Genomic DNA, 47,961 nt, shown 5'->3' with positions numbered 1-47,961 from the left:
CGCTGTCGCCATGCAGCAAGGCACCGGTCGTAACCATTTCGGTGTACAACAGCGCATGTTTGGAGAGCAGGCGCAGGAAGTACCGGCAGTGGTGGTCTGTCCAATCCATCATCGGCGCAACGGAGAAGCGGCGGGACAGTGCGGGCCTTGTGGGACGGGGGTTTGGGGCAATATCTGGTTGCATATTTATCAGTCGATTTTTAGCACTTTCGGGCTGTTTTTGGCCGTTTTTTTGGGCTCGGTGCTAAAATTTAGCACCGAAAAAAAACTTTTAGCACCGAAGGAACGAGATGGGAACGATCACCCAAAGGAAGAACAAAAAGGGTGGAATCAAGTACACCGCACAAATCAGGCTCAAGCGCGCAGGAAAGGTAGTTTATCAGGAAGCACAGAGCTTTGAGCGCAAGCAGGTCGCTCAGGCGTGGCTCAAGCGTCGGGAAAGTGAACTGGCCGAGCCAGGCGCCATAGAAAGGGCGAACCATAAGGGCGCAACGGTTACTCAGATGATTGATCGCTACCTCATCGAATACGAAAACCTGCGGCCCCTCGGCAAAACCAAAAGGGCCACTCTCACCGCCATAGGCAAGACGTGGCTCGGCTCAATTCCCGACATCAAGCTCTCCAGCCAGAACCTTGTCGAGTACGCCCAATGGCGTATGAGCAAGGAAGGCGGCGGCGTGCAGGCTCAGACCGTTGGCAATGACCTGGCCCACCTTGGCGCTGTTCTGTCGGTTGCCGGGCCTGCCTGGGGCTACGCGGTCAACACCCAGGCCATGAGCGATGCACGGAAAGTGCTGCGCAAGCTGGGCATGGCCAGCAAGAGCCGCGAGCGTAACCGTCGCCCGACCCTCGACGAGCTGGACAAACTGTTGAATCACTACGTCGACATGCAAAAGCGTCGTAAGGCCGAGATCCATATGCCCAAGGTCATCGCGTTCGCCATCTTCTCCACTCGTCGTCAGGAAGAAATCACACGGATACGCTGGGCGGATCTGGATCCCACACGTCAGGCGGTGCTGGTCCGGGACATGAAGAACCCAGGTCAGAAAATCGGTAACGATGTGTGGTGTCATCTGCCTGATGAGGCTTGGCAGATCTTGCATACGATGCCCAAAACCGCGGACGTCATCTTTCCCTACAACGCCAGGTCCGTATCGGCGTCATTCACGCGGGCATGCCTAATGGTCGGCATTGAGGATCTACACTTCCATGACCTTCGTCACGACGGAGTCAGCCGACTGTTCGAAATGGCCTGGGACATTCCGAGGGTATCCAGCGTATCCGGGCATCGAGACTGGAACTCGCTGCGGCGTTATACCCACCTAAGGGGCAACGTTGATCCTTACAAGGCCTGGGATTGGTTACCAAAGCTCCTTTCATAACGGCCATGGGACTGCCAACCTGCAGGGACTTTTCCGACAAGGTTTGCAGGAACACGCTCAAACTTTGCGCGTACTTTTCTCATAACCAGTCATTCACGCAGAATCTCCCGTTTGAAAATTACACGTTTCAGTATGTGTAATTTCTTTAAAATCACTTAGTTAGTACAGCACTGAAAAGAATTATTACTTCTAAAGAGCTGCCCGACAGGCCTGACAACTAAAAAAACCAGTCTTATAAGCAAAAGAAGCCATATTGACTGCAATGCAATAACAATAAATCCTTAACACAACGGAGCGTCACTGATAACGCTTCTAAAATCTTGAATTCGTAACACACCCGAATCCAGCGCCATGGATTCGGTAAGGATCTTTGCTTGTCCAACCAATTAGAAACTACGATTCAAAAAATCAGTTACCGATCCGCCACTTTGGTCATCACTGAACACGATAACGTGCCTTATGTCGATATGCAGCCAATTGTCGAAGGTATGGGCTTAAGCTGGAGACATCATAAGAAGATGCTCAAACATGATGGGATTTCGTTCTCCCCATACATCGGTGAGGCAGCCGAAGATCGAGGCCACAACTCAGCGATCTACATGCCGCTCATCAAACTTCACAGCTGGCTGATGGGGCTGAAGCAGGAACGTTATGCCAAGCGGATGCGTGATGAGATATCCGCTTGGCAAAACGACTGCGTCGACCAACTCTGGACCAACTGGAGATACGCGCGAGTTCAAAGAGAGGTTGCGATTTCAACCGTCAATGCCAGCTATCACGGCAAGCGCTTTCGCTTTCGAAGAATTGGAAATGAGTGGTGGTACGCGGCGTCGGACGTCGCGTCTGCACTGGGCATTCGCAACACAGCCCATCTACTCAAAACCCTCCCCCAATCTACGTGCATAAGGTTGCAGATCGGCCAACAGCAACTACATGCAATAAATCAGGCAGGGCTTGAAAAGGCGTATCTGATAGCCCCGCCATTCGGGTCAGAGAGTCTTCGTATGTGGCTCTCACATCTGCAGCAGGATCATGCAAATCAAGGCATGCCTCCTGAGCTTTTTATCTGCAAAGACAGCGCTGATGCTACGCTCGATTACCTATCCCGCTGCAGACAGTCCTTAAGAGACGCCGGAGCATTGGTGGTTGAATGGGACGAGGCACTGGCTCAGCGCATAGCCACCAGCGCTGCGTCAATGTTGATCAGGAATCGCAGATGGCTACTGACGCTGAACGACCATGGTGAGCCCCATTTATCTTTAGTCCCCCATGATGCTGGTGTCTTTACTTCAGAAGGTCTGGTGAAATGGGTTAGGGACCCTGCCGGAGCCAGAGTAGAAGTATTGACTGGTATTCTGTCGGCTATTGGTGAGCGACTCAGTTGCGGTGCGGATTGAGCGTTTTCTGCACCCTGAAATTTGCCCGCAATTTTTCGAGCTTTACCCGCCGAGATTCGTAAAGTAAATTCATGCGTAAATGTAGCAATTTTTATCCACCAAAACACTCAAGGAATGAATAAATGGTCAGCGTAGAAGAGCGGTTTGCAGAAATTGAGCGTCGCCTAGCCCTCCTAGAAGCCAGAAACCTGCCTTCTCTCACAATAGGAAATGACAGAACTGAGCCAAGGGAGTCGCGCGAAGCATTTATAGCCTTGACCGTCACAAACAAACGCTTCGACCCTACAAACGCTGACCTAGGTGTTTATGAGGACCACATTTGGTTCGACTGCGCATATACATTAAAAATAGCGGCAAAGCCTACTCGTGCGGTCAAGGGAGAGCTTCAATTCTCAGACCTGTTTGGCGAAGTAAAATTTAAACTACAGCTCACTATTAACGAGCAGCTCAAGCCGGGCGTGCCCCTTGTGCAGCGCGGCATTGGCTTCAGTTATAACCAGTTCATTGGCGAGCATCAATGGATGTTGATCACGGAGACAAAAGACATGACCTATGCATTCAAGGTTTCGAACGTCATCTATACGGACGGCACCACAGAATTGTTTTCCTGATGGGGCTAATCGGCTTTGACCACCCATAACTGATCCAGCCTAGTCGTATAACTTTGACTCATCATATCCCGCCGCATTGCCCACTCGGGATCGGCGGGAACACTCCCGGCCCTAAGCGTCCCCCTGCCCCAGCGCGCATTGATCTCGTCCAGTACGCCCATCACTTTCTCGGCTGCAGCGGGCTGCGAAGCCGCGAACAGGTCATCGGTGAATTCGCCGGGCTGACGCAGATCGAGCAGCAAGACCTCTGCCTTGCTGTATTTGAACCCTGGGCGGAATAGTCGATTCACTGCTTCGGTTGCGGCCTTGGTCATCAGGCGCACATCGTTGGTGGGATACGGCAGTTCGACCAATGCACCGTTGGCGTATTTGGCTTCTTCCGGGTTGAACATGCCGGTGCGGATGCTGACGCGGATTTTCTTGCACAGCGAGTTCTGCGCACGGAGCTTTTCCGCGGCTCGCTGGACGTAGGTGGCCACCGCTTCTTTGATCGGCTCGATGGTGGTCAATCGCTGGCCAAACATACGGCTGCTGCAGATCTCCTGCTTCGGCGGTTCAGCCTCGCCCAGTTCCAGGCATGGCGTACCGGCCATCTCACCTGCGGTCTTTTCGATCACCACGCTGAACCGGTCGCGCAGGGTCCGCGGATCCGCCTTGGACAAGTCCATTGCCGTGCGGATGCTCATCGCTTCCAGGTGGGCTTTCATCTTCTTGCCGACACCCCACACTTCGGACACCGCCGTATTGCGCAGCACCCAGTTGCGTTTGTGCAGGTCGCAGATGTCGACGACACCACCCGTATGGGTCTGCAGTCGCTTGGCCGTGTGGTTGGCCAGCTTGGCCAGCGTCTTGGTGGGGCCGATTCCCACGCCGACGGGAATGCCGGTGCATTTCAGGACTGCAGCACGGATCTGGCGACCCAACTCCGTCAGATCACCTGGCATGCCGGTCAAGTCTGCGAAGGCCTCATCGATGCTGTACACCTCTGTTGCGGGCACCATTGACTCGATGATCGACATCACGCGTTCACTCATATTGCCGTAAAGCGCATAGTTACTACTGAACGCGACCACGCCGTTCTGGCGCAGAACGTCCTTGATCTGGAAGTACGGCGCGCCCATTTTTACGAACGGCTTGGCGTCGTAACTACGGGCGATGACGCAGCCGTCATTATTGCTGAGCACCACGATAGGCGTCCTTGCCAGGTCCGGCCGAAATGCGCGCTCGCAACTGGCGTAGAAGCAATTACAGTCGATCAGCGCGAAGACCTTCTCAAGGCCTGCCATGATCGCGCACGCTGTATCTCACCACACCCAAGATGGCCAGCTCATCACCTTCCATAACGTGTCGCGGCGGATACTTCGTGTTTTCGGACTGCAGGATCACGACTTCATTGCGCACGTGCAGACGCTTGCAGACGGCCTCAGCATTCAGGGCAGCAATCACGATATCGCCGTGCTCGGCATTGAGGCTTCGGTCAACAATCGCAAGGTCGCCGCTGTGAATCCCTGCCCCCTGCATGCTCTCACCTTGGACCGTCACCAGATACACATGGGGTGCGCGCACGTTAAACAGCTCATCGAGCGAGATGTTCTTCTCGATGTGATCTGCAGCCGGGCTCGGGAAGCCAGCGGAGACCAACGACGAAAACCAGGGAAGCTTCGCGCCGCCCTCTGCCAGAGTGCCAATGTAGGTAATGCTCATGATCCGCGCCTTCTTGGATGATTGACTGTATGCATATACAGTTAACTCTTTGACCTGCACGCGGTCAATCGTACAGGCAGGCCTTTTCGACGAGTGACATTACGGGTGACATCATGTGCGGACGCTACTCGATCTACGAATCCATGGACCATTACCTCAGGGAGCTTGCGCCAGAGCAGTTGGTCATCAACGGCTATGATCTCTGGCCGATCGAGCGATACAACGTCGCCCCAACCACCAAAGTCGAGATCATCCGACCTACTGAAGAAGGCTTGAGCGTCGACAAGGTGCGCTGGGGATGGGAGCCGTTCTGGGCGAAAGGAAAACGTCCGGCACCGATCAACGCACGCGTCGAAACCGTCATGACCGGGAAGTTTTTCAAGCAACTCTGGCCAAACGGCCGAGCACTGGCCCCGGCGAACGGGTGGTTTGAATGGGTGAAGGATCCGGACGACCCGAAGAAGAAACAGCCCTACTACATCCGCCTCAAGAGCCAGAAGCCGATGTTCTTTGCGGCATTGGCTGAGGTTCATGCTGGCCTTGAACCGCATGAGGGGGATGGGTTCGTGATCATCACGGCTGAGAGTGATTCAGGGATGGTGGACATTCATGACCGCAGGCCGGTCGTGTTGTCGCCGGAGGATGCGCGCGAGTGGGTTGAGCCTGGGTTGTCGGCTGCTCGAGCGGAGGAGATCGCTCGACAGGCGTGTCGGCCTGTTGAGGATTTTGAGTGGTTTGAGGTTGGTAAGGCGGTGGGAAATGTGAGGAATCAAGGCTCGGAATTAATTGCTTCTCTTCACTCTAAGCCTAAATGAGGTTTCCATAGCGTCAGAGAGCAACGCACTATAGGAGCGCGAATGAACGTGCATGCGTATTAAGTTGCTGCCTGACATACTCAACGTACTCAAGAGATGACAACCTCCGAAAACTTATAAGTTGGCTCGTTCATCGAAGAGCTCATAGCCAAATTAAAGCCATTGAGCAGAAAATTATATATAATGACCTGTCACAGCAATTCATCAGCACTAGAACAGTGTATATTTTAATACAGACCATCAAAAGCAACTAAAGCAACTAAAGCAGATACAAACACTTTAAGTGTCCAACCGCTCTAAAAGTAGCTTCGGCTAAGCTCTCACAATCAGCATTGACAAACAAACCATTCCAACTCCTTCACCCCACATCTAACTCCGAGCTAGTCACACAGTTTTTTTGCCAACCCTTCCAGATTAACAGCTACCTGTTTGGACATTGCGCCCCAGTCTCTATAAACTCGCACGGACGACCGCTTTAGCTTTGGCATATCCGGCAGACTCTTCATCCGCTGATTCATTGAGCAAACTGCTTTATTAACGATAAATATATTTTTATATCGATCAGGATAATTCGGCACATACTTAGCATCAATGAAACCTCTATTGGCATTCCGCCCTAACACCAAGACATTGGAAGACCAACAATTATGCTCAAACTCTGACGCGGCTTTCAGTTCTCCAGCATTGAAATCCTTGATGAATTTATCAGAATCACCAATGAGTCTTTGGAATAAGTCATAGCTTATTATACAGACATCCAAATCTGACCCTTCACCAAACGGCTCACCATACTTCTTAGGCGCTAGAGAAAAACCTAATCTGCCACTTCCAACTAGACTAACATCCTTTACTCCGACATTTAGCGATTGCGCCAGTGTCATTCTTAAAACCTGATAAGCTGTTGGTGATTTTACAAATGCCATTGGTATACCCTCGCTCAACCAAAGCTCAGCAAGGCATTGACGCTCGTTGTCGCCCGATAGCTTCAGTGCTTTCGCGAAGGCAGTGGCGTCAGGGTGATATATAAGACCATCTAGTACCTTATTAAACTTCATCCCTAGACTTCCTTATTTTTAAAAGCATTAAACCTGAGCACTAAATATGCTTCCCTACGTCTTATTTGATCAAATCTTCTTTCACTAACACGAGATGGTTCAGGGTATTTCAAACGTGCAACCGCCATCGTCGCCAGATCTAAATCACCTATGTGGAAAAGCATCTTTTTATCTATAAATTTATCGAACCCCTCCATTCCTGTACCATAATAAGCCATAGACAAATAAACCCTTAGAAATATAGATCGATCCAACGCTTTGGACACATGGTAAGCGACAAAAATCTCCTCAACCTTTCGTCGAATAGTTCTTTCATATCTACCGGTTATAATTCGTACTAGCTGTTGAATAACAGTACTACCACCTTGAGAACGTCCTGCCGCTGTGAATGCTATAGATCTTAAGATGGCCAAAATATCAAAACCAGGATGACTCCAGAATCTTTTATCTTCCGCGACTACAAGCATTTTTTGAACGATAAGCGAAGGTAAGACTCTGGAGCATCCAATCTCACTATCTACCTCCCTGATCTTTATTACAACCATTTCTACCCGACCCAAAAGATCATAATAGAGACTTACCACCTTCTCAAAACGCAATCTAACACTTGAAAAAAAAGCAACAACCTTAGACTTCATCTAGCTTTATTCCCTACGGACTGACAGAGCCTTATCGCGACCACCATACAATATCCACACTATTGAAATCTATATCCCAAAGTAGGCCACGAACTAAAATTAAAGCTTCACATTATAGAGAAAAACAATGTAAGGATTTTGCAAATCGAATACAACCCAACTATCAAACACTTGCTCGCACTCCGCCACTCAGACCACCATAAAACTCACAACCAAGAGATAGGACCAACTGAGAATGTAGATTTTTTCAACAGACAACCATTGCACCAACTAAAAACCTTCTGAAAAAACCTAAAACCAAATAGCGCTAGACTTAATAATTTAGAAGCTTCTAAATCTGGCTGTGCCGTATTAAAGCCTGGTTTACTGCGTGCGGCCCCAGCAACTGCTAGTAGCCATTAAGCTACTGACATCATTTTGATATTGCAAGCTAAATCTTTAGACCTCACTAGGTGAAATCAAGTTACTGGGAAGGTCACCACCTTAGGCCAGATTGTGCAGGAAGAATCAAGAAGGCGGGTCGAGCAAGACGCTTATACATGATGCAGTCTCAGATCTAAGTATTGATGGTTGCTAACTGGGTTAGCTCCGTGGATCGTGCCGTTGTGAACCTACAGGAGCTGCCCCAGCGTGTCAGGTGACCAACTCAATACAATCAACTCCCGGCTGCTACCACCCCCACCCTGCCGCTGATTCGGCGTCGTATACCGAATATCCAGCGTCTCGAAATGAAACCCCTCAAACACCCGTCGAATATCCGGATGGTCGTTGATACTGACCATCACCCTGCCCTTGCACCTGCGCATGAATTCGGCCATCCGATCGTAATTCTCAAACGGAAAATCCATGCCATACCCAGCCGTCTGCCAATACGGCGGATCCATGTAATGGAACGTATGAGGCCGGTCGTAGCGCTCAGCGCATTCAAGCCATGGCAGATTTTCCACGTAGGTACCGGACAACCGCTGCCAAGCGGCGGACAGGTTCTCCTCGATCCGCAGCAGGTTGATGGCAGGGCCGGTGGTGGCGGTGCCGAATGTCTGGCCGCTGACTTTGCCTGCAAAGGCATGATGCTGCAGGTAGAAGAATCGGGCGGCGCGCTGGATGTCAGTGAGGGTTTCGGGGCGGGTCATTTTTTGCCATTCGAAGACCTGGCGCGAGCTGATGGCCCATTTGAACTGGCGGATGAATTCTTCGAGGTGGTTTTGCACGACGCGGTACAGCGTGACCAGATCGCCGTTGATGTCGTTGAGGACTTCGACGGGTGCTGCCTGGGGACGCATGAAGTAGAGGGCCGCACCGCCTGCGAACACTTCGACATAGCATTCGTGGGGTGGGAACAGGGGAATGAGTCGGTCGGCCAGACGGCGCTTGCCGCCCATCCACGGGATAATAGGTTGATTCATTTTGTGAGCAAGCCCTCGAAAGAGAAAAAGAGGCGCTAGAATCCGCTCGCTTTGTGCACGAAGCGGGAGCCTTGGCTGGACTTGCAGGTAGGTTCTGCGGGTACGGCGACAAGCCGGGATGTTGGCGCATCCTGGCTTGTCGCTCTTTTCACGGTGCTGCGGTCACGTCCATGACGTAGGCCTGACAGGCCTTCAATGCGATCAGTCCTTGATCGCCGTCGTCGGTGATCCCGACAATTCGTTGAGCATGCGCCCGGTCAAGTTCGGCTCGCGTGGCTCCATGAACCACGCTGCCGGTGCCGGGACTGGTAGGCACTGGGTAATGACCGGAACGGGCGCTGTCGAGTAAGACTGACAACCGCACATCAGCAGTGGCCATCCGATCACGCAAACGAGCGTGGTTGTTTTGTGCATCTCTCATCTCCTTGTAATGAGCTTCATTGCTCTCCTGCAGGCGCAGCTCTAACGCTCGCCGTTGTGCCTGTTGGTTGCTTTGCAGCGCGATCAAAGTGGCTGACGATTGCTGACGCTCTCGCTGGAATGCTTCGGCCTGTTCGGCCAGCTCCCGGCCGAAGCTGTTTGCCTGCCACTGCCAGGCAATGGTGCCGCTCACACCGGAGCCAATCAGCATGGCCAACAGAGGCAACTGCCAGTGCAAAGCGCTCATGCCAGAACCTCGAGGGCTCGCTCGTAAAGCGTCTCCCGATCAGCCAGGCCATTGGTTCCGCCGTTGATGGCTTTGGTGATCCTCAGGAACTCGCCGTTGTCCACGAGCGAGTTGAGCCCACGGCTGCTCCAGAACCACGCTGCGGACATCGCCGCGTGCGCTGGCTGCTCCAGCAGTTCAGGCTGCCCGATCAGATCCAGCGCCAGTGCCTCGCCGCATCCTCGGTAGTTGTCGAACCCGGTTATGTGGATCAGGCCCCTGCCCCGATACCGCTGACCATCCCCATCGGCCTGGGGAGTGTTGCCCAGGCGGGCAGCGAGGCGGCCGGTGTCGTATCGGGCGAGATAGTCAGCCCCGCCCAGTTCTCGCAGGTGACGGAGTTGGCTGGACTCATGCCCGATCTGGGCGAGGAACGCGGCAATGCGCAGCCGGGTGACGATCTGATACCGGCCCATCGCGGTGTTGAGCACAGGAACAAAAACGCCCGCGACAGGGCGGGCGTTGGGGAGAATGTGCAGCAGTTGCTGCCGAGTGATAGACATGAAGCTTTGCTCCAGACGAAAAAAAACCGCGCCAGGCGGTCGAATGAGCGGGGGCAGATTTATGCAGATGAGCAGGCAGTGCTACACGGGCTCATGACGTGATTCGCTCAGGTCATCGACCTGTTGCTTCAGCTCTTTGATCGCGGCGATCAAGTACGGAATGATGCCGGTGTAATTGACGCGCCAGATCGGATCTTCCAGTTTCTTTTTTCCGCCCGGCGTAACGACGATCGGCAACACCTTGTACAGCTCTTGGGCAATCATCCCAGCTTCATGGAAAGTATATTCCTCATCCTCGATCATCGATCGGCGGTCATACTCGACCGGGCGGATCTTGAGAATTTTCTCCAGCCCGTTGGTAATCTCCACATCGTTGATTTTCAGGCGTCTATCGGAAGCCTGCGAAACCGAGCCTGGGACGGACAGGTTTCCTTCAAATGAGTAGTACATACCTGGGCCGGTGGCGGTGTTGTCTATATTGATTGTTCTCCAGCTGAAACCGCCTCGACCGTGACCTTTGTTGCAGATGAAATTGCCTTCGCCCGTCCCCCCGCTTTCGTTCCACCCCAAATAAAGGCCTTGCCCGGTATTGATGTTACTAACGACGCCTTGCGCGGCTTTAAGAGAGGCAAACGCAGGCGTCACTGTGCTGTTGAGCAGCCCCAGCGTCTTGAGCACGTCTGTAGTTGTTTTACAGCCAGTACCGCCCTGCTGAATACTCAAAGGGGTGCTCAGACCATTGAGCGCCGTAATATCCTGATTACTGCCTGCTTTCGCAGCCTCGAGTAGTTCGCGAGCGTTGGCCGCCGTTGTAGCACCCGTTCCACCTTGCGATACGCTCAGCGGCGTAGTGAGCGCCTCCAGTGATGTGATGTCACTGTTCTTTCCGTTGCGAGCTTTGGTTGCGTATAGCTCGGTGAAATTCTCGTTGCACTTCACGTTTGCGCTGCGATTGGTGTCGCCGCCCATGCCGTTGGGCATCTCGCCCAGATTGATCATCTGTTGAGCCATGATGTCTCCTTGTGGTCGCGCCGTTGCGCAACATTCAGTTGTAGTAGCGATGCGGTGGGAACTTGCAAACGGGAATGCCGAAGCATGTGCCGTTGGTGCCTTGGTAGTACCAATAACCGCCGCCGGTGACCTGTGCCGATATCTTCAATGAAGGGACGTTGTTTTCGAGCAGGATCAGCCCGACGAAGTCGGCCCCATCGGCGAACCAGGAGACACCGCGGTCAATCGCTGAAGCACACACGAAGTCATCCGGATCGATGACGACATTGCTGGAGTAGATATCCACTTGCGCGCCGACGACTTTCTCCCAGTGCTTGGCGAACTTGTGATAGCGGACGACCCTGTCATCCGATGAAAAGACCGGACGGCCCGCAGCATCGAACAGGTTCAGTCCAAAAGGCTGAGCACTGGGCTGATCCGCGAACTTGCAGACTACAAACTCCATCAGGTAATTCTGCAGTGCGCCGCCGCGCACGGCGGACGTCACCGCGAAACCGGTCCAGCGGCCCGGCCCTCCAAGCAGAGTGATATAGATCCCGAGCGATGAGTGCACGCCACTGACGTGCCTGAGGAATACCTGAGGAGGTTCACTGGTGTAGATGGGCTTGAGAAACACGACAGAGCCGTACCCTTCCCTGTCGTTGTAACGTGATTCGATCCTGAATGAGCCCCGTTCCGAAAACACCATGACCTTGTGGTCGTTATCGATAACCAGCGAGCCGTAATTGTTCACTACGGCCAGACCATATTTCGGCATTACAAAACCCTTAGTACTTCCACGGAGCACTCAACGGTGTGGGATATCCACTCATCCGCATAATTGTTGCCGACGCCCGCACGACGCCTTCGATTGACGTAGGTATAAATACCTATCCTGGAGCCGCCAATATCGTAGTAAGTCGGTGCATAGCCCCAGGCGTCGGGATGACCAGGCTGCGGATAACTGGCGTAGGCTCTCGGGGTGATCATCACGAAACATCGAGCCGGGTCGTAGCCGGGCACGTCCATCAAGATGAAATCGTTTCTGACCCCCACGCCAGAGGCGCGCTCGGCCGGGACGACCATATGTGCGAGCCTCTGCAGGGTGAAGTCGCCCATCCCCAGCGTTTGTGTGGCATTGCCGTCAAACACATTTAATCCAAACTCAGGCACTTAAATCTCCCAATTGCACTCGCAACACGTTGTTGGAATCGAACACCTTGACCGCACGATGGGTGATGGTCAGCCTGCCGCCGCCCGGTACGGCGCCGTTGAACTCCATCAGCCCGGCCTTATCCAGCCGCCACCCACGCACCCCCGGCACGTAGTCGTTGGACTGTATGAAGTTGCCGATCATGGCGTTGGTAATCCACCCGGTACCAATCAGCGCCTGACTGATGAAGGTCTGGCCGTTCTGCACCACAAAGGGCGCAGTGGCCGGGCCGCCATTGATGGTATTCACCACGGCAAAGCGATCTGCGCTGACCAGGAACTGGCTCTGCAGGCCAGCATCAGTGTTCTCAATGCTCAGCCCGACCCCGGCTGCGACGTACTGACCGTATTGGTTGACCTGCAGCTTCACCGACCACATGGCCGAGGCCTTGCCCTCCAGATCCACAACGGCCTGACTGACCTGCTGCACGACCGCCGTAGTGTCCTTGACCTGCACCTGGACCGTATCGACGCGTTTGCCGACAGCGATGCCGTCCTCGATCCGCGCCGACTGTTCGGACCAGACGCCGACAAAGGCGCGGGAGTCGCCGGCATTGCCGCCTTCATCACCGGCCATTGGCGGGTTCAGTTCTGCGAACACGCCGTCGATGCGCTCCGAGATCGCTTCAACCTCGCCGCTCACGATCTGCAGGCGACCGTTCACCGAGCCCGGCAAGTCGGCTGGGCCGTCGATCAGATCGATACGGTCAGAGAGGTGCTCGCCAAGAGCCGACTCGCCGATCTGACCGGCGAAATAGTCGTCATAGTCATCCGTATCTACGCTTGACTGGCCGTCGACACCGACACCTTGCGGATACCACTCGCCCTGATTTCCAGTGCGGTCGACCAACCGCGCCCAGTAATAAAATCTGGCACCTGCAGCCAGCCCATTGATGTCATGGCTGGACTGCGGATAGGCGAAGTCGGACAGTTTCTTCGCGTCCTCCCGATTCGGCGTCGAGCTCTGCCAGATCTCGGTTCGCTGGGTATCTTCTGCCCCAGGAGGAAAGCCCCATTGCAGGCTGATACCGAACACCTTGCTGGTTGTTCGCAGAAACGACACCACGGGTGGCGGCGTTGTCTTGCCGCCCAGCATGACCTCTACGCTGTTGCCCCACAGCGATGCCACATCCATGACATTGAGTGCGCTGACGCGAGCCACATAGCGCCCCGCGTAGATGTTCTCGACCTCGACGCCCAGGCTTCCGGTGCGCGGTAGACGAATCCAGTTGCCATTGTCCTTGCGCCACTCGACGTTGTACGCCACCGCACCGTCTACGGCGGGCCAACTGATGCGCATGGTGGTGATCGCGATGCCTTGGGAGATGACGCTTCGTGATGTGATCTCGATGCCTTTCGGCACCGGCATTACGCCGGGCGGTATGATCGTGATCGGTTGGGGATCAATACGGGCACCTTGATCAATCGCGTCATATTTCCTCGGCTCGTGCTGCACGGCGGTGATCGTGAACTGGTGCAGCCCTTGGGGATCGATGGTCTGCACGCGATAACGCATCACCGCCAGATCGGCACTTTCTACCGACCAACTGCACTCCGCTTCCGGCACCTCTGAATAGGCCGCCATTACCGTGACCTTGCGACCTTCGACGGATTTGACGATGCGCCCTTCCGACTTGCCGCTGGGCAGGTTCACGATCAATCGATCCTCGGGCTTGATGTCGACGTCGGCATCCAGCGTGATGACGCGATTGGTTGCAGCGCCGATCCGGCCGCCATTGAGCTTCCCTGAAAACAGCTCGTCAGCAATGCAGATGATTTGTCCGGGTTCAACGTTGCGACCTTCCATACCCGTCGTGAAGGTCACCGACCAGCTTTCAAACTCCTCCGACTTGAGCACCCACAGACCGTGCCGGATGGCCTGCCCTTCGCAGGTGCAGGCGAAAGCCGAAACATCGATCTGCCGATGGCCGAGCACGCCGATCAACTCATCATTGGTGACAGGCGCCTGTTCTGTTTTGAAATCGTTGTCCGGGTTGTCCCACGAGACCTTGGCGCGTGTGTGACGATCCGGCCAGGCAGCAGCACCGTATTCAAATTCACCAATGATGTTTGAGCGGGTGAACACATAGCCGTCATCGTTGCCCGGAATGTCGGCGATCAGTGTGACCTGAGAGCCGTTCCAGCAGCTGTTGCCATGGAACACGCTGGCCAGATCCGAGAGCAGCGCATACCCCTCAATCTGATCCTGCAGGTACACGTTGGTGGTCATGCGCGGCTCAAGACCGCCCTTGCCGTTGGACACCATCACATCGCAGTAGCGACCGATCTCATAGAGTGTCCAGCGATCCACCATATCCGCCGTGATACGCCGCCCGAGCCCATACCGGCGATGCAACAGCAGGTCATACCAGACCCAGGCCGGGTTATTCGAATAGGCAACCTTGAAGCTGCCGTCCCAGTTACCCACGTACACGCGACTTTCAGGGTCGTAATTGCTCGGTACCCGAATGATCCGACCCCGAGCGCGCAGGCTGAACTTTGGAATGTTCTGAAACTGCGAGGCATCGAACTGCAATGCGGCCACCGCCAGATTCGGGTAGCGAAGCTTTGCGTCGATGACTTCGGTCAGGCCGCTGATACGCATCACGTCAGCGATGTTGCTGTCGTGCCTGTTCGGCGTCAGCCGCCGTACACGTATCAACGCACTGGAAAAGCCTTCAGGCAGATCGACCCGGTGACTGCGTTCGTACTCGCTGGTGCCCTTATCATTGACCGAGGCGCTCAGGTACGGAAGAAAGCTACCTCCGTCCACGGATAGATCGATGGCGTAATCAATGCGATACCCGACCTGATCACCGTTACTGCGCAGTTCCCAGAGCTGCGGCCATGACAGTCGGATTCGCACAGCGGATAACTGCCCGTTATTGATGGCACGGGTCCATGCATTGTCTGACGTCAGCTCGACAGGCAAGCCCTGTGTAATCTCGTTTTCCACGGCGGGAAAACCCGGCATGTAATCCTGATCGACGGTGCCTGGCCGAAAGTCCCAGCGACTGCCAGGGAAGTTTTCGCTGCCGTCCGGCGCTATCAGCGGGGTACCGTCGAGCTTGACGGAGCGCAAACCGTTAACCGGTCCGACTATCGGGCCTTCGCTGAGGAAATAAAGAAGCTTGGCGGTTGCAATCGATAACGCCGTATCGGGAGCCTTGTAGGGCTGATAAGGCTTTTTCTGGCCGCTTTTGAAGCCTGCCACGCGGGCAGCCTTCGGCCTGCGCCGAGGTCGTGAAACCGATGCATATGCGTGTTGGGTCATGAGTTGTCTCTACTGCTGATCTTCTGCGTAGATGCCTGCAGAACCTAAAGCGCCGCCGATGTCTCGTTCACCATAAAGCAGCGGTTTGCAACGGCCTTGGGCGGTGGTGGTGACAGCACCACCAAAGGCATAGGACGGCTTGTTGCCGTCCTCTTCCTGATTCAAAAGGCCCGGCGGCGACGGAGACAGCAGCGTGGCAACACCACCGAGCAGTAACCCTGCCCCGGCCGCAACAAGCGCATAGTTGCCGGTAAAAAGTCCGACACCTACCAGGACTGCACCCGCAATGGTGGCCAGCAATCCGCCCAGCTTGCTGCCGATGACGATGGGTGCGATCCGAATTGATTCTGCAGATCTGTAGCGCATTGGCAGCTCGTCCTCGGAGAGGTTCTGCCTGCCGCGAAAGACGGCAAAGGTGAGGCCGCGCTCCTCGGCCAACCTCAGGAATCGTCTGAAGCCTGGGACCATCACGCACAAGGCATGCACGGCCTCGGCACCGGAGCGCACGGCCAATCGGTGTAAGCGTCCGAACCGTGCACCCAACACCCCGTACAAGCGGACGTCGATTACAGGTGGTGAATCATTACCATACCTTAAAGTCATGCTGGCTCCGGTGCGCGCTCGTGACGAAGCACCAGGCGTGTGCATTCAGCCCACATCCCGCCGTAAACGTCCCGGCTCGATGATTTGTTGTAACGGTGGTGCAGAAAAGTGCCATTTACCGGATGCAATGAAGGCTCGCTTTTGAGCAATCCGTCGCCCAGATAGATGCCCGCGTGATTGGGTGCGTCGGCCTGGATCTGCATCACTAACATGTCGCCTTTGCGAAGGTCGCTCACTGGATAAAACCCCGCTTGCTGGTAGTAACGCTCATACAGGCTTTCCCCGCTATTCCACCAGCCGTCACGTCGCGGAAAATTGGGCAGCTCCAGCTCCCACTCCCTCAGATAGAAATCCCGGCACAAGGCATAGCAATCCAGCAGCCCGTGCGCAAAGGAACGCCCGATCAGGGGAGCCTGATACCCACACGGCTCGAATTGCACCACTTCGCCGGAAGGCCAGCTGGTGATCAGCCACGGAAGGTCGTGAAGCTCACAGCTGACGCGGTCTGCCATGCTCGGTTGCGCAGATGTGTCCGGATGGCTGTGAACGATGGCAAGCAACTCGCCTACGTCCTCGGCGTCGGCCAGATCTTCAGGATTCAGAATGAAGTGTTCGCTGGGTGTCAGTGCGTCGTTCCGGCAAGGCCAGTAGCGTGCGCGTGCCTTATCGCGGATCACGACACCACAGGCCTCTTTGGGATACTCACCTGCAGCGTGTAGGTGGATCTGCTTCAGTACGGTTTTGCTTACATGTCTCATACCAGTGACGCTCCCGGCGCGCCGCCGAAGGGCAAGGGGTTACCTTTCCCATGGCGCTTTTCACAATCACTGATGCGTCCGCCGCAACGGTCCTTGGACGGATCGTCCACCGGGTTACCGTCCAGATCGAACATCAAAGGCCCGGTGTAGTTGCAGTCAGGCCCGCGATACTCCCCCCACAGGCACCATTCGCAGCGGTTGGATATCTGTCCGGCTGGCAGCTTCTGGCCTTTGACCGCAGTAGGCGGAGCCAGGGCGAATACCACTTCGTCACGCGCGATCCGCGTCGGTTGATTGATGTAAGCAATGTCCAGCCGCTCATGCGTACTGGCATCTGGATTCCCGCCGGGGAAATTGGCAGCATCCAGATAGCGGGCGTAAGTCTGGTGAACGATGACCCGAATGCCGCACAGATGCTGGAATTGCACGCAGAGTGCCGTGACCAGACCGTCCAGGTTGCCGATTTTCAGAACCGGCGCCGAGGTATTGCCATCCACCCCACGGCCAAAACCAGCAATTTCGAATGGTCTGGGTTCGTAGTGGTGGCCCTGCCAGATAATGGCCGTGCTTTGCTGATGCGCGTGATAACGCAGCGTTCCCATGCCTCTCGCCTCACCGTCCAGCTCAATCAACTGGACCAAAGCGCCAGGCTCAAGCTTTTGATCGTCAACCGTGATCATGTACCTGCCTCTGGATGGAAAACCTGCTGGAAGTTTGTGGAGAGCGTGTAGCGCCGCTTTCCATGCGGCTGCAGTTGCCAGCCGCCCGCAGTGATGAACGTCCCCTGCTCACTCAACGGTGGTGTCCAGAGAAAATGCTGTGAGCCCTTGTGGCGGATGAAGAAATCCTGAATAGGCTTCAGGTAGGTCTCCGTGCCCGTGAATGACACCGTCCAGCTCGATGCCAGATTATTGATGCCCACCGAAAGCCGCTGGCTGTAGCCATTGCCGAAGCGCGATTCAAGGATGTTGGGTTGGGTGTCACCGCTGGAGCTGGTGCGGGGTGACCAGGTGAATACTTCCGTCATGACTTACTCTTAAAATCGGGACATCAGGCATCCGCTTCCCTAGGGATAAAACGGTTGATAAATTTAATTCCTTACATTAGGGTAAGGAGAATCATCTAATCGAGGAAAAACGACTATGGCCACAGCCACGCTTACATCCAAAGGACAGGTAACAATTCCTGCTCAAGTCCGTGTATCACTTGGTCTTGATACGGGTGACCGGATCGAGTTCGTCGAGCTACCAGACGGGAAATTCGCGATTATGGCGGCCACACATTCGGTCCAGGACCTCAAAGGTCTGGTCCGTAAGCCAGCGAAAAAAGTCAGTATCGAGGACATGAATAACGCCATCGCTGCACAAGGATCCAAAGCCATATGATCGGTCTGGATACCAATGTGCTGGTGCGTTACGTTGCCCAGGATGACCCGAAGCAATCGCCGAAAGCATCAGCACTGATCGAGTCCTTTACGATAAACAGTCCGGGATTTGTAACTGCCGTGTCTGTGGTCGAACTGGTATGGGTGCTCCAGTCCTGCTACGAAAGTACAAAGAGCGAAATCATCCTGGTGCTGGAGACGCTGCTTCGGACCCGCGAACTCAAAATTGAGAACGCAGATGTGGTCTGGCAGGCGCTTCGCCTCTTTTCGGATTCCAAAGCCGACTTTGCCGACTGCCTGATCGAGCGAAGCGCCAAAGCAGCCGGGTGCGACTATGTGGTGTCATTCGATAGCAAAGCGATCAAAACTACTGGCATGCAGGCCGTAGGCTGACTGAGCCTACCCCGCCCTGCGATTATTCGGATCCAGCAAACCGTTCTGCCCTTTCTCGGCCACGATCACCCCGCGTGCGACTTTGGGCATTTCGGCACGTAAAGTGGCCAGCAGGGCTTGCCCCAGCGCTTCATAGCCTTGAGTTGAATCGACCGATGCGTCTGAACCATCGCGCTTGATGGTGATGTTGATTTGCGGTGAGCTGCTGGCCTGACCGGCTGGCATGGGCGAACGACTGAGGAAGTCCTTCAGATCCCGATTGGTTCGCCCGTCCACCACCCGCTCGCCCTTCTGCAGCAACCAAGTGCCTTCTTTCGGAATGCTGTCGATGCCGTCGTGCGCCATACCTGCCAAGGTCATGCCTGCAACCATGCCCGCATTGGCGTAGCCCGCTGCGAGCAGAGCTGCGCCGACGGGAATGCCACCCAGCACGGTCATTTCGGCAGGTGCTTTAGCAGCTGCGATCTGCGCATTCATGATGATCGAGGCGACGGCAAAGGCCTTCTGCGCCATGAACAGCACTTTGTAAGCGCTGGACTGCTCGCCTGCGATCTTGCCGACCATATCGGCTGCCTGTCCTGAGAGCTCGCTGAACGTACTGAACATCGCCACCTTGTAAGCGCCCTGAATATCCCCCAGTCGCTTCTGGTTGGTCTGGTTAATCTCGAACACACGGTCCAGATATTCCTGTTCGCCGCTAAGCTTTTGCGCGTGCAGCTCCGCTTGCAAGGCAAGCTGTTTTTCATGCCAGGTCTTGAGCCTGGCCTCGGCTTCGGCCGCTTTGACGATCTCGCCTATGGACCCGCCGACCGAGGCATCCAGCCCACCGTATTCAGGTGCATCCTTGATCGAAGCTTTTGAGATCGATTCAGCGCCTTGCCGGTACTGCTCTGATGACAACCCTCCCTGCTTACGCAGGTTTTCCAGCTCTTCGTAACGTTTACGGGTAGCGACCAGCAGGCTCTCTTCCTGCTTCTGCACGCCCGCCATCAGCTCCTTGAAAGCCTTTTGGGTGTTGAGGTGATCGACTGCGACAGCGGCACGTTCCAGCTCAGCTTTCTTGGCCTTGTCCAGTTGGCTCAGCGTGCCCTTGCGTGTATCGAACTCGATGCGTGCCAGCTCGGTCTTTCGGCCATGCACGTCAGCCTGCTCTTGGAGGGTCTTAAGCGTTCGGCTGTAGTTGTCTTCCAGCTGTCGTGCCTGGCGCTCTGCAGCAGCGCTTGCCTCTTTTGCCTTACGAGCGGCCTCTTCACGTGCTTTTTGTTCGGCTTGGGTAACATCCAAAAGCCTGGCAGCTGCCTTGGCCTGATCGAGCAGCGCATTGCCCTCAGGCGTTTGGCCAAGCTTGTCTTTGTCGGCCTGACGCTTGATAGCTCCCAGTTCGGACGGATCCTTAAGCTTGGCGGTCTGGTCATTGAGCGCCTCGATGCGCTTTTGCCATTCTTTGGTCAAGGATGCATTGGGTGGCTGGATCATGTTCAAGCCAACACCCAGTCCCTGCGCACTGGTCTGGGCCTGGAGCATGATGCCGTTGAGCTCGGTCATCTGGGTGCGGGCAGCATGAACGCGATCAACCGTTGCCTGATACTCTGCAGCCAACCCCTGCAGCCGATCCTTGAGTGCCTCGGTCGGCTTGACTGCATCGATCAGCCACTGAGTGGACGTATCAATGTCGATGCCGCCCTTGATACCCCGTCCGAAATTCCCGGCTGCAGCAGCGCGTTGGTAGCTGGACGCCTCGAAGTTCTGCCCGCCTCGATAGTTGCCAGTGGGGCCTTGGGCAATGGCCTGCATGTCGCGGACAATCTCGGCAGCTTTCTGCTGAGCCTGCTTTTGCTCCTGTTCCAGTTTGCTAAGTATTGGACGCTGCTGAGCAGCACCGAGCGCCTCCCATTCCTTTCGCAGGTCAGCAATTGGTTTTTTCAGGTCCACGACCGCATCGCTGGCCTTGGTCGCGTTGTCACGGAACAAGAGAAAGCTTGCGGCAGTGGTCGCAACCATCACGCCTAGCCCGACTGGACCACCGACAAACCCCATCAGCCCACGGGTTGCATTGCCCAGCACCGAGGTCGCACGGGCGTTGGCAATCTGGGCCGCTGTATGTGCCTGTGTCGCCTGCAGGTCAGCCAGCCGAGCCTGGCGCAGCCGGGAAAGCGCTGCAGTATACTGATCGGTGCCTCGAGTCAGCGCGACCTGCGCCCGAGCGGCTGCCACTTCTGCAGCCGCTTTGCGCGCCAGTGTCGATGTAGCGTCGAGCTGAGCACGGGCGCGACCAATCTCGGCAGATTGCGCAGCCCGGGACGCAGCCACCTGCGCAACCATCGATTCCGTGACGCTGGCAATTTTGCGACCGAACACACCGACGGCTGCACCTGCCAGCACCCGGACCAGCGTGTCGATGTTCTCTGACGCGAACATGATGATTTTGACCAGGCCCTGCGTAGTGCCTGTTGCACCGTCCACGTCGCCCACCCAGCGCTGGAATGCATTACCCATCGCTGTCACTGCGGCGCTGACCGGGCTGGGCATCTCCGCGTATTCCTTGCGAAGCAGCTCCAACTGACCAATGAGTGCAGGCACAACCTTCTCGGTCGTCAGCACCCCATCGTTGGCCATGCCTTTGAGCTCGCGCCGCGCCACACCCATGCCGGTCGCCAAGGCCCGCATAATGCGGTCACCGTTTGCGTTCACCGATACGAAGTCGTTGCCGCGCAATACGCCTTGTGCAAGCGCCTGGGCGAACTGGGTGATTACTGAGGATGCCTCGGCCGCATTGGTACCGGATATCTGCAGGCCGAGCGCGATAGCCTCAGTCAGCTTGAGTATGTCTGCCGAGCTGTAGCCGTATTCACGCATGGACGCTGCGGAACGACTGAACAAGACGGCGTTGTCGCGAAATGCGGTACCGGTGAGTTGACTGAGATCGAACAGGACCTTCTGGTTATGCGCGAAGTCTTCGGTTGTGGTCGATGCCTGCTTCAGGCGGGCATTGACCATATTCCAGGCATCGGCCTGGGCCAGCACATTGCCAACGGCCAATGCCCCGGCCATCGCGCTGACATAGGCGCCAACCGAGCTGGCCAACGACGACATGGCAGCACTCTGCGCATTGATCGCCGCCTGTTGCGAACGCCATCCTGCTGTTGCTTGGCGGTTTCCCTCGCTGACGGTACGAAAGTAGTTCTGCCCCATCCGCGACGCACGCGCCATCTCGCGCTGATACGCGCCGGTTTCGGCTGAAACGCTGACGATCAACGAGCGAAGGGTACTGCCAGACATTCACTTTTCTCCAGGCGAAAAAAAACCCGCCGGAGCGGGCTTAATAGACGATTTAACCAATGCTGCTATTCGCCGGAGTGCGGCACGAACTGCAAACAACCCGCGTATTTAGAGCTGAAGAGCGGCCTGAGCGCGCATCTTTTCCTGCAGCTCTGAAACCGATAAAGGAGGATTGGACGTATGCAGCATGGCATGGCAATTCGGGCAGACCGGCACCAGGTCCTTGCGTGCATTAAGCTCGTATTCCTCTCGGATGGTCGCCAGAGGCTTCTTGTGATGGACATGGATGAATTTCTTGCCGATCTCACCGTAAAGCTTCTCGAAATTCATCGTGCACACAGCACAGTCGTAACCGTGCTTGCTTAAACACTCTTCGCGGGCTTTCGCGTTGCGTTCATAAAGATTGACGGTGACCTGTCTGATAGCCCCCTCGATATAGGGCGGACCCGGTGGTAACTCATCCGGAAACACCTTGTCCGCAGGGACTCTTTCACGTCGGGCGTAAGGCGCAATCCCATCAAGACGAGCTCTGGCTTCTGCAATTTCAACGTCCGTAAAAAGCGAAGCAAACTCGGGTCTGACGACCAGAGATTCCATGCTTATATCCACCCGACCTGCATCCACCAGAGCCTGAAAGCCTTTTTGGATCGAATCGTTTTTCCGCTTTTCCAGCGCGGTGCGGGCATAGTTCAAGCCACCGTGTTTCTTCACGCCCCGCAGGAAGTAATTGGCCCAGTAACCAACTTCCGTTCCAGCGTGTTGGTATATGTCCAGCATTTGATGATGAAAATCTTCCTCGACGGACATCCCTTCTCTCCATGACAAGCAACCTGGATCGATAGTAGCGCTTTGACACCTATAGGTGTGCTTTCAGCTGTCATATCGAGCTGCGCTGTAGGAAGGTCGCACGCAGTAATTTCAAGACGTTTCACTCGCGTGTATGAGGAACGCCTTGAAAGCGGACTCACCTACAGTCGCCTCCTCGTCATCGTTAAGTGATGGTAGCTCTGTAGCGCCCCACTGCGGCAACACGTCCAGCGCAGAAACCTTCGCGCCCTGAGATTGAAACGCAGCGGCGGCAATGATGGATGCCTGAACATCCCCCCTCACGTCGCTGATTGGCGACTCGCGATTGAAGGCCATCCATAACAACAATTCTTCCGCGCTCATGCGCTCCCGCAGATCCTGCAAAGTCATGCCCAGGCGGAGGGCCAGAGCCAGCGTGAACGCCAGCTCCGGCTCCTCCTTCAGCCGTTTCCCGCTTCGGCTACAGGGTCTGGGGCACCGGCACCCGCTTCGATGCCGCTCAGCTCGAAAGCTTTTGCCACCAGACGGTCATGCACGGGACTGAATGCTAATGCCACTTCATCGACGTCAGCGTCATCGAAGACTCTGGCGCAGTGCTGATCAAACAGAGTCCTAACCAGAACGAACGCGAAAATGTACGACGAGTTGAACTCGACCGAAGGTTCGTCGGAATCGGGGTTTCCGCCCTCGTCCATCGTGGGACGCGCCGAGAGACCAGCGGCAAGCCGCGCCTCTTCCAGCACTTCCAGTGAGCGGGTGCGGTAGCCGAGCCAATCGCCTGCACTGAGCGCTCGCACCGTGACGCTTGCATCACCCCATTCCGGAACCACAACGGTTTCGTGTTTGAAATTGCGCAACGGATCAAGGGCCAGAGCGCGCAGATCAGAGTTAGCGGACTTTGCTCGCGCCACGGGTGCCTCCTTCTACCGAGCCGATATCGAAAGACACTGAGCCGGTGATGCGCACGTTGAATGTGCCGTTTACAGTTCCATTGGGTGCAGCGTCCCAGGTGAATTGGGTCACCAGGCCTAGAAAGCTGGAGGTGCTGCCGTCCACGAACCCGGCCTTGAAGGCACGCGGTTCACCATCGTCCCGCGCAGTGCGCAGCACGGTCTGGGCTTCGTCATCGGCTTTCCAGTTACCGCTCATGCTGAAGGTGCCGTTGTCCGCCAGGCCGACGGTAAACTCTTTGGCCTCACTGGCAAGGGTGGTGACTTCAATTTCGTCGGATTGACCGCCCTGAAACTGCGGTTGCTTGATCGTTACCGAAAGATCGCTCCATTCAAGACTTTCATCTTTGGGATCGAGCGTCGTCGTTTTGGAAACGCTGAGGGCCGTGCCTTGCGTTTTGACGAACTTGGCTTTGGTTGCTTGGTTGGCCACGGGGCCTCCTATGGTTGCAGCATGAATTCCCAGCTCACCCGGTACAGGCGGGTGTCCGATTCGTAATCGTCAGGTAGCCGTTGGGCATCGCTGACGGAAAAGCCAGGGCCTGGCTCAGCCAAGGCGTTGAACGCCTCAGCCCCCAGCTTGATGGCTTCAAGACGCGTGTTGGCCCAGCAATCGACCTGCAGTGTCGCCGTCTGCGAACCGTCCCAGCCGGACAGCACCCAGCCGGTGACGGTCCCGGCCGACAGCCAGGTAATTCGGGGAATGTCTGCATCAGGTGGCGCAATGTCAGGAAACACGCGCCCGCCTGCCAGCGCGCCGAGGCGTGCAGCAATCTGTGTTTCGATCATGAATTACCTGCGAATGGCGTTATCGATAGCGCTGGCCAGCGCGGTACGCACCGCACCTTCAATCTGCGGCAGGTTGCCGTCCCATGTGGGACGTATGAACGGACGTGCCCGCATTTTCGAAGTGCCCAGCTCCAGAAACTTCCAGTAGAACGGCGAAGCGTATTCGACATTCAGGCGCTTGCCTGGGCGGCTTCCGCGCTTGAGTGCTCGCGTTGTTTTGCCCGTCGGACGTCTGACGCGGATACCCGCCGTTGCCCCGCCCGGTGCATCACTTTGGCGGGCACGGGTCGCGACGATGTTTTTCTGCAGCTTACGGGTCCGGACAGGTGCCGCCTGCCGAGCCTTGTCACGGGCGAGCCGCGCACCGGCCACCACGGCTTTTTGCATGACCTTGTCACCAGTAGCCTTGGACAGGCGCTCAAAATCAGATGCCAAGTCATCCAGGCCTATGACATTCATGGAGATCTCAGGCATCAGGTTTCACCGTTTTGCACATCAGTTGTTGCCGGTTGAGCGTCTGGCTGAAGAGCGGAGCCTCTATCTCATACAGGCTGTCCCGGTATCCGATTCGCATACCTGCTGTAACCTTCATCGGGCGCGACCAGATCTCGGCGGTGATTTGCGCATTTTCTTGCGCTGCAGACAGCCACACACGACCGCTGACCGCGTTGATGTCACCCCAAAACTTGCGTACTTCGACCCATACGTCCTGCCATCCACCCAGCTCATCGCGCACCCGCTCGTTCCGATACAGCGTGCAGCGATGCCTCAGCTTGCCTGCACGCATATCAAAACCTCGGCGGAACCGTGATGTCGGCGAGCAATGAGTCGAGAAATGAGCCCGGCAGCTTGGCAAGGCTCACTCCAGCAACCAGTGTTTCGCGTTGCTCGTGAGCAGTGGCGGCATGCATCAGCAGCCACAAACGCACACCGGGATACAACTCAAGGTCGGTGCCAGCGCGATACCTGATCAACAGATCACCCGCCGGGCGACCCATCGGGAAAAACAGACGCGTTTCACACCCGTCCTGCTGCAGGCGGGTTTGAACATCCAGTACCTGTCTGGCACCGTCTGCTGTTACGCCTGCGACGTCGATAATCTCATTGGCCTGCCCTATGTCCAGAACATGGCCAGAGGCAAAACCGGCTGGCCAGATCTCTTCATATTCAGCTGCGCGAACAGCCGCACCGGACAGCGCTTCGGCCTGCTGAGTGACGCCGGGAATGATGACCTGCTCGATCAGTTCAACCTGCAGGTCCTCGGTGTCCAGACGACACTGACGGGCCACCTCCTCCAGGGTCAAAACCGGATCACCGGTGTATGCGATCCGTCGGGCCATGGTCAGGGTTTCTCGTCAGTGTCAGGTTTGTCGACCGGATCTGACTTGGTTTCGTCGCTGGGTTTCGGAGCAGGTTTTGATGCCTTGCGAGATTTTTTACCGGCTTCGGCTGCATAGCCGCTTTCCACCAGCGCATCTGCAGTGCCTTGCGGGAAACCTGCAGTTTCTCCGGCAGCGTAGCCACGCCAGTTCTTGGTGAAGGTCACGATTTGCTTGGACATTTTGATTTCCAGAATTCAAATACAAAAAGGCCCGGCGAACCGAGCCTGCTCATGGCACGACTTACAGGCCATAGCCCCAGACGACCTGCGTCAGGACCGCGATGGACTCCACATGGCGAGGGCCAAAGTCGTGCTTGGCGATGACTCGTACCAATGTCTGATCACGCTGGAAAGCGCTGACGACATTGCCGTTGTTATCCTTGTAAGTGGCTTCTTTACTGAAATCGATAACCATGGCGTCGTCTTCGCCGATGAAGCAATCACCGAAGTCCGCGAAGTAGATTTCCGATTCGTTGCCATCTTCGCCCAGGTTAGTCGGCACCTGCGTAGTAGTCGCTACGGGGAAGCCTTTCAAGAGATTTATGTCCAGCTCGGGATAGGCTTTATTGCCGTTGCCGTCGCGTAGCGCACTCAGCCAGCGCTTGGTGCGCGGCGCCATGATGAATCCCGGCATGATCACGCCGGAATTGGCTTCCTCCAGGCGCAGAATCACCGACGACAGCGCCATGTCAACGATCTGCAGCTCCTTGTCGGGTGGGCAGACGATCACGTTGAACGCCGGTGCCCAGAAACGCAGGCCTTTGGGCAGGTTGCCGGTGCCTGCACCGCGAATGAACGACAAGTCCTCTGCCGCTCCGACCGAGGCGGTCAGGTCATTAACAACCAACCGATCCACGTTCGGGTTTGTACCTGCATAGCTCAACAAGTCGTTGCTGATGGGCACCAGTGCCGCGAGTTTTTTGGACGACAGCTTGAGGTCGTCGAACTGCAGATCAGTCGCTGGCATGTCCTCGTCACTGCCAATGTAGCCGACCACCGCGCCGCCCTTGATACGCGGCACCGTGAGGTTGCCGTTCACCAGCGGCAGCGATACGGCTCCCAGTTTGCGGACCACCGACCTGGGCCGCAGCAACTCAATCACTTCGCTGGAAAAGCTCTGCGGCACCAGCACACCACCCGCACCCGGCGTCACCGTGCTCAACGCCATGGCGATTTCAGGGTTGCACCCCGCGTCCTGCGCCATTTTGGCCGCTGCGTGCTGGTCACCACGCGTCGCCGCGAGGACGCGGACCATCTGCGCCATGTTCGCGCCCGGCACTGGCCTGGGCGTGAACGGCCCGCTGATTGAGGAAGGCGGGCTGTTGATGCCCTGAGCGCTTTCGTCCACCGGGACTGCGCTCGCGCTGGCCATGCGCTCGGCGGATTCGGCACGGCTGAGCTTATCGGTCAGCGCGGTGAATTGAATACTGAGCTGTTCGAACTGAGCCAGTTGTTCGGCGGTGAGCGAGCTGCCATCCGCTTCGATGCGAGCCAATGCCTGGATCTGCTCGTTGAGTTGCGCGCGTTCGCTGCGCAATTGTGTCACTAACGACATGCTGCCTCCTGGGCAAAAAAAAACCGCCACTTGGGCGGTTGGATGGTGTGGCCGCGAACGCGGTCAGAGTTGTGCGGCGAGTGCGACGGCCGAGGCCTGAACGCTAATGCGCTGTCGCACTCGGTCAGTAGCGAGCAGCTGCTGCCGACTCGTTGAAACGGCACGGGCAAGCTCATCAACTGCCTGTTGCGGTGACTGGAGCCGGTCAGCCAGCCCCATCTCGATAGCCTTGCTCCCTCGATAACAGGCCGCCTGAGTGGCGACGATTTCGCTGGCAGCGCGGCCTCTGTAAGCAGCAACCCGCGCGGTGAACAAGACATAGCTCTCCTGCACGATTTCACTGAGCACCTGCATCGACTGCTCGCTGATCGGCTCGTGCGGGCTGAGGTCGTTCTTGTGATCGCCAGCGAACACGGTGGTGACCTTGACGCCCATGTTCTCGGCCATCTTTGAGCGGTCCATGTGGCTGGCAATCACGCCGATGGAACCCACGCCCGAGGTCTGGCTGACCACCACTTCCGTGCAGGCAGAAGCCAGCAGGTAGCCGCCTGAATAGGCCATGAAGTTGACCAGACCGGTGATCGGCTTGATGAGGCTGGCAGCGCGGATGTCTTCGGCCAGCTCGAAGGCCCCGACCGCGCTGCCGCCGGGGCTGTCGATATCGAGCACAATGCGCTCGACCAGCGGATCGCTGATGGCCCGGTTGAGCTGGCTGCGCAGGTCTTCGTAACTGGTCATGATTTCGCACGCGGCCAGATGGCTGCCCCGGCTGACCAGCACACCGCTCACCGGGATGACGTCGATGCCGGTCTGCAGGATCGACTGACGGCGGCGATCCTGTTCGAGGCTTTCCTGATGCTCGCGGTCATCGTCATCGAACATCAACCGGGGTCCCGCAGCCCCCATGTGGAGATTGGTGATGTTCAGGCTCATGGTCTGGTTGGCCCAGCGCACAGCCAGGTCGAGCATGTCAGGTGTAGTCAGCAACGGCTGATTGAACAGCAGGCTGGCAGCACGCAGGTGTTGTTTCATGCGGCAAGCATCCTGAGGATATCGTCGCGCTGCTGCTCCAGCTGGGCGCGGACGTCTGGGTTTTTCGGGTCGGGCAGCCCGTGGGCCACGTCGGTCATGTTGAGCGGTTGCAGGTAGCTGTCGCCGTTGGCCACGGGAGGCATGTTTTCCAGGCGGCGGATGTCGTTGATCGACAGCCAGCCCCATTGCCGCCCGACGGCGTAGGCGTCGTAACGACTTTTCTGGTCGCCGCGCAGCAGCCCGGACAGGTTGAACTCGATGAAGTAGTCCTTGCGCTCTGCAGGCCGCAGAAAATCACGCATCATCGCCTGCTCGTGACGCTTGACCCACGGCATAAGGGCAAAGATCACGTACTGGATCAGTAATTGCTCAAGGCTGTTGTAGCTGGCCTTTTCCAGGTCGTTAACCATGTGCGGCGGGATTTTGTAGATCCGCGCTATATCCAGGCCGGTCGCCTTCAGGATGCCCAGCAGCTCGGAATCGACGTTGCTCATCGACACCGGCTTGAAGGTCATGCCTTCCTGCAGCATGGCAACTTTCTTCGCGTTATCGATCCCGGCGAACTTCTCTCCCCATTGATCAAGGATCCGATCAATGCTGGCCCGGTCCTTGATCGGCGGCGACTCACGTGGTCGCTCGATCACCCCGCTGACAGCAGTGCCGTTGGCAAACGACTTGCCCGTGTACTGCCGCACTGCCTGGGCCAGCCCGACAGCGTCGGCATGCAGCTCGATGGGCGACAGGCCGGTGTAGTGGTTCTTTGTGTGCCAGCGCACGTGATGGATCAGCCGCATGGGCAACGGATCCTGCCCACCTATGCGATAACAGGGCAGCATGTCTGCGCCCTTGAGCACCACCATGCGGTCGTTGTGCAGCGGGTACAGCGCTTTCACCGAACCGTCGTCATTGCGCTCGATGAAGCTGTACGCGTTACCCCGCACACCGACCGCCAGCTGACTGTATTCCCGATATTCGTAAGGGGTTTGCCATGGGTTGGGCTGATAGCGCAGCACGTCATAGAGCGGATGATGAATGGCTTGCTCGCGCTTGCCCTCGCCAAGACGCCGGTACAGTTCCAGCGGCAGTTGCGCCACGCTCTCCGCGAGCAACGTCACGCAGTTCTGGAACACGGTCAGTGCCATGGCGCTATCCGGCGTTACGCTGACACCCGCGCTGGACCGGCTCGATCCGATCAGGCTCTGCCAGAAACCTGACGAGCCGTCCGAAATCACGCCGTCGCCGGGGCCGAGCTGTTTGCTGAAGAACATGGTCAACCGCTCCCTGAAGCGTGCTTACGCGGTGAACGGGCCGCTGCCCGGTCAGCCAGCAATGACCAGCCGAGCAAACCGAATCCAGCCACAATCAAGGCTGTCGGTGTGTGGATCAGGGCCACCCCGCCGATCAGCAGGCCGAAGCCCAGCAAACCGGCGAGCCAGGCCGCCCAAGCGATGAGATTCATATGCCTGCTCCTTCGTCGTAAATGGATGTGCCGCCGGTGACCTTTCCTGATCCGCTGATGCCGGTGGCCATGATTGCCGCCACGACGCCATCGATGCGGCCGGTGGCCTTCGCCTTGTCTGCCTTGCGGTTGTTCGCCCCATCAGCCGTGATCACCGCGTTGCCAGCGCACCAGGTCATGACCGGGTTGCAGTCGTGACGCAGGGTCTCGACGGTTTCTGTGGTGACCTGCTCACCGGCATCGGGATCAGCGGCAGCCTTGATGCCCAACAACCGCCGTTCAAACTCGTCCACGGCTGGCCCCATCGATTGGAAACCCTGACCGAACTTCACCAGCGGCGGCAAGGTTACGCCGTGTTCGTCCATCAACTGCATGAGGTCTTCGATGCGCCAACGGTCGAACGCGATGCTGCGCACGTCGAAGTAATCGCAGATGGTCTGCATACGACGCAGCACATGCAGTTTGCTGATCGCCCTGCCTGGCGTGGTTTCCAGATCACGCGAACTGATCCACACCGAGTACGGCACCTTGTCCCGTCGCTCGCGCTCGTCGAGCTGGAAATCCGGAATCCAGAAGTACGGCAGCAGTCGCCAGTGCGGATCCTCGTAGGTCGGGTAGAACAGCAGCACGAAGGCCGTGAGGTCGGTGGTACTCGACAGGTCCAGCCCGCCGACGCTGGGCCTGTTGCGCAGCATCGACATCGGGACGCGCTCACCCGCTTCGCTCCAGATGTCCCACGAAATCCACGGCGACGTCGCTTGCGTCCACTCGCAGAAATTCAGGCGGCGCGTGGTTGCTTCCTTGCTGGGCATACCGCGTGCATCTTCGACCTGTTCACGCAGGTACTGCCGACCGGGAATGCCGTCGGTCTGCCCTTCCTGGATGAAGTCGAGGCTGGGATTGACCTTCGCCCAGCAGGCTTCGTCCTTGAACGGATCGTCACCCTTGTCCAGGCTGCAGATGAAGGCGAAAAACGAGTCGTTCTCGATCTCCCCTTTGCATACCCGCACGCCCATTTCGTGGTGCGCCCAGCAAACGGTGTTCTTGTCCGAGCCGCTGTTGGTGATCATCACGATCAGGGCCTGACGACGGCTTTTTGTGCCCGCCCGGACCATGTTCACCACCGTGTCGTTGCGGTGTTCGTGGATCTCGTCCAGCAACGCAACGTGCGGTCGCGGGCCGGACTGGCCTTCGTCGGCGCTGATCGGCTTGAAGAACGAGTCCGTGTTGGAATAGAACAGATTCCAGATCTTCTCGTTGCGGCCAGACATCTCGATGCGGTCGGTCAGCGATGGCGACTGTTTGACCATGGCGACGGCATCGCGGAACAGCACCATCGCCTGATCACGCTTCGTTGCGGCGGCGTATACCTCTGCGCGGGATTCGTTGTCGGCCACCAGCCCCAACAGACCGATACCCGCCGCCAAAGGGCTTTTGCCGGAGCCTTTGGCCGTTTCGATGAAGGCGGTACGAAACCTTCGGTAGCCGTCCTCTCGCTTCCAGCCGAAAAGGCTGCCGACGACGAAGCTCTGCCACGGCGCGAGCACAAACGGTTTGCCTTCGAACTCGCCGCCGTTCAGGCACAACACGTCCTCGAAAAAACCGATGGCGAATTGCGCCGCGGCCAGATCCCACCGAAGACCGCGCTTCGGACCTTGCCGCAGATCTCGCAGATGGCGGCGTGCTGCGCGCCTGACGTCCGGGCCTGCCACCAGTTGCTTGCTGACCACCGCACGGGCGAACTCTGTCGCCCGGTCTTCATCAACTGAAGTACTTGGCGGCGGCGTCTCGTGGCTCATTCGGGATCAATTCACGTTGGGGCGATGTCAGCCTCAACGCACGGCGTGCCAGAGGCGTGAAGCCGAACTGGCGACCGGCTTCATCGGCACGGCGTTGGGCGTCGTTGCGCAGCTTGCGCCAGATCGACATGTCGGTTGCGCCCGACTTGTAAGTCTGGACGTCCCCGGTATTGGCTTTCGTCAGGTTGTTGTTCAGTTCCTGGATCATGCGGGTGAACTTGCGGTATTCGACTGCGGCCTCGCAGTACTGAGCGATGGCCTGGCCGTCCAATCGCGACACCAGTCCAAGCGTGATCAGGTCGGGAATCAGCTCGTCCCACTCTTTCAGCGCTTCCTCGCTGAGCCAATCTGGCCGTGATGGTGCTTCGACCGGCAGCACAGGTTGCTGAACCTCATCCAGCAGTTCCTTGACATTGCGCTTGCTGGGATTGCCGCTCAGTAGATGGACAATCGCGGGCTTGGGCGGTCGGCCTGAATTTCCGTTGCCGGCCATATATTTCCCTCATGTTTGCGTATGTTCAGGCCTCCACCATTCAAGGGGCCACCCCCCATTTTTCCCGCTTATTGCGAGCGGTGAGGGGGACTCGGTCTAGGCGAAATCGAGGCATTACTTTTCCCCCCCCCCCCCGCAAAATGGTTGCTTTTGGGCAGTCCGACCGGCCCGCGCTGTCAGGCGTTCCAGTGGTGTCTGGGGTCGACTGGCCTGCCTGAAGCATCGCAGCCAACCTCGCGCCCAGACTTCTCCAGGCGCTGCTTGTAGGCGTTGTGGCAGTTGCCACACAGGGCCTGCCAGTTGCTGCGATCCCAGAACAACACCATGTCGCCCTTGTGCGGCGTGATGTGGTCAACCACTGCTGCAGGCTCGGCGAGCCCTTGCTGGTAACAGCGCTTGCAAAGTGGATGCTTGCGCAGAAACCCGGCGCGGGCTTGCTGCCAGCGATAGCCGTATGGGCTGGGTTGTTTGAATAGCTTTGCAGTTACATGCATGATGCGGCGCTCGATCAATCAACTGTAAAGGGACGTTCATGGCCGATTCAGCTTCAGGCATGTCGAAAGCGCTTGCCACAACCACATCATTTATCGAAAAAGCAGTGGAGATGAGGCACTTCATGCTTCTCATCTCGTTCATATTGGCGCTCGACTCGTGCCTAGTGATTTTCTATCACAAGAATTTGCTCGGAGCTTTTTCAAAGCTTGATGCGCCAGAGGTAAGTGGTGGTAATGCGCTCGTATTTTTGGGCTTGTTCGCTTTCTTGATGACGCTGCTCTTCCCTGCTTTGAGGCATATGCTTTTGGTCATTCCAACGTATATCTCAATCAGATGGCCAAACAGAAATCATCAGCAGCGAGATCCAGATCTACGTTGGACATCCATCGTGCGGAAGAAGGCTTTGATCGAAAGGGATAAGGTCATGCTTGAGATTCTTGAGAAGAAACAGGCCGCGCATGATGAAGAAATGATCAACATGAATATTGGTTTCGCCATGGCCATGTTGCTAGCTCTCAACTTCCTAGTGTTAGGCGACAATCAGACAATCACACTCAGCCAGACGGCCGCTTTTCTTCATGACACCTTGACCGGCTTTTGGGTTAGCGTACTGGTTAAGTTTTGCTTGGGAGGAGTTGTAATATTCTGCGTACTGCTCGTGTTTCAGTCCCTCACCCCCAACGCTGATGGAGACAGAATTTATCTTCCCGAAAGCGATGAAGAGTGCAAAGCACGCTTGGAAGAAGAGGCTAAACGGCCGGATAAGTAAGACCAGTGCTTTGGCGGCCTGAATATCCAATTCAGGCCTGCACCAAAGATCAAGCCCCCGTACGCTCCAAACCCAGCCGCCGAGCCGCCCATCGCTCATACAACCCAATCGCCACATCCGCCCCCGCCATCGCGGTCAGGCAACCCACCGCCCCAGCCGTCCACATCGAAACCTCCGCCGCGTACAGCAGCATCATGCTCGACAGCCCGCAGACAACACAGGCGCCGGACCTTAGGGCCAGACGGCGCAACAGTGACCAGCCACGCAGCCCCTCCTTGTCGGCCCGCCACATCTCACCGGACACGCCGCCAACCAACGCCAGCGTGATCACCAGCCAGATTGGCATCTCAGCCAGTGTTTGTTGTCCGTCCGCCATGTGCCCCCCATAAACGCAAAAACCCGGCGCGATGGCCGGGTTTGGTATGTGTGGTGTGAGCCGCTTTCTGCGTTCGCACCTATCGAAGATGACTACTTTTTACAGGTGGATTCCGGTGGCAGCAAGCCTGTTTTGCTGCCATGCGTGAATATGTGGTTTATGCAGCACCAACGCCCCGGCAATGTCGGCGAATACAACAAAACGGCTATTCGATTTTAAATCACGATTCCCCTGTCCCAAAGGGCTTGATTGGAGTGGGACGCCTGAGAGCGACGTAAATCAAGGCCTCGCCCCACTGTCCTACTTATTTACTAACTTTCTCGTGTATATAAGTAAATAAAAACACGCGTGCGCGTATCGCGCGCGTACACATGCCCGCTACGCTCACACACGCGGGAGTGAAAAAAAGCAGGACGGTGGGACAAGCCAGAAAACACAAGGCCCGCGCTTGCCCAAAGCTACCCAAGGGCAGCGAGACAAGGCGGGCCAACAGAATGTATCGTTGAATCAAGCGGCCTTCCGCATCAGTAAACCTGCAATGCGCTCATGCGCAAGATGAAGCCGTTTGTAGTAAGTATCTCTGCCGCAACCGCAATGGGTGTATTTCTGCGACTGGAAGCTGTCGTGGTTACAGTACTGTTCTCGCACGACAACCGAAAGCTCCGGTGACAAATGCTTGTTGATGATCAACTCAATATCAGCCGACTCATCAAGCAGCACCCGACTACCTCGCGTTCCCCGTATCAACTCGCCTTTGCACTCTATGAGCATCGCGATCATGTTGCCACCACCAACCGTGCCAGGCGGCGATGGAGAGTGTAAATCTTCAGCCCAAAGTTTCAACATCTCATCGATTCTTTTAATCATCGAAGCACGGCTCCTCGAACACTTCGCGCACCAAAGGCCCTGCTCCGCCCCATCCTTGCGGTTTCTTATAGGCCCATGGCCGCTGACCACTTTTCGCCAAGGCGGCCAGCCTGACACGCCGCCATCCCAAACGATGCATGATCGCTCCCACTCGCATTTGTTCGGGCTTGCCCCAATGACCGAAATCCAGCTTCAGCGCCTGGGCCAACACCTCGCTGCCTTTAGTCGTCTCACCGATCTGTGACTCTTCCAGCCAGGTCAAGATCGGGCCCTCCCACTCATCCACAACAAAGCGCTCGTCCTGCGCCTCCGCAAACATCCCTGACTCTTCGCGGTCAACCCACCAGATATCTCCGGACAGGTAGCAAAACATCGCTTCGGCCCACAGTTGATCACGAATTACACGCAGCTTTTCAGTGTCGACCTTTGTGCATGCGACAGGCCAGTAGCGCCGGTTGCCGGTTGCGTCTTTGAGGTATTCGTCCTGATTGGTCGTACCTACGAACACACACTGGCGTGGCACGTCAGCTGTTCTGCGTCCGTAGCTTTCGCGATAGGTGTCAGTGGATGCTGAGAAAAACTGCTTGGCCTTTGTCGACTCGGCCTTGTTAAAGCTATCCAGCTCGCCGAGCTCGACAATCCACTTGCCTCTTATTGCCTGAAATCCGTCTTTGTCGCCCAGTGCGAAAGGCGTGTCCATGAACCACGGACCGCCAAGAATACTCATAGCTGTAGACTTACCCGCGCCTTGGGCACCCTCAAGAATCAGCACCGAGTCAGCCTTGCAACCTGGCTTCATGACACGGGCTACCGCCGAGATCATCCAGCGTTTTGCGACTCTGGTTGCATACTCACTGCGTACGACACCCATGATATCGATCAACCAGTTCGCGAGTCGTGGCACTCGATCCCACTCCAGCCCATGCAGGTAATCACGCACCGGGTGAAAAGCATTGTCATGCGCTACCACGCTCACCGCCTCGAACACGTGTGATGCCTTCACCCTAAAGTTGTACTGCTGGGCCAGCCATTTCATAACACGTGTGTCGTCGATATCAGTCCACTCGCCTGTCTCACCGCCATAGGGTGCGGCCCGTAACTTGACGATCTTCGAGCTGAACGCGCTGTAGCTGATGACACCTCTCCAGCGCTCGTCGTTACCCAGGATCAGCTCTACGTTGGACATATGAGCGATCAACGCACCGTTCTCGTTTCGAGCTAATTGGTCACGCCAGCCGCCCGCAGCAGGGGGCTTGATCAGCACACGAACCTGACGACGAACAGCCTCGAGTCCCTCGGCACAGTGAAGGTCGTTGAAGTCGGTCCACTTATCATGGCGCTCGCCTGAAAAGACTGGGGCGACTACCTCCCCACCAACGACCACCGCCGCATCGCACGCCTTTTCCTCACCCGGATTCCAAGGTTCCCCATTCGGGCGTTTCGTTTTCCAGTCATCGTCACGGCAAATGATCAGAGGCCTTCCGGGGAACCGGTCGCGCATGGCCTTGGCAACTTCGCACAGATTCCCAGCGTCAAAGGCGACAGCAACTGTCGCAGAAGTAGCCATATGCAAACTTGCGCCAGTGGCATACCCCTCACAGATCAGCACCGGCTCTCCCGGCTCAGGGTGAGGCCCGATCAGGTGGAAGGCCCCCTGTTTGGACATGCCATAAGGCCAATAGGATTTGTCGCGACCTGTTTTCTCCTGCTGAACGGGAAAGATCACCTGCAGGCCAACAATCTGGTCTCGAACATTTCTCATCGGCACCAAAACCGCTCCCGTACGCGGAGCGTATCGAACGCCGAAGCCGATAATTTGCTTTCGATCCAGATAGTCACTTTTACCTTTCTCAGGCATGCGCTGGAATAACGCAGCAGCGCGGGTGGCAGCGCGGCGCGCAGCATTAGCCGCCACCTGGGCCGCCTTGCGCTTGGCCTCTTCCTGTCTGGCGCGCATGACTTCACGCTCGTCCGCACTCAACTGCCCAGGTTTGACCTTGATCTTGCGCGACTCACCAGATCGCCAGTCACCGAAGCTACCAAAGATCAGCGTCTTACCCTTGGCCGTAACGTACTCATGTACGACGTACCATCCGTTCTTTTCCTTGCCTTTGTCCTGCTGGGTTTTGCAACGAGTCAGCGAGCCAAAAATCAAGGGCTGCTCAGGCTCAAGCCCATAATCCGCAAACTGATTAAGCACATCATCGAGCATGCTGAAGCCTCCTCAGCTCATCGAACGACTGGCATTCGAAGCACTGGGTACAGCCTGGCACCGCCAGTCGGCGTCCATCCGGAATGGCGCCGTCGCACGACTCACAGAACAGCAATGAATGCCCAGGAACAACCGCACGAGCAGACAAGGCAGCAAGTGCACGATCAATCCGTTCCTGGACGAGGTCATTTGCAAAATCGGCAGCATCAGCCACGGGCCACCCCCTTCGTCGTCTGGTTGACGTAGGTGGCACGGTTGAACATCCCGAGCAGGCCCTGAATGCAGCGGAAGATCTGGAAGCGTATCTCTGCAAGCTCACGGTCGGAGACACGGCCATCACCAATGAGCTCTGCCCAGGTTTCAGACAGATCCGCGACTTGATGAAAGTACTTGGCGATGCCGACCGTAAGGGTCTCCGGCATGTCATCGGTGTAAGCGTCAGCCAGGTCCTGCCAGATGGTGTCCCCCACCAACGCATGAACGGCATCAAGAATTCGACGATCTTTCGTCAGCTCCAGGATCTCGCAGAACTCCTGGATGTTGACGATGTGGCTAGGGTGCGTCGGCGAGAGTTTGTGCTGCAGCGTACTCTGGCTTCGGCCTGTGGTGGCGGCGATTGCAGCAGCTCCGCCGGGGTATTCCCGTGCGGCGTGATAGAGCGCCAGATCGAGAGGCAAAACCTCACGTTTGGCGTGTTCGATAGGTACTGCGGTGCGGCTCATGGCATTGATCCCTGAAAGATGCCAGTGCCACGCGACCCCGAGTGGTGGTAAATTTGTCGCGTGGCTTGGAGAGGCCCAAAAAGCCGGTCAGATCCTCAAGATCGAAACCGGCACCGTGCCGAGGCGACCGATCCGTCGTTCACCTGTGGCGCAACAGCTGCTCAATCTGTGGTGGAGAAGGCAGCAACTCCAAGGCATCCGTGCCTTGAACAAAGCGCGATGAAGGTAGGTGGCTTTGCATATGGTGTGCCCGCCTACGTTTATCGCGTCCCAACAGCGCTGTGGTGGTGCGTGTTGGGTGGAACTGGGCGGCCTTTGGGTCGCCTTTTTCTTTCACGTCCATCAGGAAGGGATTCCGTCACACCATAATGTTCGAGAACTTCGGCGAGACTCACACACCCATCGCTTTCCCGAAACAACGCTTTGATCAACGAGACGCTAGGATCCTTGGTGGCATACCTCACATGGATGCGGAGATAACTGACAGATATTCGACAGCGCAAGGCATAGGTTTCCAACGCAGTTGCACTCAAGCTGCTGATGTAATTTTTGAGCTTCATGTCATGCTCCTGTCCTTAGGTGAACCTAAAAATAACCTATTGGGTAATCTATTGCAATACCCATAAGGAAATTCACCTTCAGGGTTAAGACACCCACAATAGATTCATGAAAATATCAGAAACCAGATTGCAGAATTTCCGCAGAGTGCTGGCGGACAAAAAACTCAGGCTCGTTGACGTCGCTGACGCGCTCGGCAAGGCGCCCGCTCAAGTCAGTTCATTTGGAGGCAAAAATCCTACAAAAGGTATAGGAGATCAGATAGCAAGGGAGTTTGAGAAGGCTTTTGGGTTGCATAGGGGTTACCTCGACATGCCACATGGCGTGGGAGAGTTGAACACCACCACTGTGCTAAGTCATACGGGCAGGAGGCTGCCTGTTATTACTCCTAACATGGCTGTCGAGTGGCATGATTCAGGGCGTCTGGCTGACACCCGTGATGTTTGCGAATGGATTGAAGCTCCAGGCCCAGTGGGCGCTCAAGCGTTCGTTCTCGTTGTGGAAGGGATAAGCATGGAGCCTAAATTATCAAACGGAGATAAGGTCGTTATCGATCCCGCGCTGGAGGCCTTACCTGGTCAAATTATAGCTTTGATGAGGACTCAAGACAAAGCCGTAATATTGAGACAGCTCATGATGGAAGGAAACGAACAGTATCTACTAGCGCTCAACCCAAATTGGCCAGAGCGCATTTTGAAGATGACAAATGACTGGAGTATCTGCGGAAGAGCAAGGTGGAAAATTTCCGATCTTTAATTCGTTTCTCCTACCAAGCTTTCAATATCCACATTGTGGATAGTTGTTTTAACTCTTAACGACAGGAAATGCGTCTTCAGCAATTGTTTTTGAAGCCTTTGGATTTCAGGTGAAGAAAGCGGCGACCTAGTACATACTATATAGCCAAACCTTTTACTCGGCTTTTTACTTAGCGCATCTGCTGAAGCACAAATTTGTTTAACACCCTCACCGACATCCGCACCTTTTAATTCGATAAAAATTTCAGTGCCTGACTCTTCATCTATTAAGAGCCAATCACACCTCTTACCGGCCACCACCATACAACCATCAACCTTGACTCTAACCAACCGCCGTCTCGTAGCGTTTCTTACGTTAAGAACTGAGCGGCGCTCCTCAAATTTTTCGATTGAATTGCTTGTCGACACTGAGCAATGGTCTGTCATCAGATAAGATCCATGTTCATTCGATCTTGTGCTACAGCTTCGATCTCAAGAAGCTTCTCGAATCTTGAAGCAAAATATTCAGAAACACCATCAATAGCGTGCGCCTGAATAAGGCTATATTCAGTATCAAGTATAGAAGTTACGCCACCTTCATTAACAGCATATGCAGCCAGATCATCAAACTCTATGAGCTGATCTTTTGGGACAATCTTATAAATTTCTAGAAGTTCTTTTTCGTTTGCAACTGATGCAGCGTTTCTGGCCTGAACAAGGTTGTTTAGCGCGGTAAGTATGTAAGGGCTATGTGTCGTGATAACAAACACTCCGTCGTTCCCTGGGGCATTGTAAGCCGCCGCAATCAGCGAGACTACCTGCCCTTGGGCGAAAGGAAATAGATGAGCTTCAGGCTCTTCGATTACGAAGCTTCGGGTGTAGGCTGCAGAGGATAGATAAGGCCAAATAGATAACACAATGGCCATTGGCAAAGCTTCTTGCTGTCCAGAACTAGCATGTGAAAGATTAACTCGACCACGCGCACCTACAATCCAGTCCTCGCCTTTTAGATGCTCATGAGAACCACACAATAAATCCTCAACTATCTTATCTACACCTTTGGGCCGAGTCCTAGCAGCTTGCCTAGTAATGCCCCCAGTACGAGTATTCTCGTATATAGCTCCAAACTCTTTAATAAAGTAATCAATTGGTATACTTGACGCAATAAAAGAGAACAGACTTTTCTGAAGGTTAGCAAAAAAAGAACGGCCAGCAGGTACATATATTGTCTGCTCGAGCTTATCTCTTAACAAGCTCGAAGCTATTGCTTGGTGAACATAGCTTATCGCGACAGGCCCCCTGGCTATGCTGCCACCAGCTCGCAAGCTAGTATCAAATTCTGACCGAACCGTCTTCCTAGCAGCGACAAGTGCTTTACCTATGCTTGATGTGTAAGTTACAGAAAACTTAAATCTAAAACCAACTTTTTCATTTTCTATTAAAATTTTATAGCTTGGAGTGTCATACACAATGAGGAAGGCTTTACCCTCCCAAGCGTAAGGTGGAAATATTCTTTCAAAACGATCTTTAGCACTTGAATCAAACTGCCGCTTAGTACGCTCCTCGATCGCACTCTCTAAAATACCAAGTGGAAACTCCTTAAAATAGTATACCAACTTAGATAATATACTTTTACCTTGCGCTTGGGGACCTATGAAGATGTTTATCCGCTTTAGTTCTAATGTTGCTTTTTTGATCGAAAGGAAATTACTTACACTCAACCGCTCCAATTTCTACCCCTCCGTTTGTAGATAAAGTAAGAAGATTAGGGACTACCATGCCTCATAGCAATAGCTTTTTGACATTGCGGAATCGGTACAGGCTCGGAGTGAGAATACCTTTAAGGTTATTATTTGGTTGACAAGCAAACCCTGAAGGTTATTATTGATTCACTCTCCACCACAGAGCGAATTACATACATGCACACCACAGCAACGCTGCACGTCCACCCAAGGGTCCGAGACCCTATCCGCGTCTTTGAAGTGCGCCACCAGGCCATGATGGCTGGCTGCGCCTTCGTGGTCAGCAAGCCAAAGCTACAAAGAATACGCCCCCCCGCACCTTTTGATCCGAATGACGGAGGACGTGCGGCATGAGCAAGCTCAAACTGGATGCCAACACCTTGGCTTTGCTCAAGGCTCAGGTCAGATTGACCGAAACCTTCAATCACACAATACGTTCGTTGCGAGGAGACTCCGTCCCATTCCGCCTGAACGTCGAGCGCACCTCAGATGAGACTCGGTTCATTGTTGCCATGGGTGGGCAGCGAGACTCTTTGACCCTGCCAAACACCAAGGCAATGCACCTTAAATTGGCGGCTTTCATTGAGGAGATTGCCAACGGCCAAGCCATATCAAACCTGCAGTCGAGCCTAGAGGCTTTGCGGCGGCCTGGTACAGGTCCAAACAACCTCGACGAGCAGACGAGCCAGAAGATCTTCAATCTCGTGCGCAGAGGTGGATCTCACATCCTGGATGTTGGCCTTGAGCTGCCGATACACGTCGCCATGCACCGCAACAGAACTCGCAGTGCTGTGACAACCGTGATGAGCATCGGCGTGAAACGCCCCCGCACCAAGTGCTTCACAGTGGCGGGAACCGATGCAGAGATTTACAAGCAAATCATCGAGTCCATCAACCACCTGATCAGCGTTGCGAGTCCTGCAGCGCACGCGGCATAGGGGGGAGCATGGAACGAACTCTTGCCCAGGCCGCACGACAGCTTGGCATCAGCCGCCCGAAGCTGATCGCCATAATGCGTGACAAGGCCTTGCTCAATGAGCGCAACCTGCCCGCCTACCCTACCCGCGACCGCGAATACCTTCGGATTAGGGACAGCAACTGGTTTCACCACCAGCTCGGCATGCAGTACAGCCAATCGACCCGAGTGAAACAGCCCGGCATTCGATGGTTGGCCGATCAGTTGGGCCTGCAACTGCCGGACATACCGGCAGACAGCCGTGACGTGGCCTAGGGAATACGCTCGCCAGATCATTGCCATGCGCACACGCGAGGAGCGCAACGCCGCGCTCCTCGAAGTGCCCGAGCACCTGCGCGAGTTGACAAAACGTCACTGCCTGAACGCATGGCATCACCCGAAAAAACGACAAAGGATTGCGAAGCCAGACCCATGAATCACTCGAATCAGAACCCGCTGCGCCTGATGCCAGCACCCGACGCGGCCACCATCGAGCTGCTTTACCGCACGTTCGGCGACGTGCTGATACCCCTTGAAAAGCTGCGCGTGCAGTACTTCCGAAACCTCAACGAGCGGTCGTTTGCCGCCGAGATCGAGAGCGGCCGGATCCAGTTGCCGGTCACCACGCTCGACAGCAGCCGCAAGGCTCCCAAGTTCGCTCACATCCGTCACGTTGCAGCGTTGATCGATATCAACGCGTACAAAGCGGACGAAAAACTGTCGAGGCTCGACGTCCCAAGCGACGAGCTCGACAACTGACCCTGGCCGCCACCACCGGCCGCGACTCACAAAAGGTGCACACCATGGATACCACCCAAGCCCTCTCGCTCGTCTTCATCCTCTGCTGGGCAGTCGTGCTGCTCTGGATCGGTTATCGATACGGACATAGCGATGGCCAGCAGAAAGGCAAACAGGTTGCTGTAGTTGAGCATGAGGAATCACTCAACGAACTGACCCGCAGAATGGGCGAGGTCCGCCTGCTCAACCGGCGACTGCTTGATCATTTCGACCTGCTTGAATCCAGGCTGCTCAACCTGGAAGCCCCCGAAGAGAAAACGCCGGCATGTCGTCTGATGGAGCGCGCTTCATGAGCCGGACTGTGAACATCTCGAGTGCCACTCATACCTACAGCACTCACTTGCAAGGCAGGGGGCCACGTGAATGAGCTGGCTCTTTTCGCAGGCGCTGGTGGCGGAATACTCGGCTCCCACCTGCTCGGCTGGCGCACGATCTGCGCCGTTGAACGTGATGCATACGCCGCACAGGTTCTCGCGCAACGACAAAACGATGGTGCCCTCTCGCCTTTCCCGATTTGGTCTGACGTCCGAGCCTTTGACGGAACGCCATGGCGAGGACTTGTTGACGTTGTATCGGGCGGCTTTCCGTGCCAGGACATATCAGCAGCCGGATCCGGACAAGGCATCGAAGGGAGCCGCTCCGGACTCTGGAAAGAAATGGCTCGAATCATCGGTGAGGTTCGATGCCGCTACGTGCTCGTGGAAAACTCACCGCTGCTTGTGGGACGAGGACTTGCCGTGGTCCTCGGTGACCTTGCCGCTATGGGGTATGACGCGCACTGGTGTCGTCTATCAGCGGCAGACTGCAGAGCGCCACATCAGCGCGACCGCATCTGGCTTGTGGCCTACCCCGACCGTGAACGGCAACCACAACCAGCCGGGCAGCAGCAAAACAGCCGGATGGGGCCTGAGCAGCGCCGCGAAGCAATGGATGCACCCACCACGCCCGAGCCAACGCAAAGGTCGGGCGATCTGGCCGACGCCAGTCGCGTCGATAGCAAAAGGATCATCCCCAAACGCCTTGACCCGACGCAGCGGCAGAAGCCGCGCAAAGGATCGCCTGGATCATGCGGTCATGGCTTCAGACCATGGCCACCTGAACCCGGAATGGGTCGAGTGGCTCATGGGATGGCCCATCGGATGGACCGACTTAAAGCCCTTGGAAATGGACAAGTTCCGCGAGTGGCAGCGACAGCATTCGATTTCTTGCACGACGGATGAACGCGGCGCGGCTTGAGGCTTTGCCCTAATTTGATTTACAGGAGAAGATACGTAATGAACACACTGTTTTTATTGATGGCCCAGTACAATGGCATGGCTGTAATACCGCTAGATAAAGTTTGCAAGGACTACATGAATCTGTCGGTTGAAAAATTTAAACGAAAACAGATTTCGGGAGAAATCGATATTTTAGTTACGAGACTTGGCCCCCAGAGCCAAAAGGCGGGGCTGGGAATCCATTTAAAAGATTTAGCAAATTACATTGATCGTCAACGTCTAATCGCTGAAAGAGAGCATAACCAGCTAATGGGTCGATTAGAGTAAAGAACATAACTACATAGAGTGAACGGAGGGGGCTGAATGTAGACAAAGCCACCCTCTCCACTCTTACAATTCAGAAACGTTCCAAGCAGACTAGCTCAGACCCATTATCATCTAAAATCGAAGTCAAGAAACAGCAAAACTCCAATGCAAAACATCCCGCAGTTAAGTTGCGGGACGTGGAAATAGAGGAGTCCAAGTCCCGACCTTCGCGCGGTACAATATTGGCAAAGAATTGTTTGGGCATGTTTCAGGAAGCACCAGCAAAAGCCCCTGATTTTTATAGCCCAGCGGATTTTTGTAAAGACTTGAACCTAGGCGAAGACAAAGCGCTTTAGCTTTGTGCATTTCCTCATCCGTCTCCCAGAACCCTTTCCCTTGATTAGGAAAAGCGTAGGACGAGTCGGACAAAACCTCGCAAAGATGTAGTTCGTAAGTCACACCAGACTTCTCAAGAATGTTTTTTACTTTTTTCTCACCATCCTCAGTGCCGACCAATGTGATAACCAAGATGGGTACCTTCGACTCGATTAACTGAGATGCCAAGCTATCAAGCAGCTCAGACAGTCCGCCAGAAAGTGTGTCACCACTACCAATCACGTCATCTACAATTATGATTGCCTTAGGAAGCTCATCGTCTTTAGCACCCGCGAGCCGCTTCCCTATCGAAGCGGGCTCAACAATAGTTTGAGTGGATAGCGAATTGATCTTTGCATAGGTTCGAGCATATTGCAGGCCACTCTTGCCGACATCGTCAACAAACGTGATTAAAACATCCTGACGCCTATCTCTACGGTGAGTAATAGTCGAAACGCCTATAACCGGCCTTACCACACGAGCATGAGCTATTTTCAAAAGCTCGTCTACTTGTAAGGAGCTTAAAAACCTGACATTTTCTAGGATAGTGAATAGCAATCGCTGATTTAAAATATCGGATTCTTGATCCAGCCAGGCTCTTATTTGCTCACCGTCAATTTTTTGAGCCCTGTAAATTGGCCATTTCAAGACTAATTTTTGAATATCCTTGGCAGTAACATGGGCTTTATCTTCTGCTGCACGGATCCCCTCCTCGAGTTCATCACCCAATGTACTCGTAACCAGCTTGTTAAGTCCATATTCAGTCAGCCAACGCTCAAACAACGGTACAGTAAAATGTAATTCACCATTTCGCTCGTATAGAATCTCGCGCCTTTGGAAGTCAGCAATCAACGGTGTAATTTCGGGTTCTAGCAAGTGAGCACTAACCGCTCTCGCTTTGACTTCTTCTTCTTTCCGCTTGTGCTCACGCAAGGATCTCCCTATCCCTACAAGCAACCTCAGCCGCTTCAACTCTGCAACTTCAGCGTGCTCTCTCTCGAAATTTAAACCATCCTTCCACAAATGCGCAAAAGCGTTTGTATCCAGTTCGGATAATAGAACAGACAAACCTCCGGATACATCCGACGCAATAATTTCAGTATCCCGCTCAGCGATGGCGATGCTTACAATCTTCGAACAAAGAAGCTTAGTATAATAGGGATGCCCATGAGTTAAAGTAAAAATTAAATTAATGGCCTCATCATCCCAGTTCAGCTGACCATCAACAGGTTGAGTGATCAGTTCAAGGTATTCTGCCCACTCATTACTTCTAGAAAAAAAATCCAAGGTTTCTCTTGAGAATTTATTGAGCTGATCTCCTTGCGCTCCGATTATAAACGGCATTTTTTCGCCACCCACAAGGATGAAGGCAAGGTTCTTTCTAGCCGCTAAGGTGCGCAAATTAGCAAAGAAGGTTTCCGCGATTGGACCGGACCGGTACATTTCCGGATGGATCTCATCGAACTCATCAAGAATCACTACGAACCTTTTTTCAGGATGTCGGAATTCGAGTTTCTTAGCAGTGAGATTGAGATCGGCTAGTGATTCTCTAAAGTCAGCAGCGACGACGTCACTTGCAGGCATGTAGTTGAGTAAAAAGTTCTGGATATTTTCACCTAGGGATTTAAGCGTCCCTTGGGGCGTAGTTGAGCAATACTCACCATACTCCAAATACAAACTATGAAAATCAGACCGATCACGTTCTAGATAGTTAACAACCGCTTTTGCAAGAGACGTTTTCCCTATCCTTTTCTGGCCGGTCACGTACGTTGAAGTCATAGGGTGCTTCAAAAGCTTGTTCGCAATTGCTTTTACTTTAGCACTACGACCTACAAACATATCGCCTTCAGCAACTTCAAGGCTGTAGGGTTCTAACGATTCCAACAACGACCAGTCCACAGCCTCATTCTGACCTTCTACCACTAAATCAAATATCTCACTGCGACATGTGCCAAACAACTCTCGCCAACTTATGTCTACAGTCATTTCGACCCTACTGGAAGGCTCGACGATACAGGCTCTTAGACACACCGCAAACTTACCTGGAGGCACATCTCCACAGCGAAGTCTGTCGTTATCCAAAATAATAGTAGACTCAGATCCACAATCGATCTCTACAACAACCTCAACCGCGGTACTAGGGCCATTGTTAACTAGGGGCAAGATAATGTTGACAAAGCGATCAACTTGATGCAATGGATAGCGCTTTTCAGCAGCCCTCGGCGGTTTTCGAATCGGCTCGATTACAGAGGCAAGTCGTTCAGACGCAGTAGTTTTAACTATTTCAACCGCTTCACAGACAGCATCCAGAAATGGGAGAGCAAATTTCTCGGTAAAAAAAGACTCTGAGCTTCTCGCTAAGAACAAACTTTCCTCTAAGGTACGTCCGAGCTCGTCTAAATTTAGTTTATAATCTGACCCACTGCTATTTACAACAGCATCTACGCCTTCAACAATAGCTTCCAGCTTTGTTTTTATGGGCACATAGTTGAAAGGTTGGAGATAGCCTTGAAAAGTGTTGTGCCTCAAGCATTTTAGAATTATTGACTTCTGTGAGGCGATCTCATTTAACGTGCCCGTCACTTCACTCAACGCTGCATAGTGAGCACATATAGTGCCGTGCAAAGCTTTGATTATATTGATCTTTTCATAATTCTGCTGCTTATCAACTCGGCAGTGTTTCATCAATTCAGGCGTATGCGACTCGACAATAGTTAGAATCTTACGAATGATGACGTTGTGCTCATCATCAATTGGCAATAAACCATCCACCGCCATACTGCGAATTAATAGAATTGCGACTATGCGGTGATTGGAAGTGGCAGACTCTACTTCTCCCAAAACTCGTTCAAGGTTAGCGCCTGAATAAACTCCAGAAAAACTACAAATCTCCGCAATCGCACTTACAAGCGCATCCCTCGCATCAGAGTAAATATTTGCGGAGTGATGCCCTTCGCCCACTTTTCGAATTTCTTCTTCCAAGGCGAAAAGCCCGAGATAGCTTGCCCCTTGGCACACAATTGACTTGGCTGGAGCTGGGACTTTGACTTCCATTTCACTTCCCCAAAAGTGACCGCATTCTCACTCAATGTGCCAAAATAGCCTATAGCCATCATTAGGTCTACCATACCAGCAAAATTTCCGATTACCCGTAAGGTTGAATGTCTTCAGTTCGTTGGCAGACGCGTGTACACGACTTAGAAATTTTTGTGGGGCACGAACGAGCTCTGGGAACCCTAGGTAGCTGTCAGACAGACAATGGGCTTTTCGGAAAGCTTTGCGCATCAAATCAGAAGTCTTGGACGAAGGGTTCACAGAACTCCGGCTAGGTGATTAACGGTGGGAGGGATGTAGACTGTGATCCACATCCTAAAAAAATGCTAAAACATCGTATAGACCCAATATAACCAACTGATTTTAATATACTTTTTTTCTAGTCAGGTCCAATCCATCATCGGCG

The 47,961-nt window shown here is 55.0% G+C and carries 56 protein-coding genes; 14 read left to right on the top strand and 42 right to left on the bottom strand.

The genetic code is table 11. From position 1 onward, the window contains the following. On the bottom strand, window positions 1-184 hold a 184-nt coding region (locus BZK31_RS03500), incomplete at its 3' end, for a tRNA-dihydrouridine synthase (RefSeq protein ID WP_208617173.1). 106 nt (window positions 185-290) lie between these two features. On the opposite strand from BZK31_RS03500, the gene BZK31_RS03495 reads away from it, so the two are divergent. The 3 genes from BZK31_RS03495 (at window position 291) to BZK31_RS03485 (ending at window position 3,390) form a co-directional block, all read left to right on the top strand. Further along, on the top strand, window positions 291-1,382 hold the full coding sequence (locus BZK31_RS03495) for a tyrosine-type recombinase/integrase (RefSeq protein ID WP_083181285.1): 1,092 nt from the start codon (window positions 291-293) through the stop codon (window positions 1,380-1,382). A 374-nt stretch (window positions 1,383-1,756) separates the two neighbouring features. Beyond that, window positions 1,757-2,779, top strand: a complete 1,023-nt coding sequence (locus tag BZK31_RS03490; RefSeq protein WP_157900696.1) for a phage antirepressor N-terminal domain-containing protein — start codon at window positions 1,757-1,759, stop codon at window positions 2,777-2,779. A 122-nt stretch (window positions 2,780-2,901) separates the two neighbouring features. Continuing rightward, complete coding sequence (locus BZK31_RS03485) at window positions 2,902-3,390, top strand: hypothetical protein (RefSeq protein ID WP_083181282.1); 489 nt, start codon at window positions 2,902-2,904, stop codon at window positions 3,388-3,390. Window positions 3,391-3,395: 5 nt separating this feature from the next. On the opposite strand, the gene umuC is transcribed toward BZK31_RS03485, so the two are convergent. Both umuC and BZK31_RS03475 read right to left on the bottom strand, forming a co-directional pair. After that, a complete protein-coding gene (gene umuC / locus BZK31_RS03480) occupies window positions 3,396-4,676 on the bottom strand; it encodes a translesion error-prone DNA polymerase V subunit UmuC (RefSeq protein ID WP_083181280.1) in 1,281 nt (426 codons plus the stop codon). Beyond that, a complete protein-coding gene (locus tag BZK31_RS03475; protein WP_083181279.1) occupies window positions 4,663-5,094 on the bottom strand; it encodes a LexA family protein in 432 nt (143 codons plus the stop codon). The genes umuC and BZK31_RS03475 overlap by 14 nt, the downstream gene beginning before the upstream one ends. Window positions 5,095-5,207: 113 nt before the next feature. On the opposite strand from BZK31_RS03475, the gene BZK31_RS03470 reads away from it, so the two are divergent. Beyond that, window positions 5,208-5,909 (top strand): SOS response-associated peptidase, encoded by a 702-nt coding sequence (locus BZK31_RS03470; RefSeq protein ID WP_083181278.1) that lies wholly within the window; start codon window positions 5,208-5,210, stop codon window positions 5,907-5,909. A 380-nt stretch (window positions 5,910-6,289) separates the two neighbouring features. Here BZK31_RS03470 and BZK31_RS03465 read toward each other — a convergent pair whose 3' ends face one another. The 13 genes from BZK31_RS03465 to BZK31_RS03405 all read right to left on the bottom strand — a co-directional run bounded on the left by BZK31_RS03465 (window position 6,290) and on the right by BZK31_RS03405 (window position 18,081). After that, a complete protein-coding gene (locus BZK31_RS03465) occupies window positions 6,290-6,964 on the bottom strand; it encodes a hypothetical protein (RefSeq protein ID WP_083181276.1) in 675 nt (224 codons plus the stop codon). Window positions 6,965-6,966: 2 nt separating this feature from the next. Then, complete coding sequence (locus BZK31_RS03460; protein ID WP_083181275.1) at window positions 6,967-7,602, bottom strand: transglycosylase domain-containing protein; 636 nt, start codon at window positions 7,600-7,602, stop codon at window positions 6,967-6,969. 611 nt (window positions 7,603-8,213) lie between these two features. Continuing rightward, on the bottom strand, window positions 8,214-9,008 hold the full coding sequence (locus BZK31_RS03455; protein WP_083181273.1) for a DNA adenine methylase: 795 nt from the start codon (window positions 9,006-9,008) through the stop codon (window positions 8,214-8,216). Between the two features lie 148 nt (window positions 9,009-9,156). Continuing rightward, window positions 9,157-9,675, bottom strand: coding sequence for a lysis system spanin subunit (locus tag BZK31_RS03450; protein ID WP_083181271.1), 519 nt, complete (start codon window positions 9,673-9,675; stop codon window positions 9,157-9,159). Next, window positions 9,672-10,217 carry a glycoside hydrolase family 19 protein gene (locus BZK31_RS03445; protein ID WP_083181270.1) on the bottom strand — a complete coding sequence of 182 codons (546 nt, stop codon included), beginning with the start codon at window positions 10,215-10,217 and terminating at the stop codon, window positions 9,672-9,674. The genes BZK31_RS03450 and BZK31_RS03445 overlap by 4 nt, the downstream gene beginning before the upstream one ends. Window positions 10,218-10,298: 81 nt before the next feature. Next, window positions 10,299-11,228: a tail fiber domain-containing protein gene (locus BZK31_RS03440; RefSeq protein WP_083181268.1), complete on the bottom strand. Its 930-nt coding sequence runs from the start codon at window positions 11,226-11,228 to the stop codon at window positions 10,299-10,301. A gap of 34 nt (window positions 11,229-11,262) precedes the next feature. After that, entirely contained in the window at window positions 11,263-11,985 is a 723-nt protein-coding gene (locus BZK31_RS03435; protein WP_083181267.1) for a hypothetical protein, read from the bottom strand. After that, window positions 11,985-12,380 carry a hypothetical protein gene (locus BZK31_RS03430; RefSeq protein ID WP_167377833.1) on the bottom strand — a complete coding sequence of 132 codons (396 nt, stop codon included), beginning with the start codon at window positions 12,378-12,380 and terminating at the stop codon, window positions 11,985-11,987. The genes BZK31_RS03435 and BZK31_RS03430 overlap by 1 nt, the downstream gene beginning before the upstream one ends. Beyond that, window positions 12,373-15,633 (bottom strand): TipJ family phage tail tip protein, encoded by a 3,261-nt coding sequence (locus tag BZK31_RS03425; protein WP_244182625.1) that lies wholly within the window; start codon window positions 15,631-15,633, stop codon window positions 12,373-12,375. Before BZK31_RS03425 ends, BZK31_RS03430 begins: the two co-directional genes overlap by 8 nt. A gap of 69 nt (window positions 15,634-15,702) precedes the next feature. Then, window positions 15,703-16,296 carry a tail assembly protein gene (locus tag BZK31_RS03420; protein WP_083181264.1) on the bottom strand — a complete coding sequence of 198 codons (594 nt, stop codon included), beginning with the start codon at window positions 16,294-16,296 and terminating at the stop codon, window positions 15,703-15,705. Next, window positions 16,293-17,054, bottom strand: a complete 762-nt coding sequence (locus BZK31_RS03415; RefSeq protein ID WP_083181263.1) for a C40 family peptidase — start codon at window positions 17,052-17,054, stop codon at window positions 16,293-16,295. Before BZK31_RS03415 ends, BZK31_RS03420 begins: the two co-directional genes overlap by 4 nt. Further along, complete coding sequence (locus BZK31_RS03410; RefSeq protein ID WP_083181262.1) at window positions 17,051-17,734, bottom strand: phage minor tail protein L; 684 nt, start codon at window positions 17,732-17,734, stop codon at window positions 17,051-17,053. The genes BZK31_RS03415 and BZK31_RS03410 overlap by 4 nt, the downstream gene beginning before the upstream one ends. Beyond that, window positions 17,731-18,081: a phage tail protein gene (locus BZK31_RS03405; protein WP_083181261.1), complete on the bottom strand. Its 351-nt coding sequence runs from the start codon at window positions 18,079-18,081 to the stop codon at window positions 17,731-17,733. Before BZK31_RS03405 ends, BZK31_RS03410 begins: the two co-directional genes overlap by 4 nt. Window positions 18,082-18,196: 115 nt before the next feature. Between BZK31_RS03405 and BZK31_RS03400 the strand changes: the two genes are divergently transcribed. Next, window positions 18,197-18,439 (top strand): AbrB/MazE/SpoVT family DNA-binding domain-containing protein, encoded by a 243-nt coding sequence (locus tag BZK31_RS03400; protein ID WP_083181260.1) that lies wholly within the window; start codon window positions 18,197-18,199, stop codon window positions 18,437-18,439. Further along, window positions 18,436-18,831 (top strand): PIN domain-containing protein, encoded by a 396-nt coding sequence (locus BZK31_RS03395; protein ID WP_083181259.1) that lies wholly within the window; start codon window positions 18,436-18,438, stop codon window positions 18,829-18,831. The genes BZK31_RS03400 and BZK31_RS03395 overlap by 4 nt, the downstream gene beginning before the upstream one ends. A gap of 6 nt (window positions 18,832-18,837) precedes the next feature. Here the strand turns inward: BZK31_RS03395 and BZK31_RS03390 are convergent, their stop codons facing one another. From BZK31_RS03390 to BZK31_RS03310, 17 genes are all read right to left on the bottom strand, one after another. Continuing rightward, window positions 18,838-22,110 (bottom strand): tape measure protein, encoded by a 3,273-nt coding sequence (locus BZK31_RS03390; RefSeq protein ID WP_083181258.1) that lies wholly within the window; start codon window positions 22,108-22,110, stop codon window positions 18,838-18,840. Window positions 22,111-22,218: 108 nt separating this feature from the next. After that, complete coding sequence (locus BZK31_RS03385) at window positions 22,219-22,917, bottom strand: HNH endonuclease (RefSeq protein WP_083181257.1); 699 nt, start codon at window positions 22,915-22,917, stop codon at window positions 22,219-22,221. A 111-nt stretch (window positions 22,918-23,028) separates the two neighbouring features. Continuing rightward, window positions 23,029-23,280, bottom strand: a complete 252-nt coding sequence (locus BZK31_RS03380; RefSeq protein ID WP_208617172.1) for a phage tail assembly protein T — start codon at window positions 23,278-23,280, stop codon at window positions 23,029-23,031. Between the two features lie 77 nt (window positions 23,281-23,357). Beyond that, window positions 23,358-23,828, bottom strand: coding sequence for a phage tail assembly chaperone (locus BZK31_RS03375; RefSeq protein ID WP_083181255.1), 471 nt, complete (start codon window positions 23,826-23,828; stop codon window positions 23,358-23,360). Continuing rightward, window positions 23,806-24,300, bottom strand: a complete 495-nt coding sequence (locus BZK31_RS03370) for a phage tail tube protein (RefSeq protein ID WP_083181254.1) — start codon at window positions 24,298-24,300, stop codon at window positions 23,806-23,808. Before BZK31_RS03370 ends, BZK31_RS03375 begins: the two co-directional genes overlap by 23 nt. Window positions 24,301-24,308: 8 nt before the next feature. Beyond that, a complete protein-coding gene (gp17, locus tag BZK31_RS03365) occupies window positions 24,309-24,656 on the bottom strand; it encodes a tail completion protein gp17 (protein ID WP_083181253.1) in 348 nt (115 codons plus the stop codon). Window positions 24,657-24,659: 3 nt separating this feature from the next. Then, the gene (locus BZK31_RS03360; RefSeq protein ID WP_083181252.1) at window positions 24,660-25,130 is read right to left on the bottom strand and encodes an HK97-gp10 family putative phage morphogenesis protein; all 471 of its coding nucleotides are present in this window, start codon (window positions 25,128-25,130) and stop codon (window positions 24,660-24,662) included. Further along, complete coding sequence (locus BZK31_RS03355) at window positions 25,123-25,443, bottom strand: phage head closure protein (protein ID WP_083181251.1); 321 nt, start codon at window positions 25,441-25,443, stop codon at window positions 25,123-25,125. The genes BZK31_RS03360 and BZK31_RS03355 overlap by 8 nt, the downstream gene beginning before the upstream one ends. Window position 25,444: 1 nt before the next feature. Then, window positions 25,445-25,996: a hypothetical protein gene (locus BZK31_RS03350; RefSeq protein WP_083181250.1), complete on the bottom strand. Its 552-nt coding sequence runs from the start codon at window positions 25,994-25,996 to the stop codon at window positions 25,445-25,447. A 2-nt stretch (window positions 25,997-25,998) separates the two neighbouring features. Beyond that, entirely contained in the window at window positions 25,999-26,217 is a 219-nt protein-coding gene (locus tag BZK31_RS03345) for a hypothetical protein (protein ID WP_083181249.1), read from the bottom strand. Between the two features lie 61 nt (window positions 26,218-26,278). Continuing rightward, window positions 26,279-27,592 (bottom strand): phage major capsid protein, encoded by a 1,314-nt coding sequence (locus BZK31_RS03340; protein WP_083181248.1) that lies wholly within the window; start codon window positions 27,590-27,592, stop codon window positions 26,279-26,281. Window positions 27,593-27,655: 63 nt separating this feature from the next. Beyond that, entirely contained in the window at window positions 27,656-28,624 is a 969-nt protein-coding gene (locus tag BZK31_RS03335; RefSeq protein WP_083181247.1) for a S49 family peptidase, read from the bottom strand. Beyond that, window positions 28,621-29,892, bottom strand: a complete 1,272-nt coding sequence (locus BZK31_RS03330) for a phage portal protein (RefSeq protein ID WP_083181246.1) — start codon at window positions 29,890-29,892, stop codon at window positions 28,621-28,623. Before BZK31_RS03330 ends, BZK31_RS03335 begins: the two co-directional genes overlap by 4 nt. Before the next feature lie 2 nt (window positions 29,893-29,894). Next, complete coding sequence (locus BZK31_RS03325) at window positions 29,895-30,083, bottom strand: hypothetical protein (RefSeq protein WP_083181245.1); 189 nt, start codon at window positions 30,081-30,083, stop codon at window positions 29,895-29,897. Further along, window positions 30,080-31,882, bottom strand: coding sequence for a terminase large subunit (locus tag BZK31_RS03320; protein ID WP_083181244.1), 1,803 nt, complete (start codon window positions 31,880-31,882; stop codon window positions 30,080-30,082). The genes BZK31_RS03325 and BZK31_RS03320 overlap by 4 nt, the downstream gene beginning before the upstream one ends. After that, window positions 31,845-32,375 (bottom strand): phage terminase small subunit P27 family, encoded by a 531-nt coding sequence (locus tag BZK31_RS03315; protein ID WP_083181243.1) that lies wholly within the window; start codon window positions 32,373-32,375, stop codon window positions 31,845-31,847. Before BZK31_RS03315 ends, BZK31_RS03320 begins: the two co-directional genes overlap by 38 nt. A gap of 176 nt (window positions 32,376-32,551) precedes the next feature. Then, on the bottom strand, window positions 32,552-32,869 hold the full coding sequence (locus BZK31_RS03310; protein WP_083181286.1) for an HNH endonuclease signature motif containing protein: 318 nt from the start codon (window positions 32,867-32,869) through the stop codon (window positions 32,552-32,554). A gap of 38 nt (window positions 32,870-32,907) precedes the next feature. On the opposite strand from BZK31_RS03310, the gene BZK31_RS03305 reads away from it, so the two are divergent. After that, window positions 32,908-33,639: a hypothetical protein gene (locus BZK31_RS03305; RefSeq protein ID WP_083181242.1), complete on the top strand. Its 732-nt coding sequence runs from the start codon at window positions 32,908-32,910 to the stop codon at window positions 33,637-33,639. A 49-nt stretch (window positions 33,640-33,688) separates the two neighbouring features. Here BZK31_RS03305 and BZK31_RS03300 read toward each other — a convergent pair whose 3' ends face one another. The 6 genes from BZK31_RS03300 to BZK31_RS03275 form a co-directional block, all read right to left on the bottom strand. Continuing rightward, window positions 33,689-34,015 (bottom strand): phage holin family protein, encoded by a 327-nt coding sequence (locus BZK31_RS03300; protein ID WP_083181241.1) that lies wholly within the window; start codon window positions 34,013-34,015, stop codon window positions 33,689-33,691. A gap of 507 nt (window positions 34,016-34,522) precedes the next feature. Then, a complete protein-coding gene (locus BZK31_RS03295) occupies window positions 34,523-34,882 on the bottom strand; it encodes a PA0613 family protein (protein WP_083181240.1) in 360 nt (119 codons plus the stop codon). Then, window positions 34,875-37,094, bottom strand: coding sequence for a VapE domain-containing protein (locus BZK31_RS03290; protein ID WP_083181239.1), 2,220 nt, complete (start codon window positions 37,092-37,094; stop codon window positions 34,875-34,877). Before BZK31_RS03290 ends, BZK31_RS03295 begins: the two co-directional genes overlap by 8 nt. Beyond that, window positions 37,084-37,308 (bottom strand): TraR/DksA C4-type zinc finger protein, encoded by a 225-nt coding sequence (locus BZK31_RS03285; RefSeq protein ID WP_083181238.1) that lies wholly within the window; start codon window positions 37,306-37,308, stop codon window positions 37,084-37,086. Before BZK31_RS03285 ends, BZK31_RS03290 begins: the two co-directional genes overlap by 11 nt. Next, a complete protein-coding gene (locus BZK31_RS03280) occupies window positions 37,301-37,816 on the bottom strand; it encodes a phage regulatory CII family protein (RefSeq protein ID WP_083181237.1) in 516 nt (171 codons plus the stop codon). Before BZK31_RS03280 ends, BZK31_RS03285 begins: the two co-directional genes overlap by 8 nt. A gap of 260 nt (window positions 37,817-38,076) precedes the next feature. Then, window positions 38,077-38,376 carry a hypothetical protein gene (locus tag BZK31_RS03275; RefSeq protein ID WP_244182624.1) on the bottom strand — a complete coding sequence of 100 codons (300 nt, stop codon included), beginning with the start codon at window positions 38,374-38,376 and terminating at the stop codon, window positions 38,077-38,079. A gap of 106 nt (window positions 38,377-38,482) precedes the next feature. Between BZK31_RS03275 and BZK31_RS03270 the strand changes: the two genes are divergently transcribed. Continuing rightward, window positions 38,483-39,130, top strand: a complete 648-nt coding sequence (locus tag BZK31_RS03270) for a S24 family peptidase (RefSeq protein ID WP_083181236.1) — start codon at window positions 38,483-38,485, stop codon at window positions 39,128-39,130. Here the strand turns inward: BZK31_RS03270 and BZK31_RS29375 are convergent. Then, complete coding sequence (locus BZK31_RS29375; RefSeq protein WP_157900695.1) at window positions 39,127-39,555, bottom strand: hypothetical protein; 429 nt, start codon at window positions 39,553-39,555, stop codon at window positions 39,127-39,129. The two genes, BZK31_RS03270 and BZK31_RS29375, sit on opposite strands and share 4 nt — an antisense overlap. Next, window positions 39,555-40,838, bottom strand: a complete 1,284-nt coding sequence (locus BZK31_RS03265; protein WP_083181235.1) for an AAA family ATPase — start codon at window positions 40,836-40,838, stop codon at window positions 39,555-39,557. Before BZK31_RS03265 ends, BZK31_RS29375 begins: the two co-directional genes overlap by 1 nt. Before the next feature lie 362 nt (window positions 40,839-41,200). Here BZK31_RS03265 and BZK31_RS03255 point away from each other — a divergent pair, with 362 nt between their 5' ends. The 6 genes from BZK31_RS03255 to BZK31_RS03230 all read left to right on the top strand — a co-directional run bounded on the left by BZK31_RS03255 (window position 41,201) and on the right by BZK31_RS03230 (window position 44,147). Then, window positions 41,201-41,788 carry a hypothetical protein gene (locus tag BZK31_RS03255; RefSeq protein ID WP_083181233.1) on the top strand — a complete coding sequence of 196 codons (588 nt, stop codon included), beginning with the start codon at window positions 41,201-41,203 and terminating at the stop codon, window positions 41,786-41,788. Between the two features lie 8 nt (window positions 41,789-41,796). Further along, window positions 41,797-42,081, top strand: coding sequence for a phage antirepressor KilAC domain-containing protein (locus tag BZK31_RS03250; RefSeq protein WP_083181232.1), 285 nt, complete (start codon window positions 41,797-41,799; stop codon window positions 42,079-42,081). A gap of 156 nt (window positions 42,082-42,237) precedes the next feature. Then, on the top strand, window positions 42,238-42,564 hold the full coding sequence (locus BZK31_RS03245) for a pyocin activator PrtN family protein (RefSeq protein ID WP_083181231.1): 327 nt from the start codon (window positions 42,238-42,240) through the stop codon (window positions 42,562-42,564). Between the two features lie 44 nt (window positions 42,565-42,608). Continuing rightward, a complete protein-coding gene (locus BZK31_RS03240; RefSeq protein ID WP_083181230.1) occupies window positions 42,609-42,896 on the top strand; it encodes a hypothetical protein in 288 nt (95 codons plus the stop codon). 21 nt (window positions 42,897-42,917) lie between these two features. Beyond that, complete coding sequence (locus BZK31_RS03235) at window positions 42,918-43,823, top strand: DNA cytosine methyltransferase (RefSeq protein ID WP_341865284.1); 906 nt, start codon at window positions 42,918-42,920, stop codon at window positions 43,821-43,823. 54 nt (window positions 43,824-43,877) lie between these two features. After that, window positions 43,878-44,147: a pyocin activator PrtN family protein gene (locus BZK31_RS03230; RefSeq protein WP_083181228.1), complete on the top strand. Its 270-nt coding sequence runs from the start codon at window positions 43,878-43,880 to the stop codon at window positions 44,145-44,147. Between the two features lie 162 nt (window positions 44,148-44,309). Here the strand turns inward: BZK31_RS03230 and BZK31_RS03225 are convergent, their stop codons facing one another. Next, the gene (locus tag BZK31_RS03225; RefSeq protein ID WP_083181227.1) at window positions 44,310-47,555 is read right to left on the bottom strand and encodes a phosphoribosyltransferase-like protein; all 3,246 of its coding nucleotides are present in this window, start codon (window positions 47,553-47,555) and stop codon (window positions 44,310-44,312) included. Window positions 47,556-47,961 lie beyond the last annotated feature (406 nt).

Source organism: Pseudomonas floridensis (assembly GCF_002087235.1).
Lineage (GTDB): Bacteria > Pseudomonadota > Gammaproteobacteria > Pseudomonadales > Pseudomonadaceae > Aquipseudomonas > Aquipseudomonas floridensis.
The sequence above is the reverse complement of the archived record's forward strand: the minus strand, read 5'-3'. Positions and strand labels throughout refer to the sequence as shown.

Coding starts and splice junctions, on each gene's coding strand:
- BZK31_RS03395 (WP_083181259.1), top strand. CDS start 18,436: ATGATCGGTCTGGATACCAATGTGCTGGTGCGTTACGTTGCCCAGGAT.
- BZK31_RS03440 (WP_083181268.1), bottom strand. CDS start 11,228: ATGGCTCAACAGATGATCAATCTGGGCGAGATGCCCAACGGCATGGGC.
- BZK31_RS03420 (WP_083181264.1), bottom strand. CDS start 16,296: ATGACTTTAAGGTATGGTAATGATTCACCACCTGTAATCGACGTCCGC.
- BZK31_RS03455 (WP_083181273.1), bottom strand. CDS start 9,008: ATGAATCAACCTATTATCCCGTGGATGGGCGGCAAGCGCCGTCTGGCC.
- BZK31_RS03300 (WP_083181241.1), bottom strand. CDS start 34,015: ATGGCGGACGGACAACAAACACTGGCTGAGATGCCAATCTGGCTGGTG.
- BZK31_RS03240 (WP_083181230.1), top strand. CDS start 42,609: ATGGATACCACCCAAGCCCTCTCGCTCGTCTTCATCCTCTGCTGGGCA.
- BZK31_RS03415 (WP_083181263.1), bottom strand. CDS start 17,054: ATGAGACATGTAAGCAAAACCGTACTGAAGCAGATCCACCTACACGCT.
- BZK31_RS03435 (WP_083181267.1), bottom strand. CDS start 11,985: ATGCCGAAATATGGTCTGGCCGTAGTGAACAATTACGGCTCGCTGGTT.
- BZK31_RS03315 (WP_083181243.1), bottom strand. CDS start 32,375: ATGGCCGGCAACGGAAATTCAGGCCGACCGCCCAAGCCCGCGATTGTC.
- BZK31_RS03225 (WP_083181227.1), bottom strand. CDS start 47,555: ATGGAAGTCAAAGTCCCAGCTCCAGCCAAGTCAATTGTGTGCCAAGGG.
- umuC (WP_083181280.1), bottom strand. CDS start 4,676: ATGGCAGGCCTTGAGAAGGTCTTCGCGCTGATCGACTGTAATTGCTTC.
- BZK31_RS03275 (WP_244182624.1), bottom strand. CDS start 38,376: ATGAAGCTCAAAAATTACATCAGCAGCTTGAGTGCAACTGCGTTGGAA.
- BZK31_RS03230 (WP_083181228.1), top strand. CDS start 43,878: ATGAACACACTGTTTTTATTGATGGCCCAGTACAATGGCATGGCTGTA.
- BZK31_RS03330 (WP_083181246.1), bottom strand. CDS start 29,892: ATGTTCTTCAGCAAACAGCTCGGCCCCGGCGACGGCGTGATTTCGGAC.
- BZK31_RS03360 (WP_083181252.1), bottom strand. CDS start 25,130: ATGCCTGAGATCTCCATGAATGTCATAGGCCTGGATGACTTGGCATCT.
- BZK31_RS03350 (WP_083181250.1), bottom strand. CDS start 25,996: ATGGCCCGACGGATCGCATACACCGGTGATCCGGTTTTGACCCTGGAG.
- BZK31_RS03245 (WP_083181231.1), top strand. CDS start 42,238: ATGAATCACTCGAATCAGAACCCGCTGCGCCTGATGCCAGCACCCGAC.
- BZK31_RS03295 (WP_083181240.1), bottom strand. CDS start 34,882: ATGATTAAAAGAATCGATGAGATGTTGAAACTTTGGGCTGAAGATTTA.
- BZK31_RS03335 (WP_083181247.1), bottom strand. CDS start 28,624: ATGAAACAACACCTGCGTGCTGCCAGCCTGCTGTTCAATCAGCCGTTG.
- BZK31_RS03495 (WP_083181285.1), top strand. CDS start 291: ATGGGAACGATCACCCAAAGGAAGAACAAAAAGGGTGGAATCAAGTAC.
- BZK31_RS03460 (WP_083181275.1), bottom strand. CDS start 7,602: ATGAAGTCTAAGGTTGTTGCTTTTTTTTCAAGTGTTAGATTGCGTTTT.
- BZK31_RS03305 (WP_083181242.1), top strand. CDS start 32,908: ATGGCCGATTCAGCTTCAGGCATGTCGAAAGCGCTTGCCACAACCACA.
- BZK31_RS03470 (WP_083181278.1), top strand. CDS start 5,208: ATGTGCGGACGCTACTCGATCTACGAATCCATGGACCATTACCTCAGG.
- BZK31_RS03290 (WP_083181239.1), bottom strand. CDS start 37,094: ATGCTCGATGATGTGCTTAATCAGTTTGCGGATTATGGGCTTGAGCCT.
- BZK31_RS03475 (WP_083181279.1), bottom strand. CDS start 5,094: ATGAGCATTACCTACATTGGCACTCTGGCAGAGGGCGGCGCGAAGCTT.
- BZK31_RS03310 (WP_083181286.1), bottom strand. CDS start 32,869: ATGCATGTAACTGCAAAGCTATTCAAACAACCCAGCCCATACGGCTAT.
- BZK31_RS03465 (WP_083181276.1), bottom strand. CDS start 6,964: ATGAAGTTTAATAAGGTACTAGATGGTCTTATATATCACCCTGACGCC.
- BZK31_RS03485 (WP_083181282.1), top strand. CDS start 2,902: ATGGTCAGCGTAGAAGAGCGGTTTGCAGAAATTGAGCGTCGCCTAGCC.
- BZK31_RS03380 (WP_208617172.1), bottom strand. CDS start 23,280: ATGAGCGCGGAAGAATTGTTGTTATGGATGGCCTTCAATCGCGAGTCG.
- BZK31_RS03345 (WP_083181249.1), bottom strand. CDS start 26,217: ATGTCCAAGCAAATCGTGACCTTCACCAAGAACTGGCGTGGCTACGCT.
- BZK31_RS03405 (WP_083181261.1), bottom strand. CDS start 18,081: ATGACGGAAGTATTCACCTGGTCACCCCGCACCAGCTCCAGCGGTGAC.
- BZK31_RS03255 (WP_083181233.1), top strand. CDS start 41,201: ATGAGCAAGCTCAAACTGGATGCCAACACCTTGGCTTTGCTCAAGGCT.
- BZK31_RS03270 (WP_083181236.1), top strand. CDS start 38,483: ATGAAAATATCAGAAACCAGATTGCAGAATTTCCGCAGAGTGCTGGCG.
- BZK31_RS03390 (WP_083181258.1), bottom strand. CDS start 22,110: ATGTCTGGCAGTACCCTTCGCTCGTTGATCGTCAGCGTTTCAGCCGAA.
- BZK31_RS03325 (WP_083181245.1), bottom strand. CDS start 30,083: ATGAATCTCATCGCTTGGGCGGCCTGGCTCGCCGGTTTGCTGGGCTTC.
- BZK31_RS03400 (WP_083181260.1), top strand. CDS start 18,197: ATGGCCACAGCCACGCTTACATCCAAAGGACAGGTAACAATTCCTGCT.
- BZK31_RS03250 (WP_083181232.1), top strand. CDS start 41,797: ATGGAACGAACTCTTGCCCAGGCCGCACGACAGCTTGGCATCAGCCGC.
- BZK31_RS03445 (WP_083181270.1), bottom strand. CDS start 10,217: ATGTCTATCACTCGGCAGCAACTGCTGCACATTCTCCCCAACGCCCGC.
- BZK31_RS03385 (WP_083181257.1), bottom strand. CDS start 22,917: ATGTCCGTCGAGGAAGATTTTCATCATCAAATGCTGGACATATACCAA.
- gp17 (WP_083181253.1), bottom strand. CDS start 24,656: ATGATCGAAACACAGATTGCTGCACGCCTCGGCGCGCTGGCAGGCGGG.
- BZK31_RS03410 (WP_083181262.1), bottom strand. CDS start 17,734: ATGATCACGGTTGACGATCAAAAGCTTGAGCCTGGCGCTTTGGTCCAG.
- BZK31_RS29375 (WP_157900695.1), bottom strand. CDS start 39,555: ATGACAGACCATTGCTCAGTGTCGACAAGCAATTCAATCGAAAAATTT.
- BZK31_RS03320 (WP_083181244.1), bottom strand. CDS start 31,882: ATGAGCCACGAGACGCCGCCGCCAAGTACTTCAGTTGATGAAGACCGG.
- BZK31_RS03355 (WP_083181251.1), bottom strand. CDS start 25,443: ATGCGTGCAGGCAAGCTGAGGCATCGCTGCACGCTGTATCGGAACGAG.
- BZK31_RS03280 (WP_083181237.1), bottom strand. CDS start 37,816: ATGAGCCGCACCGCAGTACCTATCGAACACGCCAAACGTGAGGTTTTG.
- BZK31_RS03340 (WP_083181248.1), bottom strand. CDS start 27,592: ATGTCGTTAGTGACACAATTGCGCAGCGAACGCGCGCAACTCAACGAG.
- BZK31_RS03450 (WP_083181271.1), bottom strand. CDS start 9,675: ATGAGCGCTTTGCACTGGCAGTTGCCTCTGTTGGCCATGCTGATTGGC.